We start from the raw sequence: 50,811 nt of genomic DNA on the forward strand, positions 1-50,811 counted from the left end.
CGGTTTCTGCTGATGAGGCCTCGGATGCTCTGGCGGGTAACTATGGTATTTACACGTATCCGAGTGGGAAGTTCTCTGGGTTTGAGACTGCTACTCCGGTGAGTTTTGCGCCGGTGGTTGTGGAGCCCGCCGGTCCGAAACTGACGATCACCTCCGACTCCTCGCTCGACTCGACGGTGGAGAACACGATCAAGATCTCGGGTACCGGATACGTCGGCCCGGGTGCCGCAAATGGTGCATACGTGTTGGTCGGCCCGAAGGACAACTGGAAGGCTGGCGATGCGCTGCCCGCCGAGGGCTGGCTGAAGCAGGGTTGGGTCATGCCCACTCAGATCACCGGTGGTGCTTTCACCACGACGCTGACCGTTGCCGCGGGCACGTTTGTCCCCGGCACCGAGTACGCGGTGTTCTCCTCCGCGGCTCATGGGTTGTCTGCGACGGAACGCAGCATGGATGCCTCGGCTCCCCTCACGATCAAGCCGATCGTGGTTGATCCGACCAAGCCGGTGCTGACGATTACGCCGAACTCCAACGTGGACTCCACCGTGGGTGCCAACTTCACGATCACCGGAACCGGATACACCGGCCCGGGGGCGGCGATGGGTGCCTACGTGCTGATCGGTAAGAAGGACAACTGGAAGACCGGCGCTGCGCTGCCCGCTGACGGCTGGCTAGCGCAGGGCTGGGTGAAGCCTGCCGACATCAAGAACGGCGCGTTCTCCACCGAGCTGAAGGTCCCCGCGGGAAACTTCGTTCCGGGCACCGAGTACGCGGTGTTCTCCTCCGCCGCTCACGGTCTGTCCGGAAGTGACCGGACCCTGGATGCCTCGGCTTCCATCACGATCAAGCCGATCGTGATCGATCCGACCAAGCCGAACCTCACGATCACGTCCCCCACCCCGGTTGATTCAACGGTGGAGAACACGATCAAGATCTCGGGCACCGGTTACACCGGCCCGGGTGCCGTGGACGGTGCCTACGTGGTCGTTGGTCCGAAGGACAACTGGAAGGCGGGCGATGCTCTGCCGGCCGATGGATGGCTGAAGCTGGGCTGGGTCATGCCCGCTCAGATCACCAATGGTGCCTTCAACACCACCCTCGTCGTCCCCGCCGGTTCCTTCGTCCCCGGCACCGAGTACGCCGTATTCTCCTCCGCGGCGCACGGCCTCTCGGCTACGAACCGCACCCTGGATGCCTCCGCCCCGATCGCCATCAAGCCGATCGCCGCTGACGCTCCGCAGATCTCCGTCACCCCGAGCACCAAGATCAACGGTGCCAAGGCCAACGAGTTCACCGTGACGGGCACCGGATTCGGTGACATCGCGAAGAACGACAAGATCAGCGGTCTGGAAATCCGCATTGGTGAGAACGATCTGTGGCAGCCCGGCACCAAGATGTCGGAGAAGGGTGACGGCTGGGCCGCCTCGGTCTTCCTCACCTCGGGTGGCATCAAGGACGGTAAGTTCGCGGTCAAGCTCAGCGTGAAGAAGGGCGCGTTCCAGTCCGGTGTGGACTACCGCGTCGCGGTTTCCGCCCGCACCGGAAGCGCACCCATCGCTCCGGCATTCGACCGCGTCATCCCGCTCGGTATCGACTTCCCGGTGATCCCCGGCACCCCGGTGCTGACGATCACCCCGAACCGCGCGATCGACCCCACCGTGGAGAACACCTTCACCATCTCGGGTACCGGATACACCGGTGCCGGTGCGGCCAACGGCGTCTACGTCCTGCTGGATGACGCAAAGCTCTGGTCGGGCAACGGCCCGCTCGTGGGTGACTGGCGCGTACAGAAGTGGGTCAAGCCCGCCGACATCAAGAACGGCGCATTCAGCCTGAACGTCACCGTTCCGGCCGGATACTTCAAGGATGGCGTGCGCTACACCGCCGCCACCTCGGCCGCGCACGAGCTGTCGGTGACCAACCGCTCCCTCGACGCCTTCGCCCCCATCACCCTGCGCCCCGCGGTTTCGACCGCGAAGCTCACGGTAACCCCGGTGAAGAACATCGAACCGGCCATCACCAACACCTTCCGCATTCAGGGTTCGGGCTTCAGCGGCGAGCAGGCCGCACTGGGCGCCTACGTCCTGATCGGTAAGAAGTCGCTGTGGTCCGGAAACGGTGCCCTGCCCGCCGAAGGCTGGCTCGCCGAGGAGTGGGTCAAGCCCAGCGACATCTCCGGCGGCAAGTTCGACATCACGATCACCGTGGAGGGCGGCACCTTCGATCCGAAGGAGCAGTACCAGGTGGTCTCCTCGGCCGCGCACGGCCTCTCCGCCACCGACCGTCGCCTCGACGCGTTTGTGGACCTCGAGATCGCCCAGCCCGCCACCGAGGGTGCCCGCATCAGCGTCACCCCGAACTCCCGCATCGACGGCAACGTGAAGAACACCTTCACCGTCACCGGCGAGGGATACACCGGTAAGGGTGCCGCTAACGGCGTGTACGTCCTGATCGGTGAGAAGAGCGTGTGGTCCGGCGGTACGGCACTGCCCGCCGACGGCTGGCTCGCCCAGGAGTGGGTGCCCGCCGCACAGCTGAAGGACGGAAAGTTCAGCGTTCAGCTGACCATCCCGGCCGGAAAGTTAGACTCGAAGAAGCAGTACCAGGTGGCCACCTCGGCCGCCCACGGCCTCTCCGTGACCGACCGCTCGCTCGACGCGTTCGCCGCGCTCGGCATCCTCACCGGAACCGGTGGCGGCAACCCGGGCACCGACCCCGGCACTGACCCCGGCACTGACCCCGGTACCAACCCGGGCACCACCCCCACGACGCCGACGACCCCCGCGGTCCCCGGTGGCTCGCTGCGCTGGTCCGTCAAGAACCAGTTCGTGAACTACGTCCGCGGCCCGATCGCCTCGGGTAACGTCTTCGTGGGCGGCGGCGCCACCCAGTCTGGCGGGCTCTTCCAGTTCGGACAGTCCGCGGTGAGCGACTACAACCGGGCCACCGGCACGGGAAGCGTCAGCTACTCCGGATCGGTACGGTTCTGGGGCCACGGGGGTGTGCTCGACTACACCCTCGCCAACCCGACCATCTCGATCACCTCGCCCTCCACCGCCACGATCTCCACGACCCTCAACGGGAATCGGATCGTGTTCGGAAACCTCAACCTCGCCGCGGGAACCCGCAGCGAAAACGGTGAGGCCACCACCTGGAGCGGCGTCCCGGTTCAGATCACCGCCGCCGGTAACGAGCTGTTCCAGGGCCGCTACTCCAACGCGGATGCGCTGAGCTTCACCATCGGTGTGCCCGCAAAGGCCCCGGCCGGTACCACCGGCACCACCGGTGCCTCCCCGGTTGCGGCGGTGAAGAAGCCGATCCCGGCCACCGCACCCGCCACCACCGGAATCACCCTGGATGACGCCACCCTCGCCAACCTCCTGGCCGGCGAGAGCGCAACCGTCCACGCCACCGGCTTCCAGCCGGGTGAGAAGGACATCCGCGTGGTCGTGTACTCGACCCCGGTACTGCTCGGCACGGTTGAGGCCGACGCCAACGGTGCCGCCTCCTGGACCGGCGCACTGCCCACCACCCTCGAGGCCGGCGAGCACACGCTGACCTTCCAGGGCTCGGTCAACCGCGGAGTGGTCTTCACCATCGCCGCGCAGGTTGCCGCCGAACGCTGCGAGGTAGCGGGTGCCACCCTGAACTGGGGCTTCAAGGCCTCGTTCCTGAACTACATCGAGGGCATCGCCCGCGGTGAGTACACCGCGGGCGACGGCGCCACCTTCACCTATCCGGAGTTCGCCTTCACCGGCGGCACCGGATCGGTAGACGCCGAAAAGCAGCGCGGCCTGGTCAGCTTCCCCGGTACCGTCCACTTCACCGGTCACGCCGGAGTGCTGGACACCACCATCTCGAACCCCAAGATCGAGCTGGTAGATGCCACCACCGCCTACGTGCTGCTGGATGTTCACGGCACCACCCAGGACGGCCAGGCAATCGATCAGAAGCAGATCCGATTCGCCCAGCTCGACCTGAGCGCTTCGCCCCTGACCCGGAACGAGACCACCCTCACCGGTGAGAAGATTCCCGCAAAGCTGACCGCGGAGGGTGCCGCAGCGTTCGGTACCTACCCGACCGGTGAGGCCCTCGACCCCGTCACGTTCAGCATCCCGCTGCCCGCCGACTGTGGTGCCGCGCCCGTGGCAAAGCCCGAGGCCAAGCCGGCCGCGGACAAGCCGGTGAAGACCGCGACCGAACCCGCCCCGGCGGACAACGGTTGGATCCTCTGGGGTGCCGGTGGGCTGCTGGTTCTGATTGTCGCCGCGACCACGATCATCGTGGTTCGTCGCCGCAAGACCGAGGCCGAAGCGACCTCGGCCGAGTAGCCGCCACACACGCCGCAGCCCAGATCCCTCACGGGGTCTGGGCTGCGGCGTTTGTGCATTCCGGGCCCGATTGGGCGGGGAGGAAATGATGGGAGACAATAGGGGTATGACCGAGTCTCCGGAGCCCCAGTCCGACCTCCCCCGCGAGGAGCGTACCCGCACCACCGTAACGGTGCGCCGCTCCCCGAAGTACGTCACCTTCATCGCCATCGGCGGTGTGGTCGGAATCGTCGCCGCGATGCTCCTCACCGTGAACTTCCCGGAAAACGACACCTACAGCGCCGGTCAGATCTTCGGATTCCTCGCCCTCGTCTGCGTTGTTTTCGGCGTCGCGATTTTTGGGATTTTGGCCATCATTTTGGATCGTATCGTTGGACGCAAAGAACACGTCATCGATGCGGATAAGCTATACGTGCACCCCGTGGAAGAGCCTGAAAACCTCCACGAGCCGGTGGCTCCGACAACGACCGAGGGTACCGACCAAAAATGACCTCTGCCTCCGCCTCCTACCGTGACGCCGGCGTGGATACCGCCGCCGGAGACCTCGCGGTCTCGCTGATGAAACAGGCGGTTTCCGCCACACACGGGCCGGAGGTGCTGGGAGGTTTTGGCGGCTTCGCCGGACTGTTCGACGCGTCCGCCCTGCTGGGCTACCGCCGCCCGCTGCTCGCGTCCTCCACCGACGGCGTGGGCACCAAGGTCGCCATCGCTCAGGCGCTGGACAAGCACGACACCATCGGCCAGGACCTCGTGGGCATGGTCGTGGATGACATCGTGGTTGTGGGAGCAAAGCCGCTCTTCATGACCGACTACATCGCCTGCGGCAAGGTTGTTCCCGCCCGCATCGCCGACATCGTCGCCGGTATTGCTCGCGCCTGCTCTGCCACCGGCACCGCCCTGGTGGGCGGCGAGACCGCCGAACACCCCGGCCTGCTGGGCGTTGACGACTATGACGTCGCCGGTGCCGCGAGCGGCGTCGTTGAGGCAGACCGCGTGCTCGGTGCCGAGCGCGTACAGGATGGCGACGTCGTCCTGGCCCTCGAATCCTCCGGTATCCACTCCAACGGTTTTTCGCTCGTCCGGCACATCCTCGCCGGCGCGGGCATCGGCTACACCGATCACAGCGCCGAGCTCGGTGCCAGCTTCGGTGAGGCACTCCTGGAGCCCACCCGGCTCTACACCACCCCGCTGCTGAACCTGCTCGAGAACGAGCGCTTCGACGGCGCCATTCACTCCCTCTCGCACGTGACCGGGGGCGGCATTGCCGCCAACCTCGCTCGCGTGCTGCCGCTCGGCTCCTGGGTCGAGGTGGAGCGTTCCACCTGGTCGCCCGCCCCGGTCTTCCGGGTGCTGTCCGACATCGCCGGAACCAGCCTGGAGAGCGCGGAGGGCACCTGGAACCTCGGTATCGGATTCTTCGCGGTTGTGTCCGCTGAGGTAGCCGATGCGGTGTCCGCGGAGCTCACCGCCGGCGGAATCCCCACCTGGAGCGTCGGAACCGTGCACACGAGTGCTCGCGACTTCACCGGTTTCGAACAGGGTGCCAAGGGCGTGAACGGCGGCGCCGTGCGGCTCATCGGCAACTACGCAAACTAGATCCCCCCCACACCTCGAAGAGAGCCTTTAAAACCCATGTGCGGTATCGTCGGCATCGTCTCATCAAGTCCCGTCAACCAGCAGGTGTATGACGCCCTGCTGCTCCTGCAGCACCGCGGTCAGGATTCCACCGGAATCGCCACCGCAGACGGCTCCACCTTCCACATGCACAAGTCGAAGGGGCAGGTGCGCGAGGCGTACCGCACCCGGAACATGCGCTCACTCTCCGGAACCGTTGGCCTCGGCCACGTGCGCTACGCCACCTCGGGAAGCGCCGGAAACGAGCAGGAAGCCCAGCCGTTCTACGTGAACGCCCCCTACGGCATCGTCCTGGTCCACAACGGAAACCTCACCAATACCCGTGAGCTCTCCCGCGACCTGTTCCATATCGATCGCCGCCATGTGAACTCCACGAGCGACACCGAGCTGCTGCTCAACGTCCTGGCAAACGAGCTGCAGGCCTCGCTCAGCGGTCTCGATCTCGACCCGGACACCGTGTTCAACGCGGTCTCGCAGGTGCACGAGCGCGTCGAGGGTTCCTATGCGGCCATCGCGATGATCGCCGGCCACGGTCTCCTCGCGTTCCGCGACCCGTTCGGTATCCGTCCGCTCGTTCTCGGACGTCGCCCGGGTGCCGGCCAGGACGAGTGGATCGTCGCCTCCGAGTCCCTGGTGCTCGAGAGCGCCGGCTACCAGCTGGTGCGCGATGTCGCCCCCGGCGAGGCCGTATTCATCACCCCGAGTGGCGAGCTGCACATCCGTCAGTGCGCCACCAAGCCGCGCCTCGTGCCCTGCTCGTTCGAGTACGTGTACCTCGCCCGTCCGGACTCCGTGATGAACGGTATCTCGGTGTACGACGCCCGCCTGCGCCTCGGTAACCGCCTCGCCGACACCATCGCCGAGCACATGCCGCTGGGCGATATCGACGTGGTCATGCCCATCCCGGACAGCTCGCGTCCCGCCGCAATGCAGGTCTCGCAGAAGCTCGGCATCGAATACCGCGAGGGCTTCTACAAGAACCGCTACATCGGTCGCACCTTCATCATGCCCGGCCAGGAGCAGCGCTCGAAGAGCGTGCGTCAGAAGCTCAACGCCATGGGTAGCGAGTTCCGCGGCAAGAACATCCTGATTGTGGACGACTCGGTGGTGCGCGGCACAACCTCGCAGCAGATCGTGCAGATGGCCCGTGAGGCCGGCGCCAACAAGGTGACCTTCACCTCGGCGGCCCCGCCCGTGCGCTTCCCGCACGTGTACGGCATCAACATGCCTTCGCGCGCCGAGCTGGTGGCCCACGGCCGCAAGATCCCGGACATCGCAAAGGCCCTGGGTGCCGACCACATGATCTACCAGGAAGTCGCGGACATGCAGAGCGCGATCATCGAGGGATCGGACGTCACCGAACTCGAAATGAGCTGCTTCACCGGCGAGTACGTCACCGGCACCGTCTCCGAGGAGTACCTCGCCTGGGTCGAGCAGAACCAGCTCTCCTAGGCCCAGCTCTCCTAGGCCCAGCCATACACACAGCGGTGCGACGCCCGAGCTTCGGGCGGCGCACCGCTCTGTGTGACGAGGCCTTCGGGAACTACGCGGCGGCGGTGAACCCGGGGGAGCGCCAGATCTCCTCGCCGTCCTCAAAGAGACCGGTGCGCTCAAGGCCCAGGGCCTGCGCAACGCCGTTCGAGCCGAGGTTTTCCGGATGAATGTAGGCCTCAAGACGGGCGATACCGTGCGTGCTCAGCCACTCCACGAGCCCGCGGGCGGCCTCGCTCGCAAACCCGCGGCGCTGGAACTCAACGCCCACCACCCAGGCGATCGCCGCGGAGCCCTGATCTACGGAAATTGTGGCCTGCACAGTACCGATCAGGTGGCCGCTCACGCGCTCCCGCAGGAGCCAGTTGGCCCAGACATCCGAGACATCGGCGGGGGAGCCCGCAGAGAGGCGCGCATAGCGTGCAGTGAGGGCCTCGTGAGTCAGAGGTTCGCCGCCGATGTAGCGATGCAGTTCGATGCTGTTCAAGACGTCAAACGCCTCGGTGGCGTGATCCGGGGTGAGCGGCTCCGCATCGAGGCGTGCTGTAGAAAAAGTGCTGGGTGAAATCTGCTGTGTCATTGCCCCCGAGCATAGCAGCGGGTGCGGACTAACGCAGTGAGGGCCCCGGCCGCACGCGGCTGGGGCCCTCACAGGCAGGGTGGAGAGACACGCTAGGCGTGTTTACTCTCGCCCTCGTAATCGTCGGCATACTCTGCCCACTTAGCGATTTCGGCGTCGTAGTGATCACCGGGACCATGCCCGGTGAGCTCGCGCTCGAGCGCATCGTAATTGACCTCGGGACTGAATGATTTCAGCTCACGAGCGATCTTGGTGTGCTTTGCCTTTTGACGGCCGCGCCCCATGCGAGACCCCCTCACGAATCAGTTTGTCGAACGGGGTTACCCGCCCGATGGTTTCACCAACCAGGGAACGATAAAGACTAACCTTGATCGTAGCATGCTGTATAGCGAAACTCGGCCATCAGGTGCCGCGAGCAAGCCGCATCGCACAAAATACCAGCCTCCACGGCTCGACGCACCGTCAAACCGCGCGAGCTGGTTCTCCGACGAGAAAGGGCCCCCGTGACCACGACCAAACGTGCACGTTCATACCCACCGGCGTATACGTTCGTGCTCGTGGGGCTGGGTGCCCTGGTGGGCGTTGCGCTGCGCGCGCTGCTGGGTGAGGTGTGGCCGCCGCAGAATCACATTGCCTACACGACGATCGGGATCAACCTAGTGGGTGCCTTTGCCCTCGGATTCCTGGGGGAGAGACTGGCGGCTAGAGGGGTGGAAACCCCGCGGGTGCGGGACGTTCGGCTCCTCATCGGCACCGGGGTGATCGGAGGCTTTACGACCTTCAGCGCGATCGCGATGGATACCGTGACCCTCCTACACCTGGGCCGGGTCCCCGAGGCGATCGTCTACGCGCTGATCTCGATGCTGGGCGGCGTCTTCACCGCCTGGCTCGGGATGCTCGCCTCCGTGCGCCTGTTCGGCCGGGGCCGCGCATGAGTGCCGGAATTTTTGCGCTCGTTGTGCTCGCCGGCGGGCTGGGCGGGGCGCTGCGCTACTGGGTGGACGATTGCGTGCGCGCGCGCCTCGGCAGCGCCTTTCCCTGGGGCATCCTCGTGGTCAACCTCACCGGAGCGTTCGCGCTGGGGCTCGTCACCGGCGGCATCGGATCGCTCGGCCTCGACGACGCGTTCCGACTCGTGCTGGGCGTTGGATTCCTCGGCGGCTATACGACCCTGAGTACCGCGAGCGTGGACACCGTGCGCCTGGTCCGCGCGGGGCAGCCGGGCCGTGCCCTGGCCAATTCTCTGGGTAGTCTCGCGGCGGGCGTGGCGCTGGCGGCCCTCGGCTTTACTCTCGGCTCGCTGCTCTAGCCCGGCTGATCGGCCCCATCGGGGTGCGCGAAAAAACTTCGGCGTTATGTAAGGTTTCGGGTGTGCCGAACAACTTCAGGGGTATGAACCCGAATTCCGTGGTGACCGCGGCTCAGCGCCAAGCGTTCACGAGGCTCTACGAAGACCAGTACGAGAGGCTGTTCCGCTTCGTGCTGCGCCGCGTGGACAACCACGCCGACGCCGCCGATCTCACCGCGGAGACGTTTCGCCGCGCCTGGGAACGGGGCCTGCACGAGCGTACGGTGCCCGGATCAGCCTGGCTGTTCGCTACTGCCCGCAACACGATCGGTGATCTCTATCGCTCGCGTGAGCGATCCGGACGGCTGGCCACGCGCCTGGCCGAGCCGGGTGATTTGACCTCCGCCGTGGCCGATTTTGACGGGGTATACGGTGCGCTGGACTCCCTGGCCGAGGCCGATCGTGAGCTTCTGCGCCTGCGCTACTGGGACGACCTCGACGCCGCCGAGATCGCCGGAATCCTCGGGGTGAGCGCGGCCGCGCTGTGGGTGCGCCTGCATCGGGCACGGCGACGCTTTTCTGAGAGCTACAAATCGATCGAACGAGGGAGCACATCATGAAGGCATCCACCCTGCTGCGGGCGGCAAACCCCGTGCCCCCGGGCACCGCACTCCCCGCGCGTCCCGAGCTCGCTGAGATTGTGCCGGGATTCGACGTGGACGGTAGTGCCGCTGCGGTGACCCGCGAGATACCTCGGCGGACCCGCACGCGCCGAACGGGGATCGTCGCCGCGACGCTGGTCGCCGCGGCCACGGTCACCGCGGTGGTCATCGCCGTGGGTTCCGGCCCGTCTGCTCCACCGCAGAGCGACTCCCCGCACTACCCGGGTTTCGCCGAGCTGGCGGCCGCGAGCACGGCGATGATCGACGCTGAGGTGGTGTCATCCGCTCCGGCCACCGCCCAGGGCGGCCCGATGACCGCCTACACCGTGAACATTCGCGCCGCGACCGACGAGCGTGCGGGCAGCGCAACCATCCTGATCCCCTCATCCCCGGTCCCGGGCGACACCCTCGCCGAAACCCGACAGCTCGTGGTCGGGCAACGGTATCTGCTGGCGATAGTGCCTTATGGCGAGCGTTGGCAGCTGAGCGCTCCGGCCGGGCAGGCGGCGTTCCCGATCACCGATGATGCCGTAGGTACCAGCCTCGATGGCTCGCTTCGGCCGGATTCTACGACCCGCTCGGCACTCGGCCTGCGTTAGGGCGCGCACCCGCCTCGTAAGATGAGGGCATGAACGAACCCGCCCTCGCCGCCCGCACACTCGTGGTGCTGCTGGGTGACTGGCGCGGGCCGGGAATCACCTATCGCAACCTCGCCGATCGCATTCGCCTGCTCATCCTGGACGGACGCATCCCCTCGGGCACCCGGCTCCCGGCCGAGCGCGAGCTGGCCGAACGGCTGGATCTCAGCCGGGCCACGATCAGCTCCGCGTATCGCGACCTCCGTGAGCGCGGGGTCGTGCAGTCGGTGCGCGGTTCGGGCAGCGTTGCGCGGATCAACCCGGCCACCCTCGCCCGCGAACCCGGCGGTCGCCCCGTGCTCCTCGATTTGGCCCGGGCGTCCCTCCCGGCCGCCCCGCAGCTTCCGGATGCCGCCCGCGCCGCTGCCGAGGCGCTGCCCCGCTATCTCGATGCCGACTCCGATCCGGTCGGGCTGCCCGAGCTCCGCGCGGCCATCGCCGCGCGGTACAGCGCGCTCGGGCTGCCCACCCATCCGGACCAGATCATGGTCACCCTTGGCGCTCAGCACGCGATCGGCCTGGTCACCCGGCTGTTCCTCGCCCGCGGCGATCGCGCGCTCATCGAACACCCCAGCTATCCGCACGCCCACGACACGATGCGCGCGCTCGGTGCCCGGGTGGTCGCGGTGCCGGTGACCGCCGAAAACGGCTGGGATGCCGATGAGCTGATCACCACGATGGAGCGCACGAGCCCGGCACTGGCCTACCTGATGCCGGACTTCCACAACCCCACCGGGGCCTCGATGCCGCGTGAGCTGCGCGAGCGCCTGTGTCGCGCGGCCGCCCGGCAGGGCACCGTGCTACTGATCGACGAAACGACCGCGGATCTCAACATCGATCGCCCCGAGCCCGTGCGCCCGTTCGCGGTGGATAACCGCTCGGGTGCGGAGATCATCACTGTCGGAACGGTGGGCAAGACCCTGTGGGCGGGAATCCGGCTCGGTTGGATCCGTGCTGAGGCCTCCACGATCACCCGCCTCGTGGCCACCCGATCGCGCAGCGACCTGGGAACCTCGATCCTTGAGCAGCTCACCGTGCTGGAGGCCTTCCGCGAGATGCCGCAGATTCTGGAACTGCGCGGCCGGCAGCTGCGCGCAACCCGCGACACCACCGTCGCCTACCTCTCGAACCGGGTGCCCGAGTGGAGCATCCCGCACGTGCACGGAGGGCTGGCGCTGTGGGTCGGGCTCGGTGCGGCCGTCAGTTCCCGCCTCACCCTGACCGCGCGACAGCACGGCCTGCTGCTCTCCGCCGGGCCGAGGTTTGGTGCGGATGGCGCGTTTGAACGCTTCCTGCGGATCCCGATCACCGGTCCGAGCGAGGTGACCGAAACGGCCCTCGCAGCCCTCGTCGAGAGTTGGCGGGAACTCCGCGCGACCCCCGAGCCCGACGCGCCCATCGCCGGGCGCGCGTAGCCGACCGATCATCGCGCACTCGACCGGTCTTGCGCATACCAATACGGTCGTATTGCTTTCGACGACGTGGAGCCCGGCATTTGCGCGGAATCATGCGAGAATGAAGCCCGGGGTATACCAACGCCACGCCGGTAACCGGGTGCCCCTACCGATACCCAGGGAGTACCGTGCACAAGCTGGCCGTCCTCAGTCTGAAAAACCGGGCGCTGATCGCCCTGATCACCGTGGTGGTGGCCCTCTTTGGTGGCCTCGCGATGACCAGCCTCAAGCAGGAGCTCGCACCGAGCGTGCAGTTCCCGCAGCTGGTGGTCTTCACCGTTTACCCCGGTGCCGCACCCGAGGTGGTGAACAACGACCTCTCAACGCCGATCGAAACGGCGATCCAGGGGGTCCCGGGCCTCGAGTCCACGGCGACCACGTCGTCCACGAACTCGTCGCTGGTCACGGCGACGTTCAAGTACGGCACGGACCTGGCCACGGCCGAGCAGAAGATCTCTCAGGCGATCAACCGGATCAAGTCGACCCTGCCGGACAACACCGACCCGCAGGTGATCTCGGCGAGCATCGATGACCTCCCGGTCATTCAGATCGCCGCCACGGGCAAGTCCAGCATCAACGAGCTGGCCGACGCGCTCCGCAACGAAGCGGTGCCGGATATTGGCAACGTCGAGGGTGTGCGCGACGCCTCCCTCGTGGGTGCCCCGACCCAGCGCATCACGATCACCCCGGACGTGGCCGCCCTTACCGCACAGGGGCTGTCCACCGGTGCCATCTCGGACACCCTGAAGCAGAACGGCGTGCTGCTTCCCGCCGGTGAGCTCACCGAAAACGCCAAGACCTATTCGGTGCAGGCGGGCACCCAGCTGGGCAGCGTCGACGACATCAAGTCGCTGCCGCTCGTGCGCAGCACTCCGACCCCCGAGGAAACCGTGCCCACGATCGGATCGGTCGCCAAGGTAGAACTCGGCGAGGATCCGCAGACTTCGATCTCGCGGGTTGACGGCAAGCCCGCGGTCACCATCGCCGTCACCAAGACCCCCGATGCCAACACCGTCGCGGTCTCCCAGGCCGTGCGCAACCTGCTGCCCGAGGTGGAAAAGAAGCTCGGCGCGGGCGTCACACTCTCGGTGGTCTTCGACCAGGCCCCCTACATCGAGCAGTCGATCGAATCCCTGGCCACCGAGGGCCTGTTGGGCCTTGTGTTCGCCGTGCTGGTGATCCTGCTCTTCCTGATGGACGTGCGGGCCACCCTGGTCACCGCGATCTCGATCCCGACCTCGGTGCTGATCACCTTCATCGGGTTGCAGGCCAGCGGCTACACCCTGAACATCCTGACCCTGGGTGCCCTCACCATCGCGATTGGCCGCGTGGTGGACGACTCGATCGTGGTCATCGAAAACATCAAGCGACACCTGCAGCTGAGCCCGGATCAGACCCCGGCCGCGCGCCTCGGTGCGATCGGCGTGGCCGTGCGTGAGGTTGCCGGGGCGATTACCGCCTCGACCATCACGACCGTGGCCGTGTTCCTGCCGCTCGCATTCGTCGGCGACATGACCGGCGAGCTGTTCCGTCCGTTCGCGCTGACGGTGACCATCGCGCTGGCTGCCTCGCTGCTGGTCGCGCTGACCATCGTGCCGGTGCTCGCGTTCTGGTTCCTCCGCGTGAAGAAGGACAAGCCCGCGAAGAAGGCGAAGGCTGAGAAGAAGGCCGTGGCCGCGGAGCCGGCCGTTTCGGTACCCGTCGTGGCACCGCTGGCGATCGAGGCGCAGCCGGTTTCGGCCGCGGCCGCTGCGGTGGCAAGCACCGAGGAAAACGCATCTGCGGAGGGCGCATCTGCGGAGAGCGTTTCTGCCGAGAATGTGGTTGCGGAGAACCTGGCAGCAGAGAACCTGGCAGCTGAAACTGCGGCCGCTGCGAGTGAGACAGTCGAGACCATCACAGCCGAAGCCGTGACTGCTGAGAGCGTGACGGCCGAGAGCACGACGGCTGAGAGCGTTGCCGCCAAGCCCGAAACGGCCGCCGCGCACACCGCCCCCGATGCCGTGCACGTCGAGCCCGAGCAGCCCCTCACCACCGCGAAGCTCGATTCCGAAGCGCACACCGAGGCGAGCACCGAGGCGGAGCCCGAAACCGGCGCAATCGCCGTGGTGCCGGGTGCCCCGCGCAGCCGTCGCGCCCGTCGGGCCGCCGCCGGCGAGAGCGTCGAGGTCGATGAGCTGGACAACCCGAGCTGGCTGCAGCGCGGCTACCTGCCGATCATCTCCTGGACGGTCAAGCACTCGGTCACGACGCTGCTGCTGGCACTGCTCGTGCTCGTGGGCACCGGTGCCCTGGCACCGCTGATGAAGCTCAGCTTCCTTGGCTCCTCGGGCCAGAACACCCTGAACATCTCGCAGACCCTGGAACAGGGCGCGAGCCTTCAGGCGCAGGACACCGCGGCCTCCACGGTCGAAAAGAAGCTGCGCGAAATCAAGGGGATCGAGACCGTTCAGGTGTCGATCGGATCGAGCGGAAGCGCCCTGAGCGACGCCTTCTCCGGCGGCGGATCGGGCAGCATCAGCTACTCCATCACCACCGATGCGAGTGCCGACCAGGACGCCCTGCAGGACACCGTGCGCAAGGAACTCGACCGCCTCAAGGACGTGGGCACGCTCAAGCTCGCCGCGAGCTCGGGCTTCGGCGCCTCGAACGTGATCAAGATCGACGTGCAGGCCTCCAGCGCCAAGGCTCTCGCCGAGGCCACCAAGACCCTGCACGATAAGGCCGCGAAGCTCGAGGGTGCCGCCGAGGTGGATGACACCATCTCCGAGGCGCGTCCGTTCATCCAGGTGAAGGCTGATCGCGATGCGGCCGCCAAGGTGGGCCTCTCCGAGGTTGCCCTGGGCAGCATCGTGGCGCAGGCCATGCGTCCGGGCCAGATCGGTCAGATCGCCCTGGATGAAACCACGGTGAAGATCTACCTCGCGAGTGCGAACCCGCCGCAGACCCTCGCCGAGGTGCAGGGCCTCATCATCCCGACCCTGGGCGGCCCGCAGCGCCTCGACGCCCTGGCCACCGTGTCCGTGGTGGATGGCCCGGCAACGATCACCACGATCCGTGGCGAGCGTTCGGCCTCGGTCAACATCACCCCCGCAGGTGAGGACATCGGCGGGCTCAGCGCCAAGGTGACCGAGCTGCTGAAGGACACTAAGCTGGCCGATGGCGTCACCGCCTCGATCGGTGGTGTGGCCTCCGACCAGAGCACCGCGTTTGCCCAGCTGGGCCTGGCGATGCTCGCCGCGATCCTGATCGTGTACATCGTGATGGTGGCCACGTTCCGCTCGCTGCGTCAGCCGCTGCTGCTGCTCGTATCGGTACCGTTCGCGGCCACCGGTGCGATCGGCCTGCAGGTGGCCACCGGCGTCCCGCTGGGTGTGCCCTCGCTGATCGGTGTGCTGATGCTGGTGGGTATCGTGGTGACCAACGCGATCGTGATGATCGACCTCGTCAACCAGTACCGCGAGCGCGGGCTCACCGTTCCCGAGGCCGTCAAGCACGGTGCCGCGAGACGTCTGCGCCCCATCCTGATGACCGCCCTGGCGACCATCTTCGCGCTGATCCCGATGGCCCTGGGTATCACCGGTCACGGTGGCTTCATCTCGCAGCCGCTCGCGATCGTGGTGATCGGTGGTCTGCTGTCCTCGACGGTACTGACACTGATCGTGCTGCCGAGCCTCTACAACCTGGTGGAGGGTGCGAAGGAGCGTCGCGTGGCCAAGCGCGAGGCGAAGGCCGCCGCCGCGAGCTAGCTCGAACACCGCTCAGCCCCGGGTCGCGTCAGCGCGTGACTCGGGGCTGAGCTGTATCCGCGAGGCCGAGTCATTTTCGCACGCATGGCCCCCGAACGGGGCGCGTAAATACCGTGTTCGGGGGGCATACAGGCGTGGGCGTGGCCACCAGAATGTGAAGCGCGACCACTGTTCGGGGGTCGTACCCTTCGCCGCCCCCGCGACCGAGAGGTCCGGGGGCGGCCATTCCTTTCGGAGCCTTCCCTTATGGCCAGACTCACTGGCGCGCCGCCTTCGTCGCGCCCTCACACCGCCGTGCGTGCGTGGAAACGCCGCATTGCCGCACTCGCCGCCGCAGCCCTCGTGGCCAGCGGCCTGAGCATTACGCTGGGGGCCGCTCAGCCCGCACAGGCAAGAAATCTCCCGGGGGCCGTGACCGATGTGAAATTCCCCACATCGATTCCCACGGGAGACGCCGCGTTCAACCTGGAGATTCACTTCTCCGCTGCCCGCGCGGATCCGGGTGACACCTTCGTGGTGGACCTCGACCCGCGCCTGGTTTCCCTGCGCAGCTCGTACCAGGTCTTCATGCCCAATTCCCAGCGCGTCATGCTGAACGTGGCCATCGCCCCCGCGCAGGCCCCGGCGGGGCCCATCGCAACCTTCACATTTACCGGCGAGGTCGCCGGTCTCTCGGGGATTTCGGGGTTCGCGAAGTGGGGGCTGAAGTTCGCCGACAAGACCATCGAGGCCGGAGCCAAGACCCTCCTGTTCGGTGTGCGCGGAGGCGTCCCGATTCAGCGCGACATTCTTGTGGAGAAGACCTTTGAACCGGGTATCTCCGATGTGAGTGCACCCACCAAGGTGGGCTGGGAAACCTTCGACGGAGGCCCGACCCGCGATGAACCGCGGGTTCAGTACGTGCTGATCGGTGGGCCCGGTCCGTTCCAGAGCATCACCCTGCGCGATACCGCCCAGCCGAACGGCACTGAAAACGGAGCGCCCTGGGCGATCGACTGTGCGATGCCGTATTCCGCCGCGTACTTCAACCGAGACACCTCGCCCTCGGGCGTGCCGGCGCAGCTTCGAGACGCCGGGTGCGCGGAGGGGGCGATTACCGCGACCTTCGACAACGTCCCCGACGGTCTGGTTCCCGTCGTGACCTTCTTCGCGAAGTCGACCCAGCCGCTGAGTGAGCAGGGGCGACTCACCTTCGAAAACACCGCGACCTACACGAGCACGGGAACCCCGTTCCCCGGCGGTGAGTTTAGCCACGAGGCAAAGCTCAGCGTGACCCAGGACTTCGCCGCCGGTGCCGATGGACGCGTCACCCTGACCGCCCCCACGATCATCGAGTTTGACTGCTCAGCGCCCGGTGTTCCGGTACAGCCCACGCTCACCCTGCCCGCCAACGGTGACGGTGTGACCTATGCCTCGAGCGGCACGGTCGGCCCGGGGAACACCGTGACGGTCACTGCCACCCTCGACGAGGGTGCGCTCCCGCCCGCTCCGTTCCCCGCGAACTGGACCCTCACCGGTGAGCGCACCGCCGTTTTCACCCACACGTTTGCCGCCAGCCGCTCGTGCATCGAGCAGGTCTCCACCCTGCCCCTGCCGACGGTGAGCCAGGCGACCTGTGTGGCCCCGGGCCAGCCGACCATCCCGACCTACACGCTGGTCACGCCCGAGGGCTTCCGCGGGGCGACCATCGCACAGACCGGATCCCCGCTGAACGGCGGAACCGTGGTAGCGACCGCGACCCTCCTTGACGGTTTCGAGTTCCCCGCGACCCTCCCCACCGGGTGGGTGTTGAGCGACGACGCACGCAGTGCCACCCACACGGTGGTCTTTGACAACCCCACCTGTATCACCGCCATCGGCGCGCTGCCGGTGCCTGTGGCGCACGCCCCGGTCTGCCAGGGTGACGGAACGTACGCTGCGGGCTGGCTCGAGTACTTCGTGTCCGAGGACCTCGTGGGCGTGCGCCTGACCGACGGCGCTCCAACCGTTGTGGACGGTGTACAGCGCCTCACCATTATCGCCACCGGCGAGCCGGGATACGGGTTCATCGGGGACCTCACCGCCGGCTGGACGAAGGATCCCTCCAGCAACCGCGCTGTATACGTGCAGGAGTTCGAGCTGCCCGAGTGCGCGGATGTGCCGGGTGAGGGCGGGACGTCCTCACCCACTCCGAGTGAGACGACCGAGGCTCCGTCCTCGCCGTCGCCGAGTCCGAGTGAGACGACCGAGGCTCCTTCCTCGCCGTCGCCGAGTCCGAGTGAGACGACCGAGGCTCCGTCCTCGCCGTTCCCGACACCGAGTGAGACGGAGGGGGTTCCGACTTCGCCGTCGCCGAGTGTGACGGATGGGGTTCCGGGTTTACCCTCGCCGAGCCCGAGTGTGACGACCGAGGTGTCGGGTTCGCCGTCGCCGAGCCCGAGTGAGACAACCGAGGTACCGGGTTCGCCGTCGCCGAGCCCGAGTGAGACAACCGAGGTACCGGGTTCGCCGTCGCCGAGCCCCACGGACATCGAGGGCACTCCCGAGTCCCCGAAACCGACGGCGGGCACCACGAGCCCGTCGACGCCGGCTCCCGGAGGAACCTCGGGGTCGGGTGAGCCCAGCGCATCGGCCACTGAGGGTGCTCCGGTCATCACCTCGGACGGCCCAGATGCCGGCGGACACCTGCCCAGTACGGGTGCCGACAGCGCGCCGAAGCTGCCCATCCTGGGCGCGATGATCCTGCTGGGACTCCTGCTGATCGGCGGTTCGGTTCTCCGCCGCCGCGCGACGCAGGGCTAGCCCAACAAAAAACAACGGCGGTCCGGAACGTACGTTCCGGACCGCCGTTGTCGTGCCACCGACTAGACGGTTCCGCGAATGGCGGAGAAGTCGCCGGTATCGCGGCGAGAGATGCGCGGTGTGCGCGGCCCCGGCCTGGCGACATCGGGTGAGGTGCGGGCCGAGTTATCGGAGTCGTTTTGGACGGTGTTGTGGGTGGGTGTGGGTGCCGCACCGTCGGTGCCCACACCGCTTGCCGCCTCGGTGGCCAGGGTGCTCAGCGCATCAATTTCGCGGTCGCGAATCGCCGCGGCGGTGGCCGCCCGGGCGGGCACCGCGACACCGGCACGGCGAGCACGACGGGCGATGACGGCTCGGCGGATCCGCCCCACGGTATCGATGATGACGCCCAGCAGGATGGCGAAGACAATGCCGAGTACCGCACCGATCAGCGGATTGCCCTGGGTGAGATGCCCGGCGAGGGCACCGATCAGGATCGCGTGGATCGACCACAGGAATCCGGCGGCCAGACTCAGCAGCGCGAAGCGGCGCGGCGGGAAACCGGTGGCACCGGCGGTCATGTTGATCGCGATCCGGCCGACCGGGATGTAGCGGCCGCCCAGCACGAGCAGCGTTCCGCGCTTCTCGAGCCCGCGGCGGGCAAAGTCGAGGGCGCTCACCACCCGTGGCTTGCGCATCCAGGCGTAGCGTTCCACACCCACCGCGCGCCCGATCCGGAACGCGATATTGTCTCCGATGGCGGCACCGATCGCGCCGGCCACGAGGAGCAACCAGACGTTCGGCGAACCCGCGCTGATCGCGATGGCGGTCGCTCCCACGAGTACGGCCTCACCGGGGACCGGTGGGAAGAACCCGTCAATCAGGACCATCGTCAGGACGATCAGATAGATCCACGGGGACGTCGCCATGGTCAGGATCGCATCGGTCAAAAACTCCATGACACACCATTCGCTCGGGGTGGGAGGGCGGGGGCCCACTATCCAACGATATTTGGCGCTCCCGCCCCAGCACAGCCCTGGGCGGATGATGTTCGGTCACTCCACAGGATGACCCGACCCCGACGTCACTCAGGGGTGGATACCGCTACGTTCGTGGCGGACGCTGCAGCCAGGGGCGCAGCCAGCGCGTGACGGTGGGCAGACCCCAGTAGGCCATGATCGGAGTGAGCACGAGGGTGCTGACGAGCACGCGAAGCCAGACATCCCACTCGTTCCAGCCGGGGATGAAGTAGGTGGCGATCAGCGTAAACAGGAGGTTGAGTGGGAAGAAACCCAGCCAGATGCTGGTGGCCTGCTTCCAGCGCGGCGGAACGATCGCCGGCTGGGCCGCCTCGGTCGCGTCGATCGGGGTGTCGAACCATCCCTCGATCCCGGTGCGCCGCTCGGTGCGGGTCTCCTGGGCGAACTCGCTGCCCGTCCCGAGCCACCAGCGGCGTTCGGGGGAGTTCTCCCAGGCGTCGAGGGTTTTGGCGTCGGCGAAGCGATAGAGCATGTGCCAGCTGGTTTCGCTGCTGCCCGATCGTACCCAGCCGGAGCCGAGAAAACCCGGATATTTGTTTGCAAGATTGATTCCCGCCTGAATCCAGACGGTGGCCTCGGAGAGTCGCGCGGGATCGACCGTGCGCTCAATGGAGACCGTAATGGCATTGTGTCCCATACCTCCCAGTGTGAGGCATGTTTGTTTCCGGCACATCACATCCCCGGGGGTGTGCCCCCGGGGATGCGTGGCGTTAGGCCTTCTTACGGCCGGTAATCGCGCCGTAAATCAGCAGGACCACGATGGATCCCACGATCGCGAGCGCCCAGCTCCCCAGGTTCCAGAAGCTTTCGATCTTGGCGTTGAAGAGCAGCGAGCCGATCCACCCGCCCACGACGGCGCCGACGACTCCGAGGATGAGGGTGGCGAACCAGCCGCCGTTCTGCTTTCCGGGCAGGATTGCCTTGGCGATCGCTCCCGCGATCAGGCCGAGGATGAGAAAAGCGAAGAAACCCATGATGAACCTCCTGTTTTCTGTTTTGCTGCAACGCGTGATCGCAACAGCGTGAACATAGGCTAACGCTCGTCATCTAAATGGTCCAGCAATCGGCAAGAATCCGGGGGAATCCCGGGTGAGCGGCGGCGATCCACGTGACATCTACGCAAAACTGGAGTAATGTACTCAGGTCGGCTCTAGACATCGCGGTGGGTACCGCGAAAAGCAACTTGTCAGTCTGGTGGGCCGGTTTTGCACACGGATCTCGTGTGCATATTCACATGTTGTGAACGGCCCCGGCCCACTGATGTCCGGGGGAGAGAGCGCCGCTGAGCGCGGCCCTTCGCTGTTTCATGCCTGAAATACCCGGAAATTTTGTTATGCCTAAAAAGAACAATGTGGGCGGTAAGCGCCCCGCTAAGAACTACGATCCCAGCTACGGCAAGCGCCCCGCAAAGGGCGGCCCGAAGGCTGGCAGCCGAAGCCCCGGCCACCGTGGCTTCCGCCCCGAGGTAGAGGACGCTCCGCGCCAGAAGAACCGCTGGGACGCCGACGACCGCGCCGCCCGCTCGGGTGCTCGCGACGACCGGGCTCCCCGCTTTAACCGTGACGAGCGTCCGGCCGCCGGCCGTGGAGACCGTGACGGTCGCCCGGCTCGCTTCGACCGCGATGACCGCGCACCTCGTCGTTTTGACCGTGACGAGCGTCCCGCACGCTTCGATCGTGATGACCGCGCACCCCGTTTCAACCGTGACGAGCGTCCGGCCGCCGGTAGGGGCGACCGCGATGGTCGCCCGGCTCGCTTCGACCGCGACGAGCGCGCTCCGCGTCGTTTCGATCGCGATGACCGCGCACCCCGTTTCAACCGTGACGAGCGTCCGGCCGCCGGTAGGGGCGACCGTGATGGTCGCCCGGCTCGCTTCGATCGTGACGACCGCGCACCTCGTTTCAACCGCGACGAGCGTCCCGCACGCTTCGATCGCGATGACCGCGCACCCCGCCGCTTTGACCGTGACGAGCGTCCGGCGGCCGGTCGTGGCGACCGTGATGGTCGCCCGGCACGCTTCGACCGCGACGAGCGCGCACCTCGTTTCAACCGTGACGAGCGTCCCGCACGTTTCGATCGCGATGACCGCGCACCCCGTCGCTTTGACCGTGACGAGCGTCCGGCCGCCGGTCGTGGCGACCGTGATGGTCGCCCGGCTCGCTTTGACCGTGACGAGCGTCCCGCACGCTTCAACCGCGATGACCGTCCCGCACGCTTCGAGCGTGGCGACCGCCCCGAGCGTCCCTCGCACGGCGATCGTGGCCCGCGCCGCGGTGGCTACCAGCCGCAGGATGACGTCGTACTGGAGCGCCTCGAGGCTCAGGCGATCCAGGCCGAGGACGTCGAGGGTAAGACCTTCGGTGACCTGGGTCTCGGTGGCAACATCGTCAACGCTCTGGCCGAGCTCGGTGCCGCCGCACCGTTCCCGATCCAGGCCGCCACCATCCCGGTTGTGCTCGAGGGCCGCGATGTCCTCGGCCGTGGCCGCACCGGTTCCGGCAAGACCATCGCCTTTGGTGCGCCCCTGGTGGAGCGCCTGATGGAAAACGGTGGCGGAAAGAACCGTCGTCCGGGTCGTCTGCCCCGCGCGCTGATCCTCGCCCCGACCCGTGAGCTGGCCCTGCAGATCGACCGCACCGTGCAGCCGATCGCCCGCTCCGTTGGGCTGTTCACCACCCAGATTTACGGTGGTGTTCCGCAGCACCGTCAGGTGGGTGCGCTGCAGCGCGGTGTTGACATCGTGGTGGGTACCCCCGGCCGCATCGAGGACCTCATCGAGCAGGGTCGTCTCGACCTCTCCGAGGTCAGCGTTGTGGTGCTGGATGAGGCCGACCACATGTGCGACCTGGGCTTCCTCGAGCCGGTGCAGCGGATCATCCGCAACACCGCCGATGACAGCCAGAAGCTGCTCTTCTCGGCAACCCTGGACAAGGGTGTAGCTGCGCTGGTCAACGAGTTCCTGGAAAACCCGGCCGTACACGAGGTCGCCGGTGAGGACCAGGCGTCCTCGACCATCGACCACCGCGTCCTGGTTGTCGAGCACCGTGACAAGGACCGCATCCTGGAGCAGCTGGCCGCCCGCAACGGTAAGACCCTGATCTTCTCGCGCACCCGTGCCTACGCCGAGCGCCTGACCGAGCAGCTGGAGGATGCCGGCGTGTACGCTGTCGCCCTGCACGGTGACCTGAACCAGGCCAAGCGCACGCGCAACCTGCAGCAGCTCACCAGCGGCCGCGTCGACGTCCTGGTCGCCACCGATGTGGCCGCCCGTGGTATCCACGTGGACGAGATCGACCTGGTCATCCAGGCCGACGCCCCGGACGAGTACAAGACCTACACGCACCGTGCCGGCCGTACCGGTCGTGCCGGTCGCGAGGGCACCGTGGTCACCCTGATCCCGCGCTCGCGTCGCCGCCGCATGGAGGAGCTCCTGTCTCGCGCCGAAATCTCGGCCGAGTTCGTGGATGCCATCCCCGGTGATGACATTATCGACGAGATCGCCGGCCGGGTCCCGACCCGCGCCCAGCTCGAGGCCAAGACCGCCGAGTAGTTCGCACACCAAAACCGCCCGTCACCTCACGGTGGCGGGCGGTTTTGCGTGCGCTGCAGGCGGCGCGGGGTTTTGCCTCGCTGGGAGTCTCCTCGGGGCAGGCATGTCGTCGAAATCTCCGATTTACGCTGGAATCTGAATCACAGTTCCACAGGGAGAGACCGTTATGCACCTCGGTGAGCGTTGGAAACGGGCCCGCGTAGCGGGTGTCGTGGCTGTCACGTCGGTACGCGCGTGGTGAGGCGGGCCTCGCGGTTTCAGGCCAGGCTGCTGGACCTCGATATCTCGCTGCGCTCACGCATCGCGGGTATTTCTAACCGTGCGCTACTGCTGACCTCGGTGGTGCTGTTCCTGATCGGCTTCGGCGTGGTCATGGTGCAGTCCGCGTCGCGTCCGGGCGACGCTGAGAACGCCGGTGACCCGTTCGCCGGGGCACTTCGGCAGGGTGGGGTGGCCGCACTCGCGCTCATCGCGATGTTCCTCACGAGCCGGGCTTCCCCAAAATTCTGGGCGCGTTTTTCCTGGATCGGAATCGCCGCAGCGCTCGCACTTCAGCTCGCCGTGTACACCCCGCTCGGCTATGAGTCCGGCGGCAACCGCAACTGGCTGCACCTCGGCCCGGTGTCGGTGCAGCCCGCGGAGTTCATGAAGTTCGCGTTCATCATCTGGGCCGCGAGCGTACTCGGCTCGAAGGAGCGGCTGCTCCAAAACTGGCGACACGCGATCATCCCGGTGGTGCCTCTGGCCGCGCTGTCGATGGGCATCAACCTGATCGGTGGAGACCTCGGTACGGTGCTCGTGATGGCGACCGTCATGATCGGTGTGCTGGTGTTCGCAAACGTGCGCCTGGGGGTGATCGGGATCGTCGCGGCCGCCGGGATCGTGGCCGCGATCCTGATGACCGCCGTGCGGGCCAACCGCGTGCTGCGTCTGCTGCACTTCTTCCAGGTGGACTGCCGCACCGACACCGCCGACTACCTCGGCATGTGCTGGCAGCCGCTGCACGGCACCTGGGCGCTCGCGGACGGTGGCATCTTCGGTCTCGGGCTGGGCGACTCCATCGAGAAGTGGGGCTGGCTGCCCGCCGCCGATAACGACTACCTGCTGGCCGTGGTGGGTGAGGAGCTCGGGCTGGTCGGCACAATCCTGGTGCTCGTCCTGTTCCTCATCCTCGCCGTGGCGCTCCTAGCCATTCTTGCCCGCGCCCGCACCACCTTCGGCCGCGTTGTGGCGGGTGGGGTGTTCACCTGGCTCATCACCCAGGCGTTCATCAATATCGCGGTGGTGCTCGGGCTGCTGCCGGTACTCGGGGTGCCCCTCCCACTGATGTCCACCGGCGGATCGGCCCTGATCTCGGCCGGGGCGGCGATCGGCGCGGTGCTGTCCGTCGAGCGACAGAACGCACGAGAGCGTGGCCCACGAGTACCCGGCACGGATCTCACCGAGGACCAGGGAACCGGGCCGCAGGAAACCGGCGACCCCGCACGCGTCGCACCGGGCCGAACCGGATAGCACAGACCGCCCGTCACCCAGTGGTGACGGGCGGTCTGTGGAGACGCGCTCCGGAGGCTAGCTCAGCGGCCCGGAGCGGGCGTCATCGGCGGCCTGCGCCGCCGCACGCTTACGACGCGAGGAAACGAAGATCCCCGCACCCGCGAGAAGCAGGATCAGCGCCGCCAGCGGGGCGATCGCCGAGACCTGCGCGCCGGTGTGTGCAAGTCCGTCCGGCTGCGCGCCATCCGCGGTCGGAGCGGTGGTGCCGGTGGAGGGCTCGCCGCTCGGCACCGTGGTGCCGTCGCTCGGCTCGGGGGTGGGCACGGTCGTGCCGTCGGTGGGCTCCGGGGTGGGCACGGTGGTGCCGTCGGTCGGGCTGGGCTCGGGGGTGGGCACAACCACCGCGGCCTCGGTCACCCGCACCGGGAATCGAACGATGGTCTTCGACTCCGGCGAGGTGAGCGATACCGTGTGGGTTCCGGCCGTGGTGCCCGCGGGAATCGTGATGGTGACCTCGCCACCGGCGGCGGTGATCGGGGCCGAGCCCAGCACGTCGGTGCCGAGCGCGGTCAGGACGCTGGTCGAAACCGGGGCACCGGTGGAGGTGCGATCCAGACTACCGAGGGTCACGGTGAAGGACTTCCCGGCCTCGACGGCATCCGCGGGCAGGTCGGAAACCTGCACGCCGTTACGGGCGAAGCTCGGGGTCAGGGTGCCCGCGGTGGTGAGGTAATCGATCCAGGCATCGCGGTCGATCAGGCCGGAGTCGCGGGTGCCGATGCCGTTCTGGAACTCACGGAAGTTGTCACCACCGGTGATCAGGAAGCCGAAGGTCCCCACTCGGTAGCCGCGGGTGGGGTCGATGGGCTCGCCGGCCACGGTGATCGAGGTGATGCGGTCACCCTCGGCACGGTTTGCATCGAAGGTGTAGTGCACGTTGTCACTGAGGCTCAGCTGCAGGTACGGCCGCGAGGGAACGTTGCCCGCGGCGTCGCGCTGCCACTGCTCCTCGAGAACCTTCTTCACCTGCGCCCCGGTGAGGGAGGTGGTGTAGAGGTTGTTGAGGAAGGGGAGCACGCCGTTCGCCTGGGCGTAGGTGATGTCACCCGCAGCGAGATCGGCGCGCATGCCGCCTGGGTTGACGATGCCGATCTCGGCACCGCCACGCTCGGGCGCGGACAGCGAGGTGAGCAGCGAGTTTGCGATCAGCGAGCCGAGGGAGGACTCGGCGGAGCGATCATCGCCCACCGGGCCGTTGAACGCGCGGGTGATCGGGGCGGCGGCCTGTGCGATGACGCGGCTGCCCACCTCGTCGGCGTTGGCCACGGCCGCGGTCACGATATCGTTCACGGTCTTGACCGCGGGGTAGGTGTCGATCAGCTCGGCGGTGGGGGTCTTGACCCGGGCCACGTTCGTGGCGGTGGCGGTCTCGATCGCGCCGGTGGCACGGTTGACGGTCAGGACCACCTGGCCGATGCGCTCGCCGTAGCTACCGGTCTGGACGATCGGGCGCGTGCTGCCGGGCTTGCCGGGCACCGGTGCCTGCCACGCGTATTCCTTGTGGGTGTGACCGGTGAAGATCGCGGCCACGGCCGGGTCGGTCTGGGTCACGATCTTTGCGAAGACACCGCCCGCGGCGATCTCCTGATCGAGGCTCGCGCCATCCGGCGTACCTGCGGAGGCACCCTCGTGGTACTCGGCGACGAAGACGTCGGCCTTGTTCTCGGCCTTGAGCTGGGTGACCACGCGGTTGACGGCGTCCACCGGATCGCCAAACTCCAGGGTGTCGACGCCCGAGGGGGTGACCAGGGTCGGGGTTTCCTCGGTCACGGCGCCGATGACGGCGACGCGCAGGCCATCGGCCTGGATGATCGAGTACTCGTCGAAGGCTGGTTCGGTGGTGCCCTTCCTGTATACGTTGGCACCGAGGTAGTCCCAGGCTGCGTTGTTGCCACCGTCGATGACGCGATTCTTGAGGTCATCAAGGCCGAGATCGAACTCGTGGTTGCCGAGAGCCGAGGCCTTGAGCCCCAGGGCGTTGAGCACCTCGATCGTGGGCTGGTCCTTCTGGGTGGCCGAGGCGAACTCGCTGGCACCGATGTTGTCGCCGGCGGAGAGCAGAATGCTCTGGTCGGTGGCGAACTGGGCGCGCAGAGACTCGACCGTGCCGGCGAAGTTCACCGTGCCAGTGGGATCGCCCGCCGAGTTTTTCGAGGCGTTGATCCGGCCGTGGAAGTCGTTGATGTTCATCAGGTTGATGGTGGCGGTGTCTGCATCGGGGGCGGGCTCCGCACTGGCGGGCAGCGCCGCGAAGGGCAGGACGAGGACGCCGGCGAGTGCGGCAATCGTGAGCGTGCGCCGGGGGCGCGGGAGTAGCGACATTGTTCTCCTGTGACGAGGTCGGGAGGCCGTACGCACGGGTGTGCGCACGGTTTCAGCCAGTGGCGGTGACCATCGTCACACCCCGGGGAAGGGTATGACCGGCAGTAGTCCCCCCGAATTAACCGTGGGTCAAATCTATCTACTTACCCCGGACGGGGGGAATGCGACGCGGCAAGAAATACCGGGAATTCATCTTCGTGCGGCCACGGGGCGGGCGGTGAATCCGCGACGGCCGGGTTCCCGGACATGGAGGAAGATTATCGGTGTACGCGGCGCCCCGGGGCGCCCCGCGCCAAATGACGGTGGCGGGGGTTACCCTGAAAGGGTGTCCAACGTGCTCCCGATCCATTCCCACTCGCCCTCCGTTCTGGAGTTCTTCGCGGGTATCGGTTTGGCGCGCGTCGGGCTCGAACAGGCCGGTTTTCGCGTGGCCTGGTCAAACGACTACGAGCCCGATAAGTGGTCCCTCTACGCGCAGAACTTTCCGCAGGATGCCGTCTCGGGTCAGCACACCTACGTGGTGGGCGATGTCGGTGCGGTGAGCGGTGCGGAGCTTCCGCGTCGGACCGCGCTCGCCTGGGCCTCCTCACCCTGCACGGATCTCTCGCTGGCGGGCAACCGCCGGGGCCTCGCCGGCTCGCAGTCGGGCGCCTTCTGGCACTTCATCCGCCTGCTTGAAGAGCTGGGCGACGATGCCCCCGGTACAGTGGTGCTCGAAAACGTGGTGGGTCTCGCCACCTCAAATGGCGGGGATGACCTCACCGCCGCCATTCGCGCCTTCAACGACCTCGGCTACTCGGTCGACATCCTGATGATCGATGCCCGCCGGTTTGTGCCGCAGTCGCGCCCGCGCCTGTTTGTGGTGGGAGCAAAGAATCCGCCCGAGTCGGTACCGGGCTCAAACCCCGAGCTGCGGCCGGAAAACCTGCAGGGGTTCTTCCGCGACCAGACACTGACCACCCATCAGGCGGCGCTGCCCGAGGCCCCGGCAATTCTCGTGGAGGGCTTCGGCGAGGTCGCCGAGTCCATGCCGAACGACGATCCCCGCTGGTGGGATGCCGAGCGCACCGAGCGCTTTGTCGCCTCGCTGTCCCCGGTGCAGCTCTCCCGCATCACCGAGATGCGCGCCTCCGCGGGTATCAAACACCGCACCGCCTACCGCCGCACCCGGCACGGTCAGGCCGTGTGGGAGGTCCGGCCGGACGACATTTCCGGGTGTCTCCGGACGGCGCGCGGCGGCTCCTCCAAGCAGGCCGTGGTGCAGCTGGGCGAGGGCGGGCTGCGCGTGCGCTGGATGACCCCGCGCGAGTATGCGCGCCTCATGGGGGCCGGCGATTTTGATCTCTCCGGTACCCGAGACAATCAGGCGTTCTTCGCCTTCGGTGATGCGGTGGCCGCGCCGGTTGTGGCCTGGCTCTCCGAGCACTACCTGCTGCCGGTCGTTCGGGGTCTGCGCACTGCTCCGCGCGATGCGGTGGCCGCGCATGGCTGAGGAGTTCGCGCTCGGTAAGCCGGCGAAGCGTGATCTCGCGGCCCCCGAGGTACGCCGCTTCCGAGACGAACTCTCCCGCTTCCTCGCGCAGCGGGATGCCCGCGGGCGGGTCTGGACGGACGCCCAGTGGGGCGTGTACGCCTTCTACGACTACGATGGCGAACCCATCTACGTCGGGCAGACAAACGAGAAGCTGCGCACCCGCATTCGTCGCCACCTCACCGGCCAGCGCACCGACGCCGTCGCGATGCGCATCCTCGACGTATTCGAGGTGGCCGAGGTTGAGGTGTGGCCCCTGTGGGAGCTGGAGGGTGTTTCCGGGCGCGATTCGACATCCTGCCGCCTGCTCGATGCCTATGAGTACACCGCCTACCTCGACGCCATCGAGCGCTCGCGGTTCCGCGCGATTCTGAACGAGAAGATTCCGCCGGTCTCGCCCACGGTCACACTGCCCGCCTCGCTGCGCTGGTCGGTCGTGACCGATGCGGTGCGCGAGGAGCGCGGCCACGCCGATATTCGCATTGCTCGCCGTGCCGAGACCGTATCTCGGCTGGCCGCGGTGGCGCACGAGCGCGGCGAGGTATCCGACGGGCTGCGGCGGGTGCTCGTAGTGCAGGCCGTGCGGCTCGCGTTTCTGGCCGCCGAACGCTTCGCGTTCGCCAGCGGTACCCCGGCCCCGGATCCGGCGGCGATTAGCGTTGAACAGCTCGTGGGTTCGGTGCGTTCTGAGCAGCCCGAGCGGTATGAACTGCCCGAGCGAGCTGAGCGGGTTGAGCCGTTCGATCAGCCCGCCGACGCAGACGAGGTCGACGACCTCCTCGAGTATCGCCTGTTCTAGCCGCGCCAGATCGCGATCGCGAGCACCGCGGCCGTGAAGATCCAGAAGCCAATCATGAAGAACCAGTCGCGGCGTCGCATCGGCACCAGGTGGCGCTCGGTGCGGGTGTCGTGTGCGCCAAACGCGCGGGCATCCATGGCGAGCGAAACCCGCCCCGCGTGCCGGATTGCGCCGGTGAGTAGCGGAACCACGTAGCCCATGCTGCGTCGCGTACTCGCGATCGGTCCGCGACCGGGAGACATTCCCCGCACCCGGTGCGCCTGCCGAATGCTTTCAAGCTCATAGCCGAATCGCGGCACGAAGCGGTACGCGGCCAGCGCGGTGTAGCCGATTCGATAGGGCAGTTTGAGGTGCTGAATGCTCGAGCGCACGAGGTCGGGGCCAGTGCTGCTCAGGCCGCCGGTGAGCGCGAGGCCAAACAGTGCGGCGAGACGCAGCGCGGTGGTAAACCCGATGTCCAGTGCCCCCGAGGTGAGCGCAAACGACCCGATCTCAAACACCACCGGTGTGTGCGCGGTGTGCCGCTGATCGGCCCACAGCGAGAAGCTGATCCCGAACACGAGGATGAATGCGGGCAGGGCGAGCGCCAGGGTGAGCAGCGAGGAGCGCTGCCAGCGCAGGCCGGTGAGCATCAGCAGCGCGCACAGGATCACGAAGCACAGCGGGGTGAACATCGTGGTCGAGACCAGTACCAGCACCATCGCGGGAGCCGGCCCAAAGATCTTCGAGATCGGGTTGAGGCCGTAGAGATACTCGCGGCGTGCGGCCAGCGGGCCCTGCACATCGGCGCGATACGGGTCGAGGCCAGCACCGCGCACGCCGCTCACTCGGCACCCCCGTTCGGCGTCGACACCAGGTCGTCCGGATGCCCGGGCAGCTCATCCAGGCGGGTGATGCTGCGCCAGGTGGGGTGCTCCTTGAGACCACGCATCGCGCGGATCAGCGGGGGCATGCGCAGCCCGGCGGTGAGCAGCAGTTCCTCGTCGGCGAGGATCTCATCGCGTGGGCCCATTCCCACCAGCTCGCCATCGCGCATCACCGCCACGTGGGTGGCGTAGTCGGCGACGAGCTGGAGATCGTGGCTGACGACGATGATGGTGGTACCGCCGGCATTGAGTTCGTGCAGCAGCCCGAGTAGTTCATTCGCACGGGCGCGATCCTGCCCGAACGTGGGTTCATCGAGCGCGAGGATCGGGGCACCGGCCACCAGCGCCGTGCCCACCGAGAGCCGGCGCTTCTGACCGCCCGAGAGCAGGAACGGGTGCTGCTCGCGTGCCTCGGTCAGGGCGAAACGGCCGAGCAGATCATCTACCCGGGCGTCCACGATTTCCGCGTCGATGCCCCGCAGTCGCAGGCCGTGGGCCAGCTCATCGGCCACGGTGTAGGTCACAAACTGGTTCTCCGGGTTTTGGAAGACAAAACCGACCCGGCTGGTGAGGGTGCGGACGTCCAGGCGCGCCGGGTCCAGCCCGGCGAGGCTCACGGTGCCCCGCGGCGGCGGAATGACGCCCGCGATGGCCTGCACGAGGGTGGTCTTGCCGGCCCCGTTGGTGCCGATCACCGCGAGGAAGGAGCCGGCGTCGAGGGAGAGATTGATATCGCGCAGGACCTCGCGGCGACCGCGACGCAGGGTCAGGTTCGACACCCGCAGGATCGGGGAGTCCCAGATGCCCGCTGTCTGCCGCGGTTCGCTATTCAGGGCGGGAAGCGCGTGCGCGCGCAGCCCCGCGGTGAGTTCATCCGGGGTGAGCGGCAGCGGATCGAGCACGATCCCGGCCTCGCGCAGCCGCAGCGCGGCCATCAGCGAAACCGGCAGCCACACCCCGAGGGCCAGCAGCTCCGCGGTATGAGTGCGCAGAATCTCGTGAGCATCGCCGAGGAACGCGGTGCGGCCGAGGGCGTCCAGCACCAGCACACGATCAACGAGGTGCATCGCCGGGTCCAGGTTGTGCTCGATCAGCACCACCGAACGATCACCGCGGGAAACCACGCGGGCGAGCACCCGGTAGACCTCCTCGATTCCAGCGGGATCGAGGTTCGCGGTGGGTTCATCCAGCACCAGCACGGGCGAGCGCATCGCCAGGGCACAGGCGATCGCGAGGCGCTGACGCCCGCCACCCGAGAGCCGATCGGGGTTTTCGGTGCGGCGCTCCCAGAGATCCACCTCGCGCAGCGCCGTTTCGGCACGCTCGAGCACCTCGGCCACCGGAAGGCCGAGGTTTTCCGGGCCGAAGCACACCTCGTCGAGTACCGAGCCGGTGATCATCTGGGTGTCTGGATCCTGGAACACCATTGCCACGGTTTCGCTGAGCGTCGCCACCGACGCCCCTACGGTTTCGCGCTCACCCACGCGCACGCTGCCGGTGAGTGTGGCCGGAACCGCGTGCGGGATGAGGCCGTTGAGGGCCAGCGCGAGCGTCGACTTCCCCGAACCGCTCGGGCCGAGGATCAGCAGCACCTCTCCGGGGAGAAGTTCGAGGCTCACACCATCGGGTCCTGGGCGAGCGCCACCCTCGTGGGTGATGCTCACCTCGGACAGGGCCAGGGGTGGGACGGAACTGATGTTATGCCGCCGCTTCGCCGCCGCGTCGATCCCGAGCAAACTGGAGCCCGCGTACCACGCCGGTACGTTCGATCCGGGCGGCGATCAGGCGCGCCATCCAGGTGAACAGTGACGGGCCGAGCACAAACAGGGCGATAAAGATCACCTGAGAGATCGGATCAAACTTCGAGATGTTGAAGGCGAACGCCATGATCGCAGCCAGGCTCACACCGCCAAACAGTGCGCCCACGTAGTACAGCCAGCCGGGCCAGTACCGGAACCGGGTGAACACGAAGGGGAGTTCCTGCAGCACGCCGATGAGGAGGCCGGTACCGATGTGGCGGGCGTACTGGGTGGGGTCGAGCGCGGCGCTGGTGAGGCCGGCAACCAGCCCGGTGAGCAGCGCGACACCGGGGCGGCGCAGCAGCCACTGGCTGATGATGCCCGGCAGGAAGTACACCGAGATCAGCAGGCCATAGATGATCGGGACCGCGGCAAGGACCACAACGTGCAGATATCCGGCCACGGCGAGCGGGATTCCGCCGCCCACGCCAATGGCGGCACAGGTGAGCAAAAGACGGGTGTTTGTCTGATGCATAGGGTGTGCTCCCGCCGGAAAAAAGTCTGGGTCACCTCCCAATTTAGTCGAGCCTTCCTCAACGGCACAATCGGCCGGTATCCAGGCAATAATCCCCGCGCAAAATCGAGGCAAAACTTCGACTATTCTGGGGGAGAAGTCAGGGAGGCCAGTGTGGCGGCAACGAGCAGGCGTGTGCGCGCGCTGCGCGGAGTATCCGCCGCCGTCATCGCCACGTTCTTCGCCGCCCTCTCGCACGGGGTCGCCGGATCGGTAGATATCTCGATCCCCGCCGTGGTCGGGGCCCTGATCGTCTCCGTGTTCCTCTGTGTGGCCCTCGCCGGTCGCGGGCTTTCCGCGCTGCGAATCGGGCTCTCGGTGCTCGGTGCCCAGGCCGTGTTCCACGCGCTGTTCACCTTCCTTCCCGGCGGAACCGCGGCGGTTTCGACCGCCGCGGGCACCGCAGAGGGTGCCGCACACGTGCACGGCGGGCCGGTGTCGATCACGCTGCTGGAGCCGCTCACCCATGCCGGGCACGCGGGGCCAATCATGTGGGGTGCCCACGCGCTGGCCGCGGTGGTCACCTGGCTGTTCCTCCTGCACGGCGAGGCCGCGCTGCACTCCCTGCTGCGCGAGCTTCGACTTCTCGCCCGCGTCCGGGTCCTGCTCGGCATCCTGGACGAACGCCCGATCCGGTCTCGCCCGATTCGGGTTGCGGCCGCGCTCGCCGCGCTGCGAGCACACCATCTGGAAATCCGCTTTACCCGCGGTCCGCCCCTGGCGGCCCGGGTATCGCGCTGATTCGTCCCTGAGGGCGTTCCGCGGGGTACCCGTATGTCATGGTGCCCCGAGAACCCTCGGCGCGCCCCTACGGATCCAGAAAGTACCCCCAACATCATGAAGTTCAAGACCCCCCTTACCGTGTCCGGTGCCGTTCTCGCCGGCGCATTCCTCGCCGTGGCCGCTCCGCTGGCCGCGAGCGCGCACGTCAGCGTGAAGCCCTCGGACACCGCGGCCGGTTCGTACAGCCTGCTCACCTTCTCCGTGCCTCACGGCTGCGAGGGTAGCCCGACCACGACGATCAAGATCACCATTCCCGAGGAGATCACCGGCGTCACCCCGACCGTCAACCCGAACTGGGACGTGACCAAGGACATGGTTGACCTGGCCACCCCGATCAAGGATGCCCACGGAAACTCCCTCGCCCAGCGCGTCGGGTCGGTGACCTACACCGCGAAGACTCCGCTGGCAGACGGCTTCCGGGACGCCCTGGTGCTGCAGCTTCAGCTGCCGAACGAGGCCGGCAAGACCCTGACCTTCCCGACCCTGCAGACCTGCGAGACCGGCTCGACCGACTGGTCCGAGGTGGCCGCGGCCGGGCAGGATGAGGAGGACCTGAAGGCCCCCGCACCGAGCCTCACCGTGACCGCGGCCGCGACTACCGGTGGTCATGACGGCCACGGCACGGCGGCTTCGGCAACCCCCGAGGCGGGCACGACGGCCGCGGCCGCCGAGCCCGATGTTCTGGCACGCGGTCTCGGCATCGCGGGCCTCGCCCTCGGCGTGGTCGGCATCATCGTGGGCACCCTCGGGCTGCGCGCCCGGGCAGCGCGCAAGTAGTCGCGATCGTGTCTGCCCGTTTCCCCCTCACTCCGAGCACTGGAGGCTCCCTCATGAATACCCGTACCGCTCACGGCGCGCGTCGCATCCTTGCGCTCGCGCTGGGCACCCTGGTGGTTGCCGCGACGCTCCTGGTGTCGGCACCCGCCGCCCAGGCGCACAACTCGGTGGTGTCGGAGTATCCGGCACCGACCAGCACGGTGACCGAGCAGCCCGGCCAGATCGTGGTCACCACGAATGACAATCTGACCCCGATCGGTGTGAACACGCTGATCGTCGTGGGGCCGGATGGCAAGCACTATGCCAATGGTTGCGGTGTCGTGAACGGCCCCGCGCTGACGATGCCGGCAAACCTCGGCCCGGCCGGTAAGTACGAGGTGACCTGGCAGGTGGTCTCGACCGACGGTCACCCGATCTCGGGTGAGTTCTGGTTCGACTGGGCCCCGGCCGCGGGGCAGCCGGTGGGAACCGGGCAGACCGATCGCCCGACCTGCGCCAGCGGTGCACCCACCGACGGTGCGGTCGTCGCACCCGCGCCGGAAAGCAGTGCGCCGACCGGCGAGAGCGCCGCTCCGGGCGAGCAGGTGGGGCCAAACGTGAAGCCGCACAACGCCACCATGGACGACCTCGGCTGGATCATCATCGCGATCGCCGTGGTGCTGTTTGGCGGGATCGCCCTGCTGGTTCTGCTGCTGGTGCAGCGTCGCCGCAGCGACGTGGCCCGTGCGGCTGAAGCCGAGGCGAAGACCCCGCGCCCGTAGTACCGCGGAAAAATAACGCTCGGCCTGCCGTCCCGGGACGGCAGGCCGAGCGCCGCAACCGGTAGCCTGGAGAGAATGAGTACCCACACCGCGTCGCCCGCACCCACCGCGCTGGAGATCCTCCAGCGCGTCTTCGGTTATGAGTCCTTCCGCGGGGATCAGGCCGCGATCGTCGAGACGGTGCGCGCGGGTGGTAACGCGGTGGTGCTGATGCCCACCGGTGGCGGTAAGAGCCTCTGCTATCAGGTGCCGGCGCTGCTGCGTGAGGGCACCGCGGTGGTGGTGTCGCCGCTGATCGCGCTCATGCAGGATCAGGTCGACGCCCTGCTCTCGGTGGGTGTGCGCGCCGCATTCCTGAACTCCACCCAGGATGCCCAGGAGCGAGAACGCGTGGAGCAGGCGTATCTCTCTGGCCAGCTCGACCTTCTGTACGTGGCACCCGAGCGGCTGAGCTCGGGCCAGACCAAGCGCTTCCTCGCGAACGGCAACGTCTCGCTGTTTGCGATCGATGAGGCCCACTGTGTGTCCCAGTGGGGCCACGACTTCCGCCCCGACTACCTCGCGCTCGGAGAGCTGGCCGAACTGTGGCCGGATGTGCCGCGGATCGCCCTCACCGCTACCGCCACCGAGGCCACCCACCGTGAAATTCGCGAGCGGTTGCGGATGGAGGACGCGGCGGACTTCGTCTCGAGCTTTGACCGCCCCAATATCCAATACCGGATCGTGAACAAGTCCGAGCCGCGCAAGCAGCTGCTCGAGTTCATCCGTTCCGAGGGGCAGGACCAGGTCGGCATCGTCTACGCGCTCAGCCGCAAGACGGTCGAGGCCACCGCCGAGTTCCTGCGCGCCAACGGGATCAACGCACTGCCGTATCACGCGGGGCTCCCCACCGATGTGCGCGCACACACCCAGGCGCGCTTCCTCCGCGAGGATGGCATCGTGATCGTCGCGACCATCGCGTTCGGTATGGGTATCGATAAGCCCGACGTGCGCTTTGTCGCCCATATCGACCTCCCCAAGAGCATCGAGGGGTACTACCAGGAGACCGGCCGTGCGGGTCGCGATGGGGAACCCAGCGTGGCCTGGCTCACCTACGGTCTGCAGGACGTCGTGCAGCAGCGCCGCATGATCGATGAGTCTCCGGGGGACGCGGTCCACCGTCGCCGCCTCGGGCAGCACCTCGACGCGATGCTCGCGCTGTGCGAAACCGTGGAGTGCCGCCGGGTCAACCTCCTCGCGTACTTTGGCCAGCAGGGGCAGCCCTGTGGCAACTGTGACGTGTGCATCACCCCGCCGCAGGTGTGGGACGGCACCGTGCCCGCGCAGAAGCTGCTGAGCACCATCGTGCGTCTGCAGCGTGAGCGTGGCCAGTCGTTCGGTGCCGGGCACCTGATCGATATTCTGCGCGGAAAAACCACCCCGCGCACCGAGAAGTGGGGCCACGAGACCCTCGCCACCTGGGGCATCGGCCAGGACCTCTCCGAGGCGCAGTGGCGCGGGGTCGTGCGCCAGATGCTCGCCCGGGGGCTGCTCATCAGCCAGGGTGAGTTTGGCACCATGGCGCTCTCGCAGAGCAGTGCCGCGGTACTCTCCGGCGGCCAGCCGGTTCCGCTGCGCGCCGAGATCGCGCGCTCGCTGCGGGGGGCTTCCTCGGCCGCGCGCCGCGGGGCAAACGCCGATCTCGAGCCGCGCGATCTCGAGCTGTTCGAGGAGCTGCGCGCCTGGCGTGCGGGCGAGGCTCAGGAGCAGGGCGTGCCCGCATACATCGTGTTTGGCGATGCCACGCTGCGCGAGGTGGCCCAGACCCGCCCGCTCGATGTGTCTCGTCTGGCCGGCATCACCGGGGTGGGGCAGAAGAAGCTCGAGCGTTACGGCGAGGATCTCGTCGACGTCGTGCGCGCCTTCCTCGGCCGGTAACAGTCACTATCCCACGAGGTTTTGCCTCGCCCTTAGTGGATCATCCACTAATTTTCACGACGGCGAGGCATGGCCTTTGTGCTCGGCACACGGGATACTTCCGTTCCACTGTTTGCCCTCCTAGCGTTGGATCACACTCCACGACTTGGAAAGGCAAGGCTCGCGATGTCTCACACCACGACCAACGCCGAGGGCAACGGCGCCACCTTCAACCCGGAAATTCTGCACCGGGCACTGCTGGGCACGTGGCCCGAGGCACGACTGCACTCCCGTGCGCTCTCGGCCCATCCGGATATGCACCGTGACAACGCACTGGGCATGGATGCCCATCGCGATCGCGTCCTCGGCCAGCTGAAGCTGCTGGTTGAGGACGGCCAGGTGCACGCGGCGTTCCCCAAGAGCGTGGGCGGGCGCGAGGATCACGGCGGCAATATCGCCGGATTCGAGGAGCTCGTGACCGCGGATCCCTCGCTCCAGATCAAGGCGGGTGTGCAGTGGGGCCTGTTCGGTTCGGCGGTGATGCACCTCGGCACCGCGGAGCACCATAAGCGCTGGCTGCCGGGCATCATGAGCCTCGACATTCCGGGCGTTTTTGCGATGACCGAAACGGGGCACGGGTCGGATGTGGCCTCGATCGGCACCACCGCTACCTTTGACCCCGATACCGATGAGTTCGTGATCAACACCCCGTTCCGCGGTGCCTGGAAGGACTACCTCGGCAACGCGGCCCTGCACGGTATCGCCGGCGTGCTGTTTGCCCAGCTCATCACCGAGGGCGTCAACCACGGCGTGCACGCGTTCTTCATCGATCTGCGCGACGAGCACGGTGACTTCCTGCCCGGAATCGGTGGTGAGGATGACGGCCTGAAGGGCGGGCTCAACGGCATCGACAACGGTCGCCTGCACTTCACCGACGTGCGCATTCCGCGCACCAACCTGCTCAATCGCTACGGCGACGTGGCAGCGGACGGCTCCTACTCCTCGCCGATCGAGAGCCCCGGCCGCCGGTTCTTCACGATGCTCGGAACGCTCGTGCAGGGCCGAGTATCCCTCGACGGTGCGGCCACCGTGGCCAGCGCGATGGCGCTGCAGATCGCGCTCACCTACGCCAACGAGCGCCGCCAGTTCAACGCGGCCTCGGAGGTCGATGAGGAGGTGCTGCTCGACTATCAGCGGCACCAGCGCCGGCTCATCCCAAAGCTCGCCCAGACCTTCGCGCAGAACTTCGCCCACGATGAGCTGCTCACCAAGTTCGACGCGGTGTTCAGCGGCAAGCACGACACCGATGAGGACCGTCAGGACCTTGAAACCCTCGCGGCCGCGCTCAAGTCGCTGTCGACCTGGAACGCGCTCGACGTGATTCAGGAGGCACGTGAGGCGTGTGGTGGGGCGGGCTTCCTCGCCGAGAATCGCCTGGTGGGGTTGCGGGCCGATCTCGACGTCTACGTTACGTTCGAGGGAGATAACACCGTGCTCCTGCAGCTCGTCGCCAAGCGTCTGCTGGGTGACTATGCGCGCCGATTCAAGGGGGCCAGTGGCGGTGACCTCGCGCGCTTTGCCGTGGGACAGGCCACCGATCGTGCCTTCCACGGCTCGGGGCTGCGCAGGCTCACCCAGAACGTCGCCGATCTCGGTCAGGTTTCCCGCTCGGTCGGGCACGTGCGCGACGAGGACGAGCAGCGTGACCTCCTGACCGGTCGTGTCGAGACGATGATCGGCGAGATCGCGGGCCGACTGCGCCCGGCAAATAAGATGGGTCCGGCCGCCGCGGCCGCGCTGTTCAACACCCAGCAGAACGAGCTCATCGAGGCGGCGCGAGCCCACGCCGAGCTACTGCAGTGGGAAGCGTTTACCCGGGCGCTGGAGAAGATCGAGGATCCGGGCACCCTCACGGTTCTTACCTGGCTGCGCGATCTCTTCGGACTGAGCCTGATCGAGAAGCATGCCGCCTGGTACCTCATCAACGGCCGGCTCTCGCCGGCCCGCGCCCAGGCCGTGACCGCATATATCGACCGCCTCGTGGATCGTCTGCGTCCCCAGGCGCAGGGCCTGGCCGAGGCCTTCGGATACGAGCAGGCGCACCTGCGCGCGTACATCGCCTCCGGTGCCGAGGCCGAGCGTCAGAACGAGGCACGCGAGTACTATCGCGCGCAGCGGGCGAGCGGCGAGGCCCCGATCGCCGAGAAGACCCTGAAGAAAAAGGCCGCCCGTCGGTAGGGATATCCCTGACACATAACGAACGGGGGTCATCCGACAGGATGACCCCCGTTCGTCGTTTTTGGACCAACGGGGGGACGACGCGGGCGGGTCCCCCTCGATAGCGTTGAACCATGATCAACGCAACCAACCTCACGAAACAGTACGGGGCGAAGACCGCCGTCAACGGGGTGTCATTCTCGGTGAAGCCGGGCATGGTGACCGGATTCCTCGGTCCGAACGGCGCGGGTAAGTCCACCACCATGCGCATGATCGTGGGCCTTGACCGCCCCACGGCCGGTACCGTCACCGTCAATGGCAAGCGCTACCAGGATCACGCGGCCCCGCTGCACGAGGTCGGCGTTCTGCTGGATGCGAAGGCCGTGCACACGGGCCGCAGCGCCTACAACCACCTGCGTGCGCTCGCCGCAACCCACCGCATCCCGGTGAGTCGGGTGCGTGAGGTCATCGAGCTCACCGGCCTCGGCGCGGTGGCACACAAGCGTGTCGGCGGATTCTCGCTCGGTATGGGCCAGCGGCTGGGTATCGCCGCAGCCCTCCTCGGCGACCCGCAGACCCTGATTCTTGACGAGCCGGTCAACGGTCTCGACCCCGAGGGCGTGCGCTGGGTGCGCCAGCTGGTGCGCTCACTCGCCGCCCAGGGCCGCACGGTCCTGCTCTCCAGCCACCTGATGAGCGAGATGGCCCAGACCGCCGACCACATCATCGTGCTCGGTAAGGGCCGCGTGCTCGCCGACGCCCCGGTGCAGGACTTCATCTCCGGTGCCGCCGCCGAAACCGTCCGGGTGCGCAGCCCGCGTGCCGCCGAGCTGGGCGATGCGCTGCTGCGTGCGGCCGGGGCGGGAACGAGCACCCGCATCGAGCCCACCGGCGAGAACGAGCTGCGCGTGATCGGCTTCTCCGCCGCCAACGTGGGTAACGCTGCCGCCGAGCTCGGCATCCCGCTGCACGAGCTGACCCCGATCCGCGCCTCCCTCGAGGAGGCCTACATGGATCTCACCGCCAATGACGTGGAGTACCGCACCGCGGCGATCGCCGACCCGGCACTCGCCCAGGCCGTTCAGGAGACGAACCGATGACCACCATCACCGCACCCGCGACCACGCGTCGCGCGCCCATCCGGCTGAGCTTCGCCGGGCTGGTTCAGTCCGAGTGGATCAAGCTGCGCTCCCTGCGCTCCACCATCTGGTCCTTTGCCCTGATGATTCTGCTCTCCGCCGGCATCGGCCTGATGATGGTGTCGAGCTTTGACACCACGTCAACCGACCCCGAAATGTTCGCGATGAAGCCGGCCCAGGTCGTGCTGATCGCCGCCGCCGGTGGCACCATGGTGGGTCAGCTGATCGCCGGTATTCTCGGTGCCCTGGTCATCACCGGCGAGTACTCGACCGGCATGATCCGCACCACCCTGACCGCGGCACCGAAGCGTACCTCGGCGTTCCTGGCGAAGGCACTGGTGCTGTTTGTGAGCACCCTCGTGGTGGCCCTGGTTGCCGCCGCCGCCTCGTACCTCGTGGTGGCCCTGGTACTGATGGGTCGCGGACAGGACGCACCGCTCTTTGATAACGATGTCCTGCCGCACATCCTCGGCGGTGCCGTGTACGTGGCCGCCGTGGCCCTGTTTGGTCTCGGCCTCGGGACGATCATTCGCAGCGGTGCCGGTGCGATCGCCGGAACCGTGGGTACCCTGATGGTGCTCCCGGTGGTGCTGCAGCTGATCCCCGCCGACTGGGTCAGGGACCTCTTCCCGTACCTGCTGAACTCCGCCGGAGGCCGTATCACCGGCCAGATGGAGGACACTGCCTGGACCATGGGCGGCGACTTCCTGGTTGTTGCCGCCTGGGTTCTGGTTTCCCTGGTGCTCGGCCTGATCGCCCTCAAGCGCCGCGACGCCTAACCGCCGCGCTCGCACAGCCCCGGGATGATGCACATCATCCCGGGGCTTTCGCCGTCCCGATCGCTCCGTCGGCGGTAAACGTGCGATATCGTGGCGTCAAGCAAGAAGGAGCTCGCGCGTGACTTTCAACCCCAACTCGGACATCAGCGGCACCAACGTGAAGCGTGCCGGTCGCGGCCGCACCACGGGGATCGCGGTGGGCGGTGGCGGAATCGGCCTGGTGCTGATCTTCCTCATCGCCCAGCTGGGTGGCGTGGATCTGTCCGGCTTCCTGGGTGGCACGCAGGTGGCCGAGCCCGGCGCGATCACCGGGCAGAGCCTTGAGGGGTGCAAGACCGGTGCCGACGCCAACGCCAACGTGGACTGCCGGATGGCGGGGGCCGCGGCCTCCCTCGATCCCTACTGGGCGGGCGCCTTCGGAAGCCTGGGCGCGCGTGCCAGCTATCACCGCCCGGGGTTCTCACTGTTCTCCGACTCGGCCTCCACCGGCTGCGGCGCGGCCACCAGCGCAACCGGCCCCTTCTACTGCCCGAGCGATGAGACCATCTACATCGACACCTCCTTCTTTGGCCAGCTGAGCTCGCAGTTTGGTGCCCGTGGCGGCCCCCTCGCCGAGCTCTACATCGTGGCGCACGAGTGGGGGCACCACATCCAAAACCTCGAGGGCACCTTCAACACCGTAGATCGCAGCCAGACCGGCCCGACCTCGGGCACCGTCCGGATCGAGCTGCAGGCCGACTGCTACGCCGGCTCGTGGGTCGGTGCGGCCGCGAATGTGCGCGATCGCGGAGGAAACCGACTGCTGAACCCGCCGACCGAGGAGCAGATCCGGGACGCCCTGGATGCCGCCGCGGCCGTGGGCGACGACCGGATCCAGCAGATGGGCGGCGGCCAGGTGCACTCCGAGGCCTGGACGCACGGGTCGAGCGATCAGCGCCAGCGCTGGTTCCTCGAGGGATATCGCGGCGGTGCTACCGCCTGTAATACCTTCGATACCGACCGCCTGTAGCCCGCCGAGACGACCGTGTTTCCCCTCTCCGGGGCCCCTAACCCGGGAAAACGCATGCCGCCCAATATGCTGGGAAGATGACCGAACTGTCCTGGGGGCGCCGCCACCCGTTGCTGCGCGTGCTCGCGATCATTCTCGCGATCATCATTGCCCTCGGCACACTCACCTGGACGGCCTTCAAGGTGAGCCCCTGGCCCTCGGCCCTCGTAGTCCGCTCGATGTTTGATCGCGGCGGCGAGGAGATGAACGCCGCGCTTGATGCCCGGGCCAACCCGCTGCCGGTGCGGGTCACCACCGACGTGCGATATTCGGAGGGGCGCGATACCGTTCTGGATGTCTACCGTCCGGAGAGCGCGGGAAGCGATCCGCTCCCCACGATCGTCTGGATTCACGGCGGCGGGTGGATCTCGGGCGATAAGGGACAGATCGCGAACTACCTGAAGATCCTCGCGAACGAGGGTTTCACCGTGGTGGGGGTCAACTACACGATCGCGCCCGAGGCGACCTATCCGACGCCGGTGGTACAGACGATGGCGGCGCTGGGCTTCCTGTTCCGTGACGCCGATGAGTGGGGCATTGACCCCGACAATATGGTGCTTGCGGGAGACTCCGCGGGCTCGCAGATCGCCGCCCAGACCGCGGCGATCATTACCAATCTCGACTATGCCGAGCAGGTATCGATCTCGCCGTCGATTCCCGCCTCCTCGCTGCGCGCCACCGTGCTCGCCTGTGGCGCCTACGACCTCTCCCTCGCCAACGTGGAGGGGCCGTTTGGCGACTTCCTGAAGACCGTGCTGTGGTCGTACACCGGGCGACGCGACTACGCCTCCGATCCGCAGACCCGCACCGCCTCCGTCCTGAACTATGTGGATCAGAACTTCCCGGCGAGCTTCCTCACCGTGGGTAACGCCGACAGCCTCGCCCCACAGTCGGAGGCGATGGCCACGAAGCTCGACGGGCTCGGGGTGCCCGTGGATACCCTGTTCTTTCCGAAGGGGTACGAGCCCGCGCTGCAGCACGAGTATCAGTTTGACCTGAGCACCGAGGCGGGCGAGCAGGCGCTCGCCCAGATCGTCGCGTTTGTGTCCGCGCAGACCGGCCCGCGTCCGTGACCGATGCCCTCTCCGGGGACACCGCCGTCTCCCGCACCCTGACGGATTCTCGCGCCCGCTCGCACGTGCGGTCCCGACTCGCGCCCACGCTGGGTGCCCTGGGGGCGCTCTGTGCGATTCTCGCGCTCGTGGGTATCTGGGTCATTCGCCTGCGGTTCGCGGCACCGGCCTATGTGAGCGAGCTGGGCGGCGACGGGGCACCCGATGCCGGCTGGTTTGCCGTGGCGCTGGGCACGGTGGCGCTCGCCGGCGTCCTGCTGGGCACTGCGGACGTCTTGCGCGCGCGGGAAGCGCGGCGGCTGGCTCCGAGCGGCATCCTGGGTGGAGCGCTCCTCCTGGGTGGGCTGTGCCTGATCGTTGCGGGCTCGGCGTTTCTGGTGGCCACGGTCTATCCGTGTACGGCCGGGTGCCCGGTCCCCGGAAGTGAGCTTCATACTGCGCGCGATACCGTGCACATCACCGCGGCGATTAGCGGGTTTGCGCTGGTGGCCATCGCGATGCTCATCCAGGCCGTTTCCGGTGTGGATCGCCGTAGCAGGGTGATCGCCTGGGCCTCGGCCGCTGGAGTAGCGGTGATCGCCGGGGTGGGCGGTTTACTCGCCCTCGCTCACGTGGCCACGAACGTTGGTGCGTGGTGTGAACTGATCGCGACGTCGATCGCGATCCTCTGGTGCGCGAGCCGTGGTTTCGCGCGGCGCACCCCCGAACCCTGAGCCGCGGTGGCCGGGTATCCCGAACGGGTACCGGCTAACCGGCGAAGTACTGCGCGATGACGAGCGAGCCGTACCAGAACACCTGGAGCACGCAGAGATAGATGCCGATGAGGCCGAGTACGCGTGCGGCGCGGCGCCGGGCGATGGCGAGGATGCCGAAGACGAGGCTCAGGATCAGGCAGCCGAGCAGCGCAAAGTTGATGGGTGGCAGTAGGAACAGCACAGGGATCCAGAACATGCCCTCGAGGCCACCGGAAACAAACATCGCGGCGGAGAGCAGGGGGAGCACTGCGCCGGTCAGTACCGAGATGATGCCAAAGAAAATCCCGAGTTTCGACTGTTTCACGTGGTGCCTCTCCAAATTCCCGAGGCGGTCCCGGAATTGTGTTTCGTGCTGCGTGTCCAGGATAGTACGGGACTCCCTCATTACTCGCTGTGAGCTGGCCGAAGGGTCCCTGAGTCTGATGGGAATACACCTCTGGGGGGACGGCAATGAGCGCCTCCGATTTTTTCGTCGGGGGACGTGACGGGCCCGGCGTGGCGGGCGTTCGCCGCGCCCGGCCGCCCAGGAGTTACACACATGTAATTACACACAGGTTGTGGATAACCCTGTGGAGAATGTGGGGGAAACTCACAAGCGGGGGTGGAAAACGCCGTGGTTAATGGGGGAAACCTGTGGATAGAGCTGGGGACAGACCCGTGGAGGGGGGACGCGCCCGGGGTGCGAATGGCGTCGTGGTGCTGGAATCTAGGATCGTGCCGTAGCGCGTGTTCTTCCCGAGGCGGGAGCCCGTACCCGCAGTTCGGTCAGGAGACTCAGGCCGATGACACCCAGCCCGATCCAACCCAGAAGCCCGATGTGCTCGCCCACGATCCAGACGGCCAGCACCGCGGCAACCGCGGGTTCGGAGAGGGTGAGGAGCGTGGCCGTGCTCGCCGGGATCCGCGCGAGCCCCAACCCAAACAAGACGTACCCGAGGAACATCGGGATTAGCGCCATATAGGCGGTAACGGCGAGCGGTGCGGGGCCCGAAAGGATGGCACGGCCGGTGGCCAGAAGCACGGGGAGAAGGAGGATCGCGCCGCTGCCAAAGACGATCCCCATCGATGCGGCCCGTTCGGCCCCGTGCAGCATGAGCCGTCGAACAGCATAGGAATAGAGCGCGTAGGTGACACCGGCGAGGAGCCCCAGGAGAACCCCGACGGGAATCCGTGTGCCGGCGAGATCCGCCCCGGGAGCCTGGGGAAGGCAGAGGAGTACACTCCCGGCGATTCCGAGGGCGGCGGCGAGATACCACGGCCTGCGCAGACGGGTGCGATCCGCCACGGCCTCGAGGGCGGCGGCAAAGAGCGGAGCGGAGGCGAGCGAGATCACGGTTCCGAGGGCCACCCCGCCGAGCCTCATCGATCCGTAGAACGCGAGGGGGTAGATCGCCACCGAGACCGCGCCGAGCATGATCATTCCGGGCTGGGCACGCAGGGTGCACCATGATCTGCGGAGGCTCGGCAGGGCGATGAGCGCCTGCAGGAGGCCGCCGATTCCCATGGCGGCTGAACCGATGGCGAGTGCGCCCACCTCGGGTACCAGGCTCGCGGCCGTTCCGGTGGTCCCCCAGAGGAGTGCGGCGGCGAGCACGGCGAGAACGCCGACGGTGTGCCGGGTCACGCGGTGGTGAGGAGCTGCGCGGCGAGCGCCCGCGAGGTGTGAAGGAGATCTGGTGCGCCGGCGAGGCCCGCGCGGGCCATTGATCCCTCGAGGAGGAACGACAGGTGCGTGGCGAGGGCGTCCGCCCGCTCCGGGGTGGTGAGCGCGAGGAGTTCCCCGCGCAGAATGCCCTCAACCTCCTCCTTATGGGTGCGTACGGCGTGGCGCCCGGCATCTCCCGCGGGCAGTTCCGCCGCCGCATTGAGTAGCCCGCAGCCGCGGAATCCGTGGTCGTAGGCGTCCTCCGCGTGGTCGATGTAGGCGTCAAACACCGCCAGTATGCGCTCCACGGGGGAGGCGGCGGTGGCCCGACGGGTGGCGTAGAGCGCGAGCCATTCGGCATGACGGCGCTCGACGTAGGCTTCCACCAGGGCTGATTTGGACGCGAAGTTGTTGTAGAGGCTCATCTTGGCCACACCGGCCTCGGTGATGATCGCATCAATTCCCGTGGCGGCAATACCCTCGGTGTAAAAGCGACGGGAGGCTGCGTCCAGAATGCGGTCGTGTGCGGATCCGCGACGCTGGCCGCTGTTTCTTCCCTGGGTGCCCATTGCCCCAGTATCGCTTAAATATACCGTACGGTCTAATTAAGCGATGTGGGGTTGGCGAGCTCAGACCCGGCGCCGGGCGCGTTCACGCACCTTCAACGCGCTGAGCACCACCGAGGCGAGGGCGGCGAACACCGCGAGCCACAGCACCCCGGCCGCGGCATCGGCCTGCCCGGCGAGCGAGGCTGCCTCGGCGCCGAACAGGGCGAACGCCATGCTCACTGCACCGGACCCCGCCGACTGCCCGATGGTGCGGTTGGTGTTGAGCACGGCTGAGGCGGAGGAGGAGAGTTCGAGCGGGGCGGAGGAGAGCATGTCCCGGTTGTTGGGGCTCTGGAATGTGCCAAAGCCGAGGCCGCAGATGGCGGTGGCGATGAGGATCGGCAGGATCTGCGGGTTCGGACCCACGAGCGCGAGCATCAGGAGCCCGAGGGTGTAGATCATGAGGCCGATGAGCGCGAGCACGGCGGGGCGAATGCGATCGGCGAGGCGGCCGGAAATGGGGGCGACGAGGATGATGATCGCCGGCCAGGGGGTGAACAGCAGTGCCGACTGTAGCGGGGTCGCTCCAAACTCGCTCTGGAAGAGGAAGGGCAGGGCGACGAATGCGATGCCCTGCGCGAAGAACGAGGTCCACGCGGTCAGGACCGCGAGGGAGAAGACACCGTTCCAGAGGCGCGGCGGGATGATCGGGCGCGTGGCGATCCGCTCATGCCGAATGAACCACGTGGTGAATGCCGCGCCCACCGCGAGGAGTGCGCCCGGCACCCAGATGGTGGCGAGGTCAACGAGCTGACTGATCCCGAGCAGGAACGCGGCGATGGCGAGGGCGATCAGGATTGACCCGCGGGCATCGAAGTTGCCGCGCTTGGCCGGGGTGCGCGGCAGGAATAGCGCACCGAGGGCCACCGAGATGATGCCGATGGGGACGTTGATCAGAAACAGCCAGGGCCAGTCGAGCCCGGCGAGAATGAGCCCGCCGAGGGTGGGGCCGGCGGCGGTGCCGATGGCGACCGTCATCGCGTTGATGCCCATCACGCTGCCGATGCGTTCGGGGGAGTAGAGGAAGCGGAACATGGGGATCACCGCGGCGATGACCATCGCGGATCCGATGCCCTGCACCACGCGGAACGCGATGAGCGTGGTGAGAGTCGGGGCGAGTGCGCAGGCGAGCGAGGCGAGGGTGAACAGCGGCGCACCGGCGAGGAAGAGCGTGCGCTGGCCGATCTGGTCGCCGAGGGCGCTCGTCATCGGGACGGCGCAGGCCACCGCGAGGAGGAACGCGGTGGTGACCCACACGGTGTCGGACGGGGCCGCGTGCAGCGAGTGGGAGAGCGCGGGAAGCGCGACGTTCACGATCGAGGCGTCGATCGTCGCGGTGAGCTGGCAGAGCAGGAGCGCGATCATCGCGAGGAGGCGACGCAGCGGGGTGAGGGTGTGGGGCATGGTCGATTCGCGCTTGATGTTTAGGGTGGCTAACGATTTGATGGGCGAGGCCCGAAGCACATCCTACGCCCGGGCGGCTGCGTGATTCGTGAGCGAGGGGTGGCGGGTTGTGGCCGGGATCATCGATGCCGCGGGGTTCGTGTACGGTGTTGTGGTGATTGATCCCAGAGCGCTCCCCGCAGATATCTCGCTTCGTGACCTTCGGGAGGGTGACGAGGTCGCGCTCGCCGCTGCCTACGTACGCAATCGCGCGCACCTTGAGCCCTGGGACCCGGCGCGCAGCGAAGACTTCTATACGGTGGCGCTGCACCACACCGATGTGCGCCGGCAGATCGCGACGCGGGAGGCGGGCTCGACCTACCCCGTGGTGCTGACCCGCGGTGACGAGATCGTCGGACGCTCGGCGATTACCGGTATCGCGCGCGGCGTCTTCCAGAGTGCCTCGCTCGGATACTGGGTGGATGAGCGCCTGACCGGCCGCGGCGTCGCGACCGCCCTGGTGGGCGAGATGGTGGCTATCGCGCGCGATACGCTCTCGCTGCACCGGCTCGAGGCGGGCACCCTGCTCCACAACGTGGCCTCGCAGCGCGTGCTGGAGCGCAACGGGTTCGAACGCATCGGGGTGGCGAAGCGCTACCTACTGATCGCGGGGGAGTGGCAGGACCACGTGCTGTTCCAGCGAATCCTCGGGTAGCGGGTAGCGGGTAGCGGGTAGAGGGCACCGGGAGGTTCGGTAGCGGGTAGGGTCGGGTTATGGTTACCCCGCTCTCTCCCATTGAGGCGTATGGCGCGCGTTCTGCCGAGTATGTCGCAGTACTGGGCCATATCGATGCGACGGCCGCCGAGGACCGCGACCTGCTTCGTACCTGGGCCCGGGGAATCACGGGTGAGGTGCTGGATGTCGGATGCGGGCCGGGCCACTGGACCGAGTATCTGCGCACCGAGGGCGTCGCGATTGCCGGGATCGACCCCGTGCCCTCGTTTGTGCGGTACGCCAGCGAACGGTATCCCGAGTCTCGTTTTCTGGAGGGTAAGGCCGAACACCTGCCCGCTGCCGATCGCAGTATCGGGGGCATTCTCGTCTGGTACTCACTGATTCACACGCCGCCAGAGGAGCTGGGTGCGGCGCTCGCCGAGTGTGCCCGGGTGCTGGTGCCGGGTGGTTCGCTCGCGATCGGGTTCTTTACCGGGCCCGAGATCGCGCCGTTTGATCACGCGGTGGTGACCGCCTATGCGTGGCCGGCGGCGGAGCTTGCCGCACGGATCGAGTCGGCCGGGTTCGATGTGTTGGAAACGCATGAGCGCACGGATCCCGGTGCGCGTCCGCACGGCGCGATCCTCGCGCGCCGGAGTGCAGCGCTTGCCTAACTAGGGGGTGTGCGTCTCGGCGGTGAGGGGGAAGGGCCGGGTGCTCTCAAAGTGGCGCGCGGAGCCGTCTACCGGGTCGGTGAAGCTCAGCGTGCTGGCGAGAAGCTGGAGGGGCGTGCTGAAGTCGTCGACGGCAACATCGAGCGTCACCGGGTAGAGAGGGTCGCCCTCGATCGGGATCCCGAGGCTCAGCATGTGCATGCGCAGCTGATGGGTCTTACCGGTGTGCGGGGAGAGCCGGTAGATGCCGCGACGCTGGCCGTCCGTGCCGGGCTCGATCTCCGCTTCGAGCTCGACGAGCGACTCGGAGTTGGGTTCGACGCCGGGCAGGATTTCGGCGTTCATGATGCCGCGTTCCTTGATCAGGTGGTTGCGCACGATGGTGGGCAGCTCGAGGTCGTCGCGGATCCCGGCCACCGCCCGATACACCTTTTGCACCTCGCCGCGCATAAACATGGTCTGGTAGGGCGCGCGCCAGCGCTGCTCGGTTGCGAGCATGAGCACGCCGGAGGTGACGCGATCGAGGCGGTGCATGGGGGAGAGCTGGGGCAGCCCGAGCTCCTCGCGCATGCGCACCACGACGCTCTCGCGCACGTGTCGGCCGCGCGGGATCGACGACAGGAACGGCGGCTTATCGATCACGACGATGCGCTCATCCCGGTGGATCACCCGAATCTCGCCCGGCACGGGTGCCTCGACGGGCAGATCGCGGTGGAACCACATGAAGGTATTGGAACGGTAGGCGTCGCCCGGGCGCACAGCCTCACCGCTGGCATAGACGAATCGGCCGGTGTCGAGGAACGCATCTACCTCGACATTCTCGGGCAGGCGATAATGCAGCCAGTCGCGCATGGTGATCCAGGGCGCGGGATTCGCGCGGTCGCCATCGTTCGTGCGCAGCCACGCCGCATCGAGCCCAAAACGCTGGGGCAGGGGGGAACGCGGAGGCACTAGACGAGCATAGCGTGGGTGGTGCTGAGGGCTTGTGTCGAGCGCTGTCCAGATTGTCCGGCACCCATGCTCCGAGGTGTTCCTTGGGAGAGACTGTATGGGGGGCTAGTGAAACTATGAAGTTTGCTTATATTGATGAATCTGAACGCGATGAGGACTACTACTTCCTTGGAGCGGTAGTGGTGGACGAATCAGATGCTCACGCGCTTTCACTGAGGTTGCACCGGATCATGGCGAGACACTCGCGTTCCTTCCCTGCCCTGTCGGCGAATGAAGAGTTTCATGCCAGTGCGATGATGCGGGCAAGCAGCCAGCCCTGGCGAAGCCTGCCGTTGCGACTCATACTTGGAATCTTTAGGGAGGTCCTGCAGGTGCTCGTGGCGAGCAACTCACGTGTCTACATTGAGGGTATCGACGTGAGTCGGCAGAAAGCGAGGGGATACCCGAATGTGACTCCAGCACGTGAACTGGCTTTTAGCCACCTGTTTGAGCAGATTAACGGCTGTGGATCCTCGGTGGAAAGGGTTCAAGTGTTCGCGGACAATCATCACACAGCGGATGTTAGTCGAAGCAATTTCGAGAGGTACCAGGCTCATGGCACCTACGGATATCGAAGTAGCAACCTTCCTTGGATCAGCAAGGATATTACCTTCATTAACTCGAAATCGAACCGCATTTTGCAGGCAACAGACGTTGTGACGTATATCTACAATCGTGTGAGGACACGGGGGTCGGCGTCCCCTCAAGCAGTGAACGCCCAAAATGACCTTTGGGCTTTGATCGAACCTGCGGCGAAATTCCCGAGAGGGAGAAACCGGGTGTGGCCTTAAGCACGAAACCCCCACTACTGTGAGGGTTCGGCAAGGCGGGAAGTTTCCTTCCTGCACCCTAATGCTACGTCTTTGGCCGCTGAATTCCAAGGCCTATGAGCGAACTCAGAGTCTTCCGATAGCGGGTGTCCCCGTCCGCGCCCCTCATCCAGGATTGGCCCGTGGGTGCTGTGGGTTTTGGAGGCAGCAAAACCCCCGGGATTGGCCCGTGGGT

At 67.1% G+C, this 50,811-nt stretch carries 42 protein-coding genes; 28 read left to right on the plus strand and 14 right to left on the minus strand.

The window, feature by feature from the left end; genetic code table 11:
* Window positions 1–98: 98 nt before the first annotated feature.
* The 4 genes from D9V32_RS16595 (at window position 99) to purF (ending at window position 7,418) form a co-directional block, all read left to right on the plus strand.
* Window positions 99–4,331, plus strand: coding sequence for an HtaA domain-containing protein (locus D9V32_RS16595; protein WP_121649683.1), 4,233 nt, complete (start codon window positions 99–101; stop codon window positions 4,329–4,331).
* Between the two features lie 106 nt (window positions 4,332–4,437).
* On the plus strand, window positions 4,438–4,821 hold the full coding sequence (locus tag D9V32_RS14760) for a hypothetical protein (protein WP_121649684.1): 384 nt from the start codon (window positions 4,438–4,440) through the stop codon (window positions 4,819–4,821).
* A complete protein-coding gene (gene purM, locus D9V32_RS14765) occupies window positions 4,818–5,927 on the plus strand; it encodes a phosphoribosylformylglycinamidine cyclo-ligase (protein ID WP_121649685.1) in 1,110 nt (369 codons plus the stop codon). The genes D9V32_RS14760 and purM overlap by 4 nt, the downstream gene beginning before the upstream one ends.
* Window positions 5,928–5,963: 36 nt before the next feature.
* Window positions 5,964–7,418 (plus strand): amidophosphoribosyltransferase, encoded by a 1,455-nt coding sequence (gene purF, locus D9V32_RS14770; RefSeq protein ID WP_121649686.1) that lies wholly within the window; start codon window positions 5,964–5,966, stop codon window positions 7,416–7,418.
* 91 nt (window positions 7,419–7,509) lie between these two features.
* Here purF and D9V32_RS14775 read toward each other — a convergent pair whose 3' ends face one another.
* A complete protein-coding gene (locus tag D9V32_RS14775) occupies window positions 7,510–8,037 on the minus strand; it encodes a GNAT family N-acetyltransferase (RefSeq protein ID WP_183086342.1) in 528 nt (175 codons plus the stop codon).
* A gap of 92 nt (window positions 8,038–8,129) precedes the next feature.
* The gene (locus tag D9V32_RS14780; RefSeq protein WP_121649687.1) at window positions 8,130–8,321 is read right to left on the minus strand and encodes a DUF3073 domain-containing protein; all 192 of its coding nucleotides are present in this window, start codon (window positions 8,319–8,321) and stop codon (window positions 8,130–8,132) included.
* A 219-nt stretch (window positions 8,322–8,540) separates the two neighbouring features.
* Between D9V32_RS14780 and D9V32_RS14785 the strand changes: the two genes are divergently transcribed.
* From D9V32_RS14785 to D9V32_RS14820, 7 genes are all read left to right on the plus strand, one after another.
* Window positions 8,541–8,972 (plus strand): fluoride efflux transporter FluC, encoded by a 432-nt coding sequence (locus D9V32_RS14785; protein ID WP_121649688.1) that lies wholly within the window; start codon window positions 8,541–8,543, stop codon window positions 8,970–8,972.
* Window positions 8,969–9,346: a fluoride efflux transporter CrcB gene (gene crcB, locus D9V32_RS14790; RefSeq protein ID WP_121649689.1), complete on the plus strand. Its 378-nt coding sequence runs from the start codon at window positions 8,969–8,971 to the stop codon at window positions 9,344–9,346. The genes D9V32_RS14785 and crcB overlap by 4 nt, the downstream gene beginning before the upstream one ends.
* An 83-nt stretch (window positions 9,347–9,429) precedes the next feature.
* Window positions 9,430–9,945, plus strand: coding sequence for an RNA polymerase sigma factor (locus tag D9V32_RS14795; RefSeq protein ID WP_121649690.1), 516 nt, complete (start codon window positions 9,430–9,432; stop codon window positions 9,943–9,945).
* The gene (locus tag D9V32_RS14800; protein WP_121649691.1) at window positions 9,942–10,586 is read left to right on the plus strand and encodes a hypothetical protein; all 645 of its coding nucleotides are present in this window, start codon (window positions 9,942–9,944) and stop codon (window positions 10,584–10,586) included. The genes D9V32_RS14795 and D9V32_RS14800 overlap by 4 nt, the downstream gene beginning before the upstream one ends.
* Before the next feature lie 29 nt (window positions 10,587–10,615).
* Window positions 10,616–12,040 carry a MocR-like transcription factor YczR gene (gene yczR, locus D9V32_RS14805; protein ID WP_121649692.1) on the plus strand — a complete coding sequence of 475 codons (1,425 nt, stop codon included), beginning with the start codon at window positions 10,616–10,618 and terminating at the stop codon, window positions 12,038–12,040.
* A gap of 167 nt (window positions 12,041–12,207) precedes the next feature.
* Window positions 12,208–15,828: an efflux RND transporter permease subunit gene (locus D9V32_RS16530; RefSeq protein ID WP_245982352.1), complete on the plus strand. Its 3,621-nt coding sequence runs from the start codon at window positions 12,208–12,210 to the stop codon at window positions 15,826–15,828.
* Between the two features lie 294 nt (window positions 15,829–16,122).
* Entirely contained in the window at window positions 16,123–18,609 is a 2,487-nt protein-coding gene (locus D9V32_RS14820) for an LPXTG cell wall anchor domain-containing protein (RefSeq protein ID WP_183086343.1), read from the plus strand.
* A gap of 62 nt (window positions 18,610–18,671) precedes the next feature.
* On the opposite strand, the gene D9V32_RS14825 is transcribed toward D9V32_RS14820, so the two are convergent.
* From D9V32_RS14825 to D9V32_RS14835, 3 genes are all read right to left on the minus strand, one after another.
* Window positions 18,672–19,547 carry a DedA family protein gene (locus D9V32_RS14825; RefSeq protein ID WP_121649694.1) on the minus strand — a complete coding sequence of 292 codons (876 nt, stop codon included), beginning with the start codon at window positions 19,545–19,547 and terminating at the stop codon, window positions 18,672–18,674.
* Window positions 19,548–19,692: 145 nt separating this feature from the next.
* Window positions 19,693–20,265, minus strand: a complete 573-nt coding sequence (locus D9V32_RS14830; protein WP_121649695.1) for an antibiotic biosynthesis monooxygenase — start codon at window positions 20,263–20,265, stop codon at window positions 19,693–19,695.
* A 73-nt stretch (window positions 20,266–20,338) separates the two neighbouring features.
* On the minus strand, window positions 20,339–20,602 hold the full coding sequence (locus tag D9V32_RS14835; RefSeq protein WP_121649696.1) for a GlsB/YeaQ/YmgE family stress response membrane protein: 264 nt from the start codon (window positions 20,600–20,602) through the stop codon (window positions 20,339–20,341).
* Window positions 20,603–20,961: 359 nt separating this feature from the next.
* On the opposite strand from D9V32_RS14835, the gene D9V32_RS14840 reads away from it, so the two are divergent.
* On the plus strand, window positions 20,962–23,178 hold the full coding sequence (locus D9V32_RS14840) for a DEAD/DEAH box helicase (protein ID WP_121649697.1): 2,217 nt from the start codon (window positions 20,962–20,964) through the stop codon (window positions 23,176–23,178).
* A 234-nt stretch (window positions 23,179–23,412) separates the two neighbouring features.
* The gene (locus D9V32_RS14845; RefSeq protein ID WP_121649698.1) at window positions 23,413–24,690 is read left to right on the plus strand and encodes a peptidoglycan glycosyltransferase FtsW; all 1,278 of its coding nucleotides are present in this window, start codon (window positions 23,413–23,415) and stop codon (window positions 24,688–24,690) included.
* Between the two features lie 57 nt (window positions 24,691–24,747).
* Here D9V32_RS14845 and D9V32_RS14850 read toward each other — a convergent pair whose 3' ends face one another.
* Complete coding sequence (locus tag D9V32_RS14850; RefSeq protein ID WP_121649699.1) at window positions 24,748–27,054, minus strand: bifunctional metallophosphatase/5'-nucleotidase; 2,307 nt, start codon at window positions 27,052–27,054, stop codon at window positions 24,748–24,750.
* A 325-nt stretch (window positions 27,055–27,379) separates the two neighbouring features.
* On the opposite strand from D9V32_RS14850, the gene D9V32_RS14855 reads away from it, so the two are divergent.
* Window positions 27,380–28,546, plus strand: a complete 1,167-nt coding sequence (locus D9V32_RS14855) for a DNA cytosine methyltransferase (RefSeq protein WP_245982353.1) — start codon at window positions 27,380–27,382, stop codon at window positions 28,544–28,546.
* The gene (locus tag D9V32_RS14860; RefSeq protein ID WP_121649701.1) at window positions 28,539–29,384 is read left to right on the plus strand and encodes a GIY-YIG nuclease family protein; all 846 of its coding nucleotides are present in this window, start codon (window positions 28,539–28,541) and stop codon (window positions 29,382–29,384) included. The genes D9V32_RS14855 and D9V32_RS14860 overlap by 8 nt, the downstream gene beginning before the upstream one ends.
* Here D9V32_RS14860 and D9V32_RS14865 read toward each other — a convergent pair.
* The 3 genes from D9V32_RS14865 to D9V32_RS16290 form a co-directional block, all read right to left on the minus strand.
* Entirely contained in the window at window positions 29,381–30,211 is an 831-nt protein-coding gene (locus tag D9V32_RS14865; RefSeq protein ID WP_245982354.1) for an energy-coupling factor transporter transmembrane component T, read from the minus strand. The two genes, D9V32_RS14860 and D9V32_RS14865, sit on opposite strands and share 4 nt — an antisense overlap.
* Window positions 30,208–31,869 carry an ABC transporter ATP-binding protein gene (locus D9V32_RS14870; protein ID WP_342772587.1) on the minus strand — a complete coding sequence of 554 codons (1,662 nt, stop codon included), beginning with the start codon at window positions 31,867–31,869 and terminating at the stop codon, window positions 30,208–30,210. The genes D9V32_RS14865 and D9V32_RS14870 overlap by 4 nt, the downstream gene beginning before the upstream one ends.
* Window positions 31,870–31,948: 79 nt before the next feature.
* Window positions 31,949–32,524, minus strand: coding sequence for an ECF transporter S component (locus D9V32_RS16290; RefSeq protein ID WP_183086344.1), 576 nt, complete (start codon window positions 32,522–32,524; stop codon window positions 31,949–31,951).
* A gap of 153 nt (window positions 32,525–32,677) precedes the next feature.
* On the opposite strand from D9V32_RS16290, the gene D9V32_RS16295 reads away from it, so the two are divergent.
* The 10 genes from D9V32_RS16295 to D9V32_RS14920 all read left to right on the plus strand — a co-directional run bounded on the left by D9V32_RS16295 (window position 32,678) and on the right by D9V32_RS14920 (window position 43,749).
* Window positions 32,678–33,304 (plus strand): hypothetical protein, encoded by a 627-nt coding sequence (locus D9V32_RS16295; RefSeq protein WP_183086345.1) that lies wholly within the window; start codon window positions 32,678–32,680, stop codon window positions 33,302–33,304.
* A 96-nt stretch (window positions 33,305–33,400) separates the two neighbouring features.
* The gene (locus D9V32_RS14880) at window positions 33,401–34,123 is read left to right on the plus strand and encodes a YcnI family copper-binding membrane protein (RefSeq protein ID WP_121649703.1); all 723 of its coding nucleotides are present in this window, start codon (window positions 33,401–33,403) and stop codon (window positions 34,121–34,123) included.
* A 53-nt stretch (window positions 34,124–34,176) separates the two neighbouring features.
* The gene (locus D9V32_RS14885) at window positions 34,177–34,884 is read left to right on the plus strand and encodes a copper resistance CopC family protein (protein ID WP_121649704.1); all 708 of its coding nucleotides are present in this window, start codon (window positions 34,177–34,179) and stop codon (window positions 34,882–34,884) included.
* Between the two features lie 75 nt (window positions 34,885–34,959).
* The gene (gene recQ, locus D9V32_RS14890) at window positions 34,960–36,801 is read left to right on the plus strand and encodes a DNA helicase RecQ (protein ID WP_121649705.1); all 1,842 of its coding nucleotides are present in this window, start codon (window positions 34,960–34,962) and stop codon (window positions 36,799–36,801) included.
* Between the two features lie 165 nt (window positions 36,802–36,966).
* A complete protein-coding gene (locus D9V32_RS14895) occupies window positions 36,967–39,018 on the plus strand; it encodes an acyl-CoA dehydrogenase family protein (RefSeq protein ID WP_121649706.1) in 2,052 nt (683 codons plus the stop codon).
* Window positions 39,019–39,131: 113 nt separating this feature from the next.
* A complete protein-coding gene (locus D9V32_RS14900) occupies window positions 39,132–40,097 on the plus strand; it encodes an ABC transporter ATP-binding protein (protein ID WP_121649707.1) in 966 nt (321 codons plus the stop codon).
* Window positions 40,094–40,915, plus strand: a complete 822-nt coding sequence (locus D9V32_RS14905; protein ID WP_121649708.1) for an ABC transporter permease — start codon at window positions 40,094–40,096, stop codon at window positions 40,913–40,915. Before D9V32_RS14900 ends, D9V32_RS14905 begins: the two co-directional genes overlap by 4 nt.
* 85 nt (window positions 40,916–41,000) lie before the next feature.
* The gene (gene ypfJ, locus D9V32_RS14910) at window positions 41,001–41,924 is read left to right on the plus strand and encodes a KPN_02809 family neutral zinc metallopeptidase (RefSeq protein WP_121649709.1); all 924 of its coding nucleotides are present in this window, start codon (window positions 41,001–41,003) and stop codon (window positions 41,922–41,924) included.
* 77 nt (window positions 41,925–42,001) lie between these two features.
* Window positions 42,002–43,036: an alpha/beta hydrolase gene (locus D9V32_RS14915; protein WP_121649710.1), complete on the plus strand. Its 1,035-nt coding sequence runs from the start codon at window positions 42,002–42,004 to the stop codon at window positions 43,034–43,036.
* Window positions 43,033–43,749 (plus strand): DUF998 domain-containing protein, encoded by a 717-nt coding sequence (locus D9V32_RS14920; protein ID WP_121649711.1) that lies wholly within the window; start codon window positions 43,033–43,035, stop codon window positions 43,747–43,749. Before D9V32_RS14915 ends, D9V32_RS14920 begins: the two co-directional genes overlap by 4 nt.
* Window positions 43,750–43,783: 34 nt before the next feature.
* On the opposite strand, the gene D9V32_RS14925 is transcribed toward D9V32_RS14920, so the two are convergent.
* From D9V32_RS14925 to D9V32_RS14940, 4 genes are all read right to left on the minus strand, one after another.
* Window positions 43,784–44,095, minus strand: coding sequence for a hypothetical protein (locus tag D9V32_RS14925; RefSeq protein WP_121649712.1), 312 nt, complete (start codon window positions 44,093–44,095; stop codon window positions 43,784–43,786).
* A 402-nt stretch (window positions 44,096–44,497) separates the two neighbouring features.
* Window positions 44,498–45,415 (minus strand): DMT family transporter, encoded by a 918-nt coding sequence (locus tag D9V32_RS14930; RefSeq protein WP_121649713.1) that lies wholly within the window; start codon window positions 45,413–45,415, stop codon window positions 44,498–44,500.
* On the minus strand, window positions 45,412–46,005 hold the full coding sequence (locus tag D9V32_RS14935; protein WP_121649714.1) for a TetR/AcrR family transcriptional regulator: 594 nt from the start codon (window positions 46,003–46,005) through the stop codon (window positions 45,412–45,414). Before D9V32_RS14935 ends, D9V32_RS14930 begins: the two co-directional genes overlap by 4 nt.
* Before the next feature lie 60 nt (window positions 46,006–46,065).
* Window positions 46,066–47,448, minus strand: coding sequence for a DHA2 family efflux MFS transporter permease subunit (locus tag D9V32_RS14940; protein ID WP_121649715.1), 1,383 nt, complete (start codon window positions 47,446–47,448; stop codon window positions 46,066–46,068).
* 154 nt (window positions 47,449–47,602) lie between these two features.
* Here D9V32_RS14940 and D9V32_RS14945 point away from each other — a divergent pair, with 154 nt between their 5' ends.
* Both D9V32_RS14945 and D9V32_RS14950 read left to right on the plus strand, forming a co-directional pair.
* Window positions 47,603–48,142 (plus strand): GNAT family N-acetyltransferase, encoded by a 540-nt coding sequence (locus tag D9V32_RS14945; RefSeq protein WP_245982357.1) that lies wholly within the window; start codon window positions 47,603–47,605, stop codon window positions 48,140–48,142.
* Between the two features lie 59 nt (window positions 48,143–48,201).
* Window positions 48,202–48,816 carry a class I SAM-dependent methyltransferase gene (locus D9V32_RS14950; protein WP_121649716.1) on the plus strand — a complete coding sequence of 205 codons (615 nt, stop codon included), beginning with the start codon at window positions 48,202–48,204 and terminating at the stop codon, window positions 48,814–48,816.
* Here D9V32_RS14950 and D9V32_RS14955 read toward each other — a convergent pair whose 3' ends face one another.
* Entirely contained in the window at window positions 48,817–49,767 is a 951-nt protein-coding gene (locus D9V32_RS14955; RefSeq protein WP_121649717.1) for a pseudouridine synthase, read from the minus strand.
* A 116-nt stretch (window positions 49,768–49,883) separates the two neighbouring features.
* On the opposite strand from D9V32_RS14955, the gene D9V32_RS14960 reads away from it, so the two are divergent.
* Window positions 49,884–50,597 (plus strand): DUF3800 domain-containing protein, encoded by a 714-nt coding sequence (locus D9V32_RS14960; RefSeq protein WP_121649718.1) that lies wholly within the window; start codon window positions 49,884–49,886, stop codon window positions 50,595–50,597.
* Window positions 50,598–50,811: the final 214 nt, after the last annotated feature.

The organism is Mycetocola tolaasinivorans (assembly GCF_003667565.1).
GTDB classification, from domain to species: Bacteria; Actinomycetota; Actinomycetes; order Actinomycetales; family Microbacteriaceae; genus Mycetocola; species Mycetocola tolaasinivorans.

Coding starts and splice junctions, on each gene's coding strand:
- D9V32_RS14895 (WP_121649706.1), top strand. CDS start 36,967: ATGTCTCACACCACGACCAACGCCGAGGGCAACGGCGCCACCTTCAAC.
- D9V32_RS14800 (WP_121649691.1), top strand. CDS start 9,942: ATGAAGGCATCCACCCTGCTGCGGGCGGCAAACCCCGTGCCCCCGGGC.
- D9V32_RS14900 (WP_121649707.1), top strand. CDS start 39,132: ATGATCAACGCAACCAACCTCACGAAACAGTACGGGGCGAAGACCGCC.
- D9V32_RS14885 (WP_121649704.1), top strand. CDS start 34,177: ATGAATACCCGTACCGCTCACGGCGCGCGTCGCATCCTTGCGCTCGCG.
- purF (WP_121649686.1), top strand. CDS start 5,964: ATGTGCGGTATCGTCGGCATCGTCTCATCAAGTCCCGTCAACCAGCAG.
- D9V32_RS14825 (WP_121649694.1), bottom strand. CDS start 19,547: ATGGAGTTTTTGACCGATGCGATCCTGACCATGGCGACGTCCCCGTGG.
- D9V32_RS14860 (WP_121649701.1), top strand. CDS start 28,539: ATGGCTGAGGAGTTCGCGCTCGGTAAGCCGGCGAAGCGTGATCTCGCG.
- D9V32_RS14795 (WP_121649690.1), top strand. CDS start 9,430: ATGAACCCGAATTCCGTGGTGACCGCGGCTCAGCGCCAAGCGTTCACG.
- D9V32_RS14835 (WP_121649696.1), bottom strand. CDS start 20,602: ATGGGTTTCTTCGCTTTTCTCATCCTCGGCCTGATCGCGGGAGCGATC.
- D9V32_RS14830 (WP_121649695.1), bottom strand. CDS start 20,265: ATGGGACACAATGCCATTACGGTCTCCATTGAGCGCACGGTCGATCCC.
- recQ (WP_121649705.1), top strand. CDS start 34,960: ATGAGTACCCACACCGCGTCGCCCGCACCCACCGCGCTGGAGATCCTC.
- D9V32_RS14760 (WP_121649684.1), top strand. CDS start 4,438: ATGACCGAGTCTCCGGAGCCCCAGTCCGACCTCCCCCGCGAGGAGCGT.
- D9V32_RS14840 (WP_121649697.1), top strand. CDS start 20,962: ATGCCTAAAAAGAACAATGTGGGCGGTAAGCGCCCCGCTAAGAACTAC.
- D9V32_RS14950 (WP_121649716.1), top strand. CDS start 48,202: ATGGTTACCCCGCTCTCTCCCATTGAGGCGTATGGCGCGCGTTCTGCC.
- crcB (WP_121649689.1), top strand. CDS start 8,969: ATGAGTGCCGGAATTTTTGCGCTCGTTGTGCTCGCCGGCGGGCTGGGC.
- D9V32_RS14780 (WP_121649687.1), bottom strand. CDS start 8,321: ATGGGGCGCGGCCGTCAAAAGGCAAAGCACACCAAGATCGCTCGTGAG.
- yczR (WP_121649692.1), top strand. CDS start 10,616: ATGAACGAACCCGCCCTCGCCGCCCGCACACTCGTGGTGCTGCTGGGT.
- D9V32_RS14935 (WP_121649714.1), bottom strand. CDS start 46,005: ATGGGCACCCAGGGAAGAAACAGCGGCCAGCGTCGCGGATCCGCACAC.
- D9V32_RS14775 (WP_183086342.1), bottom strand. CDS start 8,037: ATGACACAGCAGATTTCACCCAGCACTTTTTCTACAGCACGCCTCGAT.
- D9V32_RS14850 (WP_121649699.1), bottom strand. CDS start 27,054: ATGTCGCTACTCCCGCGCCCCCGGCGCACGCTCACGATTGCCGCACTC.
- D9V32_RS16290 (WP_183086344.1), bottom strand. CDS start 32,524: ATGCATCAGACAAACACCCGTCTTTTGCTCACCTGTGCCGCCATTGGC.
- D9V32_RS14940 (WP_121649715.1), bottom strand. CDS start 47,448: ATGCCCCACACCCTCACCCCGCTGCGTCGCCTCCTCGCGATGATCGCG.
- purM (WP_121649685.1), top strand. CDS start 4,818: ATGACCTCTGCCTCCGCCTCCTACCGTGACGCCGGCGTGGATACCGCC.
- D9V32_RS14915 (WP_121649710.1), top strand. CDS start 42,002: ATGACCGAACTGTCCTGGGGGCGCCGCCACCCGTTGCTGCGCGTGCTC.
- D9V32_RS14880 (WP_121649703.1), top strand. CDS start 33,401: ATGAAGTTCAAGACCCCCCTTACCGTGTCCGGTGCCGTTCTCGCCGGC.
- D9V32_RS14905 (WP_121649708.1), top strand. CDS start 40,094: ATGACCACCATCACCGCACCCGCGACCACGCGTCGCGCGCCCATCCGG.
- D9V32_RS14960 (WP_121649718.1), top strand. CDS start 49,884: ATGAAGTTTGCTTATATTGATGAATCTGAACGCGATGAGGACTACTAC.